Source organism: Curvibacter soli, from assembly GCF_029211125.1.
Classification (GTDB): Bacteria; Pseudomonadota; Gammaproteobacteria; order Burkholderiales; family Burkholderiaceae_C; genus Curvibacter_A; species Curvibacter_A soli.
Genome location: NZ_JARGEN010000013.1, coordinates 1 through 47,002, shown reverse-complemented (window position 1 = coordinate 47,002; position 47,002 = coordinate 1). Strand labels below are relative to the sequence as shown.

Here is a 47,002-nt window from a genome sequence, read left to right as displayed (position 1 = left end):
GTTTTAGCCCACACTCATTTCAAACCCAGCTCGCAGGGCCTTGCGAGGATGAACCGTGGGCCAAACAAGGGGAAATCGATGCGATAACGCTCTGCGTTCTTCTTGGTCGTTGAAAAGTGCTCAAAATTTGAGCACTGAGCGAATTCCGGCCTGCTGCTATTTTGAATTCTGCAAGTGCCTCCACTGTGTACCAGCTCAAAAGTTCGTTGCTCTCAGACTACTTGCGTCAGGAACTCAGAAGTCCATCGCTCTCCATGGCTTTTGCGTAAGTCCTAGATAAGTCAAACAAAACAGCCCCGGCAACGCTGGTTGCGGGGCTGTGGAACGAAGGCGGATTGTCTCACAAGCGCCTGCATGTGCCCGCGCCCAGCCCGCGCAGGGGGCCCAGCGCGCGGAAAGTCGGTCAGCCCAGCAGCGCCACCGTCTTGATCTGCGCCCACATCTGCCGCCCGGGGCGGATCTCCAGCTTGTCGCAGGAGCGCCGCGTGATGCGTGCCAGCAGCGACGTGCCTGCCGCGTCCAGGCGCACCAGCACATGGGCGGGCGTATCGGCATCGGCCACCTCGATCACGCGCACCGGCAGCAAGTTGGTGATGGTGGTGCACTCCAGGCGCTGGGTGGCCAGGCTGACGTCGCGCGCCTGCACGCGAAAACGCAGCCGGCGCCCCAGCGCCTCGGGCCGGCGCGCGACCAGCACGCTGCCGCCGGGAAAGTCGAGCCGGGTCAGGTGGTAGGCATCGTCGTGCCCGGCCACCACCGACTCGATGACCACGCCGGCATCCTCGGCCAGCGCCGTGGGCAGATCGAGCCGCGCCAGCGTCTCCTGCAGGCCGCCCTGGGCCACCGCCCGGCCCTCGTCGAGCAGCACCACGTAATCGGCCAGCCGCGCCACCTCGTCGGGCGAATGGCTCACATACAGGATCGGGATGTCGAGCTCGTCGTGCAGGCGCTCCAGGTAGGGCAGGATCTCGCCCTTGCGTTTCAGGTCCAGGGCCGCCAGCGGCTCGTCCATCAGCAGCAGGCGCGGACTGGTCAGCAGCGCACGGGCCATGCCGACGCGCTGGCGCTCGCCGCCGGAAAGCCCCCCGGGCATGCGCTCGAGCAGGTGGGCGATGCCGAGCAGTTCCAGCGCCTGCGCCCAGGCCACCCGGCGTTCGGCGGCCGGCACCCGCTGCATGCCGTATTCCAGATTGCGCCGCACCGACAGGTGCGGAAACAGGCTGGCTTCCTGGAACACGTAGCCCAGGGCGCGCCGGTGCGTGGGCACGAACACGCCCGCCTCGGTGTCCTGCCAGAGCTGGCCGTTGACCGCCAGGCGCGCCGCCGGGGCCCGCTCCAGGCCGGCGACGCAGCGCAGGCAGGTGGTCTTGCCGCAGCCGGAACTGCCGAACAGCGCCGTCACGCCGCGCCCGGGCAGGTTCAGGTCGACATCGAGCGTGAAGCCGGGGTAATCGAGATGAAAGCGCGCCTGGATGCCATCGCCCGGCAGCCGCCCCGAGCCGGAGGAAACATGTTTCATTGCAAGCCCGGCTTGAAGCGGCCGCAGGAATAGAGCGTCAGCAGCACGAAGAAGGAGAACAGCACCATGCCCCCGGCCAGCCAGTGTGCCTGGGCGTATTCCATGCCTTCGACGTGGTTGAATATCTGCACGGAGACCGTGCGCGTGCGGCCCGGGATGTTGCCGCCAATCATCAGCACGATGCCGAACTCGCCCACCGTGTGGGCGAAGCCGAGGATGGCCGCGGTGACGAAGCCGGGCCGCGCCAGCGGCAGCGCGATGGTGACGAAACGGTCCCATGCGCCGGCGCGCAGCGTCGCCGCGGCTTCCAACGGGCGTTCGCCGATCGCCTCGAAGGCGTTCTGCAGCGGCTGCACGACGAAGGGCATGGAGTAGATGGTCGAGCCCACGACCAGGCCGGCGAAGGTAAAGGGCAGCGTGCCCAGCCCGAGCGAGCCGGTCAACTGGCCGACGGGGCCGTTCGGCCCCATCAGCACCAGCAGGTAGAAGCCGAGCACCGTGGGCGGCAGCACCAGCGGCAGCGCCACAATGGCGCCGACGGGCCCTTTCATGAACGAGCGCGTGCGCGCCAGCCACCAGGCGATCGGCGTGCCGACCACCAGCAGCAGCGCCGTGGTCATCGAGGCCAGTTCCAGCGTCAGCCAGACGGCGGCCAGATCGAGTTGCGACACCTGCATCGACGGCGTGTCTGGACTATCCCCGCGGCTGTAGCGCGCAGCGGCAGGCGGCAATCACTTCGCGGTTTGCAGCTCGTAGCCATAGGCCTTGATCACCGCAGCGGCCTTCGGCCCCTTGAGGTAGTCGAGCAGCGCCTTGGCCGCCGGGTTGTCGCGGCCCTTGAGAAGGATCACCGCGTCCTGCCTGATCGGGTCATAGAGGTTGGCGGGCACGAGCCAGGCCGAGCCGCCGGTGATCTTGCCGTCCTTGTAGACCTGCGAGAGCGCGACGAAGCCGAGTTCGGCGTTGCCGGTGGCGACGAACTGGTAGGCCTGCGTGATGTTGGCGCCCTCGACCAGCTTGGGCCGGATGGCCTCCGTCAGGCCGAGCTTGGCCAGCGTCTGCATGCCTGCCAGGCCGTAGGGCGCCGCCTTGGGGTTGGCGATCGACAGGTGCCGGAACTCGTTCTTCTTCAGCACCTCGCCCTTGTCGTCCACATAGCCTTCCCTGGCCGACCACAGCACCAGCTTGCCAATGGCGTAGGTGAAGCGCGAACCCGGCACCGTGGCGCCCTCCTTGTCGAGCTTCTCGGGCGTGGTGTCGTCGGCGGCCAGGAAGACATCGAAGGGCGCGCCGTTCCTGATCTGCGTGTAGAAACCGCCGGTCGGGCCGAAGGCGGCCACCACCTTGTGGCCGGTGTCCTGCTCGAACTGCGCGGCGATCTCCTTGATCGGCGCGGTGAAGTTGGCGGCGACGGCGACCTGCACCTCGCCGGCCTGTGCCGCGCAGACGGACAAGGCAGCGCCCAGGGCGGTGCTCAAGGAAAAGAACAGGCGGGACAGCGTGAGACGCATGCTTGCACTCCAGGTAAAAAAACGGTGGAAAAAACCCAGCTTCAGTCGTGGCAGGCCAGGATCACGCTCGACGACTTGAAGAATGCGCAGGCGGCCACGCCCAGCGCGATGCCAAGCGCCTTGCAACTGTCGCGCGTGACCACGGCGGTGACCGTGCGCCCGCAAGCCAGCGCCAGCGTGACCTCGTTGTTCACCGGGCCCTCGTGCATCGCGGAAACCTCGCCCCAGAGCTGGTTGCGCGCGCTGAGCTTCATCGAACGGTCGGTGGACAGCATGACGGAGGACGACTTGACCAGCGCCACCACCTCCCGTCCGATCTCCAGGCCCAGGTTCTCGGCGCTGGCCTTGGTGATTACCGCGACGATCTCGGCCTGGTCGTCGAGCCGCAGGCGGACTTCATAGTCGACGCCGCCGTCGCGCAGGCCGGTGACCGCGCCGCAGAACTGGTTGCGGGCGCTGGTCTTCATGCTCATTCGGTGCAGCAGCCGCTGGAAGGCGCGGATGTCGAAGTCACCGGCATCGCCCAACCGCTCCGACAGGCGGTCGAGCGCGGCCTGGTATTCGATCTGGAGCGCGCGGTACATCGCGACGATGCGCTGCCCATACTCGGTGAGCTGGGTGCCGCCACCCTGGCGGCCCCCGGTGACGCGCACCACCAGCGGCTCGGGCGCGAGGTTGTTCATCGTGTCCACCGCATCCCAGGCCGCCTTGTATGACAGCGGCACTGCCTTGGCGGCCTGGTTGATCGACCCCTTGCGCTGGATTTCTTCCAGCAGGCGGATGCGGGTGTCCGACAGCGCCGCCCCCACCTCGGTTTCGAGGGACATCCGGGCATGGAAGCGAGGGTTGTTCATGGAATGGCGCAGGCGTCGGTAATCGCTGTATCGTGTGGGACATATAAAGCCAGTTTCATGCCAAGCACCGGTCTCTATGGTTGTCCTTATACAAAGGAAAGATGTATGGTGAGCACCGAGAGATCGATTGTCGAATTCACGACATTTTCTATCAATCAAAGCATACAACGCGTCGTCAATCCCACACACATTCCAACCGAAGGGCCACCATGAAAATCAGCGCTCGCAACATCTTCAAGGGCACCATCAGTGCCGTGCGGCCCGGCAGCGTGAACGCCGAAGTGGACATCCAGGTCGGCAGCGGCGACACCCTGGTCGCCATCGTCACGATGGGCAGCGTCGAGGCGCTGGGCCTGGCCGTCGGCGGCGAGGTCTACGCGCTGGCCAAGGCGCCCTGGGTCATGGTGACGACCGACCTGGGCGGCCTGCGCCTGTCGGCGCGCAACCAGCTGGCCGGCACGGTGAAGGCGGTGGAGAACGGCGCCGTCAACAGCGAGGTGGTGATCACGCTGCCCGGCGGCACCGACGTCGCGGCCATCGTCACCAAGGAAGCGGTCCACGAACTGGGGCTCAAGCCCGGCGTGGCGGCCACCGCGATCATCAAGGCCTCGCACCTCGTCCTCGGCGTCAAGGGCTGACCCTAAGCTGACCGCCTGCTTCAGCCACTTCGCGCATGAACAGCCCCAGCGCGGCGCGCGCCTGCGCCGGGTCGTGGGCTGCGGGTTTCAGCAGCAGACGGTGCGGGCCCAGCTGCTCTTGCAGCAGGCGCAAGCGCGCCGCGCAATGGGCCGGGTCGCCGATGACGGCGTTGGCCAGGATGACCGCGTCGCTGGCGTCCGGCGCAAACATCGGCGGCATGCTGGCCGGGGTGAACCGCACCCCCATCAGGCCGGGGTAGGAACGCACGCCAGCCAGGCCGTTTTCGACGGCGCGCCGGTGGTCGCTCTCGCAATGGAAGAAGCGCGCGATGGCAAACGGAAAGTCGCCGCGCGCCGCGCGTTCGGGTGCCAGCAGCGCCGCCACCTTGGCCAGGTCGGCCGAGGGCGTGGCCATCAGGCCGTAGCCATGCGCGGCGGCCAGTCGCCGCGAATCGGCACTCAGGCTGGCCAGCCACACCGGCACCGGCTGCTGCAGGGGGCGCGGCTCGATCGACAGGTCGTCGCAGCGGTAGAAGCGGCCCTCGAGGCAGGTGGCCGGCTCGCTCCACAGCCGCAGGATCAGCGCCAGCGCCTCGTGCATGCGTTCGCGCGCCGCCTCGGGCGATGCGAGCCCCGCATGCCGGTATTGCACCGGGAACGGCCCGCCGCGCGCCACCCCGAACTCGATGCGCCCGCGGCTCAGCAGATCGAGCGTGGCCACTTCCTCGGCCACGCGCACGGGGTCGTTGAGCGCCAGCAGCGCGGCGCCCGTGCCCAGTCGCACGCGCGACGTGCGGGCCGCGAGGTAGCCCAGCAGGGCGCCGGGCGCGCTGCCGATGGCAAAGCGGCTGTAGTGGTGCTCGGCGACCCAGACGTCGTCGAAGCCCAGGGCCTCGGCCTCGACACCGGTGCGCATGGTCTCTTCGAGCGCCTGCGCGGCGCTGCCGCCGGGGTTCTCGACATTCAGGAAAACGCCATAGCGCTGCAGGGAATCGGTCATTCGTGCCTTTGCGGAAAGTCGGACAGCCGGGCTGCGCAGGGTGCGGCAGCTCGGGCAGCCCTTGTGGCAGCTTTTGTGGCAGCCCTTGTGGCAGGCGATGGGCCGATGGGCGGTTGGCCTTCGCGCTGGATCGCCACATTGCCTTCGAAGTCGTCCCGGAGGCTGAGCGTTTTTCGGGCCTGTCCGAGCAACGCCCCACAAGGTGCCCGATCGAGGCGCAAGGCACAGCCGTAGCCCGGGCTACGGCGCGCATTGGCAACGCCGAGCGGGTGCGTTGTGGGGTGGTGAGCGGGCATGACCGAAAGATTCTCAGCCTCCCAGGCCTGCTGCAGGGCCGCTTCGGCGCCGGCCGGGCCCTGCAGGGTTTGGCCGAAGGCAGCGCGCAGGTGCGCAAAGAAAGCTGCCGGCTCCCGGTCGGGCGCAGGGCAAGCGCTTGTCATGCCACGACGTCTCCTCCGTGCGGCGCCTGCCGCAGGCCCTGCTCGGGCGCCAGGAACCAGCTGCGCACGGTGTCGTAGGGGTAGCGCGTGAGGTCGCGCCGGCGCGCCTTGGGCGCCAGCAGATGCACCGACAGCGGCTCGGCCCAGTTCCAGAAATCGGCGCGCAGCAGCGGCGGGAAGCCCGCGTCGTCGAGCGCGTGCCAGAGCTGCACCAGCCAGATTTCCCGCCCTTCCTCGTCGAGCAGCAGCGGCAGGCCGGCGCCGGCCTGCATTCGCGCATGGCGCTCGCTGTAGTACAGGGGGCCGCCGCAGGACTCGACCACGAAGTCGGCCACCCGCTGGGCCACGCAGTCGAAGCAGCGGCCCGCCCGGGCAAAAAGCGGCGTCAGGCGCAGGCGCTGCATGTGCAGCTGCACCAGCCGGCGCAGCCCTGCCTCGTCGCACAGGGCCAGCAACCGGTGCGCCGGCTGCGGCAGCAGCGGCAGGCAGCCGGCCGGCAGCCTGTCGGTGTGCGCAAACCCCAGCTCGCCCGCCGGCCAGTACAGCGTGCGATAGCAGGCCCGGTCGCAGGGCGCCCAGCGGGCGCGCTGTGGTAGTTCGTCGGCAAGGCGTGTCGGATCCATGGCGTGTCGGTTCTGTCGTGCGGATTGTTTGTTATGTATCCGAATACACAACGCGTCCATCCCTTGCAAGCACCGTGCCTAGTGCAGTGTTCGATGCTATGCGGCACAAATAAAAGCGATGCGTTTTGGCGCAGGGCAAGGCGCAAACCACAGCGATGGCCGTCGCTATCGCGAGGATTTGCAACGCCGCCATGCGTCAAAAGGCGCGGTTTTATGTGCTGCATAGCGTTGAACACTGCACTAGCTCCAAGCGCGTGCCAGGCGTGAAAGCGAGGCACTGATGCCGGCCCCGCCTCCGCGGCGAAACCGGCAGCGGGAGACTGGAACAATATACTCCCCTACCATGCATCTGCCACCGCAATCAAATAGCCATATCTATCTATATACTCCCCAGTAGTATCAAGAAATGATCCGCCTGGAAGCATGCGGGGAGCGCTCAGTCTCGCGGCTACACCGGGACCATGGCGGGCGCCGCCTCCTCAGTGCCGAAGCACAGCCCATAGTCCGTGCAGACACCGCAGCTCGGCGCCTTGCAGATCAGCAGTTCCTCGCGCAGGCACAACTGCCGGTAGAAGAACTTCTTCCACTTCATGTCGTTGCTGTTGCGCGCCGCGAGGCTGGGAAACCACCGCCCGATCAAGGCCGAAAGCTCACGGCGCGACGGCAGGAACAGGTCTTGCCAGAGATGGTTGTCGCCCAGGCTCGCGCAGGCGAGCGCATAGGCCACGGCCCGCGCCTCCTGCGCGGGGCCGGCATTGCCGTCGGCGTGGTCGCGCAGCAGGGCGGCCAGATCCTCGATTTCGTCGCGGCGCGGCTCGTGGCGGTCGGCGCCGGCCAGCGCCGGCCAGTCGAGCCCGAGCGCGGCATCGGCGCCGGGAAACCAGCGCGCGAACAGGCCGCGCGTGGCGGCGGCGTCCAGGCCGGGCATCGGCAGCAGGCCGCGGCCATGGCGCTCGAAGGCCGCCGAAAGCACGCCGGCCAGCGCGAGCACCGCCGGGTCCCGCGCGTCGGCGGCATGCGACATCAGCAGCGCGTGCGTGCCCATGGCGCCGTTCACACCGCCGCGGGGGCGTGCGTGTAGCACTTCTTGGGACAGATCTTCGCGCAGGCCGTGCAGCCGATGCACAGCTCCTGGTGGGCGATGGTCATGACTTTCCTTTCGTACTCGTCATCCTCGTCGTCGCCGCCTTCGAGGCGGATGCGACCGCCTTCTTCGTCGAGGCCGACGAGTTCGAGCACGCCGCGCGGGCAGACCTTGAAGCAGCGGCCGCAGCCGATGCACTTCTCCTCGTCGAGTCCGGCGACGAAGGTCGGCGTCCAGGTGGCGCCGCTGGGAAGGGTGACACTGAAGACGGTCATCGCTGGCTCCTTGCTGGCAGGCCGGATTTCAGGGCGCGCGCCGCGTCAGGCCGCGGCGGCGGCCTGCTGCCTGCGCGCCTCCATCAGCGCGGCATGGGCGTCGTGGCAGCGCTGGGCGACCGCGAGGATCTGCTCCCAGTTGGTGGGCAGCTCCTCTGACAGGTCGTGCAGGTCCATCTTGGCCTGCGTGGCCTGGGCGTTGAGCTTCTTCAGGCGCAGCTTGAGTTCGTCGGCATCGCTCATGTCCACTCCTCCGTCACGCGCCATACCGGGCCACCGCGGGGTAGTCGCGGATCATCGCGACGGCCTCGTCGAAGAGCTTGCTGCCGGCCTCGGCCAGCTTGGCCAGCGACGCGAAGCCGAAGCGATGCACGTCGCGCAGCTGCTTGTTGACCACCACCAGCCGCCCGGCGATGAGCACCATGCGGCCAAAGCCTTCGTGGCTCATCTTCATCATCGGCGAGACCATCTGGCCGGTCTCGCGCTCGATGGCCACGGCGATGGCGTTGTAGAAGAGCTCCAGGCGCCACAGCGTCTCCGGGTCCGGGTCGCCCATGATCGGGATTGCGCGGCGCTCCTCGGCGGTGTGGATGTAGGGCTTGAGCAATTGCAGGTCGCTCTTGCCGTCCCAGGCGCCATGGGTGTCCTGCGCGCGCAGCTGCTTGACGAGCTGCTGCACGAAGGGGGTGGCCAGGAATGCCTCGTCGCCCGCGCCGGCCTCGGGGGCCTCGATGGTTGCTGCTTCAGCCATGGTGTACTTCCTCCTCGTCTTCGAAGTCGAATGCACGTGCGCCGCTTCGGGCGTCCTTCTCCAGCGCCTTGCGCAGCCATGGCGGCGGCGTGCCCTTCAGCACTTGCTGGAGCTTGTCCAGGATCTCGTGGATGGGTTCGGGCTGCGGCACCTTGATCGGGTGGATCTTCAGCGCCACCACGCGCGCGGCGCCGGAGCCGCCGATGGCCGCCACGTACAGGATCGCGCAGTCCTTGATGGCGTCGAGCTTGGGCGCGAGCTTGTCCTCGTCGCCGTCTTCCTCCAGCTTGCCACCGAAGTCGAAGCTCTCGACGAAATGGTGGCCCTGCGGCGTGACCTCATAGACGACGATGGCTTTGGCCCAGCCGAAGTGCGCGTCGACGCGCTCCTTGTCCTGGGTGGCGAAGGCGATTTTCATGGGGGCTCTCCTGTGGCTTCCTGCGGGGATGTCAGGCGCTGGCTGCAGCCGTCGCGTGCTCGGTGGCGGCAATGGCCGCAGCCGCAGCGGCGGGGGCCGCGGCAACCGCGCGCTGCGCCTCGGGCGTCAGCGGCCAGTCGCCCGGGTGGTGGTGCGGTATCTGCTCGATCAGCATGTTGGCGACCTCGAAGATCAGGTTCATCGTGCCGCGGTAGCCGACGCAGCGGCGGTGCGCGTTGCCGATGCGGTCGAACACCGGGAAGCCGACCCGCAACAAGGGCTTGTTCAGGCGCTCGGCCATCTGGCGGCCATGCGAATGGGTGACCAGCAGGTCGCAGCCGGCGGCGGCGGCGGCGCGCTCCATGTCCTCCAGGTCGCCGATCACCACCTGCTCGGCGGGCAGCAGCGCGTGCGCGGGCGACTGCGTGGTGCTCACGCACACGCGCAACTCGGCGCCCATCTCGTGCAGCAGGCTGCCCACCGCGAGCAGCAGGTCGGGCTCGGCGCCGATGGCGACCTTGATGCCGCCGGTGTAGAAGTGGCCGTCGAGCATGGCGTCCAGCAGTTGGCTGCGCTGGCGCCGGTACTTGGCCGGCACCGGGCGGCCCGAAAGCTGCGCCAGGCGCTGCAGCAGGCGGTCGTTGACTTCCAGCCCCGTCAGGCGCTCGAACACCTCGAAGGGCGTGCCGGCGATGGCCTGCAGCGCCATGGCGCCTTCGCGCGTCTGCTCGCCCACGCCGATGGTGAAGGCCGAGGCACCGGCGGCGCGGATCTGCTCGACCGTGGTGCCGCCCAGGGTGGTGCCGCGCCAGTCGGGCGCGATGTGGCCGTCGAGCGAGCCCGAAATGTCGGGCAGCACGATGGCCGCAAGGCCGAACGACTCCACGATCTCGCGCAACTCGTCGATGTCGCCGGGCGACAGGTGGCTGCCCGGCAGCAATGTGACTTGGTCCTGCCGCACGGGCAGCGGCTTGACCAGCGCATTGACGATACCGGTGACGGCATGCTTGTAGCCGTCCTCGAACGCGCCCACGTAGTCGGGCGTGGAGACGTAGACGATCTCGGTGTCGGCCAGCTCGGGCTTGCGCTTGCGCACGGCAACGAGATAGCCCTGCACGTCGTCGCCCTTGGTTTCCGTGAGGCCCGTGGAGCAGATGGCGATGATCTTCGGCGCGTTGCGCTTGTGGATGTTCATCAGCGCGCCCTCGATGTTCTCGTAGCCGCCGAGGATGGTGGTGACCTCGTTCATCGCCGTGGTCTGCAGCGGGATCGCCTCCTTGAAGTGGCGCACCAGCAGCACAAGACCGAAGGAGGTGCAGCCCTGCGATCCGTGCATCACCGGCATGCAGGCATCCAGCCCCATGAATGCGAAGCTCGCGCCCAGCGGCTGGCTCATCTTGAGCGGGTTGACCGTGCAAGCTTTCCTGGATTCGACGACGCTGGCCATGCCTGATTGCTCCCGTGCGGTGCCGTTCAGGCGGGCAGTTCGTCGGGGGCAAGGCCCATGGCCCTGCGTGCCACGTCGGCCAGGAAGCCCATGTCCTGCGGCGGTGCGCTCCCGGGCGCCGCCTGCCGCACCGCGCCCAGCGTTTCCCCGTCGTCGCCCCAGGGCGCCGGAATGCGCACCTGCTGCCACACGGGGTTGAAGATGGCGCGGTCGATTTCATGCACCAGCTCCACCATGCCTTCGTAGCCGCCGTAGGGGTGGTGGCGCTCCTGGTTGATATCCAGCCAGGGCATGCGCGCCTTGAGCGCGACGAACTGCGAGCGGCCGCCCGACAGCATGATGTCGGCCTTCGCCTCCTTGAGCATGTTGTACATCTCGCGCGGCGTCATGTCGTCGATCATGTGCGCGTCATCGCCCATGATCTCCTTGATCTTTTCCTTGTCTTCCTTGGTGCTCTTCTTGATGCTGGTGCCCACGATCTCCAGCCCGGCCTCCTGCAGCGCCGCGACGACGGACCACGACTTCACGCCGCCCGTGATGAGCAGCACGCGCTTGCCGGCCAGGCGCTGCCTGTAGTGGGCGATGCGCTTCCAGGCCCGCGCCTCCTCGACCTCGATCAGCCGCTCGGTGCGCTCCAGCAGGTCGGCGGGTGCGCCCTGCTGCACCAGCAGCTTCGATATCTGGCGCAGCGTGTCGCTCATGTCGCCGATGCCATAGAACGAGCCCTCGAAGTACGGGATGCCGTACTTCTGCTGCATCCTGGTTGCGATGTTGATCATCGACTTGGAGCAGACCATCATGTTCACCCTGGCGCGGTGCGCGCTGGCGATCTCGTTGTAGCGCCCGTCACCCGAGATGCACGAGAGGATGCGAATGCCCAGGGCATCGAGCAGCGGCTTGGTCTGCCACAGCTCGCCCGACAGGTTGTATTCGCCGATGATGTTGATGTCGCAGGGGGTGGTGTATTCGGGCTCGCGCGTGCCGATCACGTAGTCGAGCAGTGCTTCGCCGCCGAGCTTGTTGCCCAGGTTCTTCGGCCCCGCGAAGCCGGGCGAGTTGACCGGGATCACCGGCTTGCCGAACTTCTCGCTGGCGCGCTGGCACACGGCCTCGATGTCGTCGCCGATCAGCGCCGTCACGCAGGTCTGGTAGACGAAGACCGCAGGCGGGTCGTACTTCTCGATGATTTCGCGCACGCTCTTGAAGAGGCGCTTCTCGCCGCCGTACACCACGTCGAGTTCGTTGATGTCGGTGGTGAAGCCGGTGCGGTAGAGCTGCGAGCCCGACGAAGCGGCGTGGCGGTTGTCCCACGAATTGCCTTCGCAGGCGATCGGCCCGTGCACCAGGTGCGCCACGTCCACGATCGGCTGCAGCGCGATCTTCGCGCCGTCAAAGGCGCAGCCGCCGGCCGCAGCGCCGGGCGAGAGTTGCTTGGTGCAGCCCTTCTTGCGCTCCTTCTCGCTCTTGCCCTGGTTCTTGTCGCAACCGGGTTCATCGAACACTTCGGCGATCTTGGCTTTGAGCGAAACCGACATGAGGAGACTCCTGGCAGGTGGGGTAGTCCCTTCTTTGCAGATTTGGTGCCAGCGGCAAAGCGGCTGCGCGAAGGCGTTTTTGCAGGGTTTGGGCGGTTCCGCGCGCCGTTCCCTGGCGCGTTTGAAGGGATTGCGACAGTGGCTTTGCGACAAGAGAGAACAGGGTCGTCGCGCCGGCAGTCCGGCCGCTCCCGCGCTCACCTGCGCCCTTCCCTGTCCGGCGCGAGGGCGCGCGCGATGGCCAGCGCCCGCGCTTGGAGCCGCGCATGCGGCTGCGCTGGTTCGCGCACCGCGAGATAGGCTTGCAGCGCCCGGCGCATGCGCGGCGCCTTCGCGTAGTCAGCCTCGCCGTGGCCGGCATAGGCCGCGTAGTCGCAGATGCACGCCTGCAGCAGCCGCTCGAAGCGCTCGGGCCGGGCCTCGGCCTGCACGCGATCGAGCAGCACGGCGATGGGCCCGGCGCGCAGGTCGCTCGCGCGGTGCACGTGGTCGCACTCGGCGATCGCCAACGCGGCCAGATCGAGCACGTCCGCCGGCAGGGCGATGCGTGCGGCCAGCGCCGCCAGCAGGACCGCACCGCGCACCTCGTGCCCCGGGTGGCTGGGCCAGCACAGGCGCGGCGTGCCGCCCATGCCGATCCTGTGCACCAGCACCGCGAAGCGGACCGCCAGCGGCGTGCCACGCCGGGCGGCCTGCGCCAGCGCGCGCAACTGGTGCTCGCCGGTGTCCATCGGTTCGGGCTGGTCGCAGAGATGCGGCACGCCGAACAGGGCATCCAGCTCGGGCAGCAGGCGCTTCAAGCCCGCGCAGTCGCGCAGCGCGCGGAAGAAACCCTCCGGGTAGGGCGCCATCAGCGCGCGCTCCAGCACCCGCGCGCGCTGCGTCGGCGTGAGCCGCTCGATGGCATTCATCTGCACCGCGCTCACCATCAGCGCCTGGTCCGCCGCATCCAGACCCGCGGCCTGACTCTGCGCGGCGCCCAGCGCGAGCCGGATCAGGTGCTGTCCCGTCGCCGCCATGCCGGGCCTCAGCCTCTCAGGCTTCCCGCAGCGGACGCACCTGGTCCACCCTGTCGGCCAGGATGTGCCTGGCGGTGTCGGAATGCGCACTCATCGGCACGCCACCCAGATGGCCGAACAGCGTCGTGATGGCTCCACCACGCCGTGCCGCATCGCCATGGCGTTCGGCCTCGCGCACCAGCACGAACTGCCGGATCAGCGCGCGCCCGGCTTCGTCGGTTGGGTTCTCGAACAGGCACAGCAAGCCCGGACGCAGGCTCATGGCCGATGACTTCAATATGCGATCTCGAACCACACGGGCTCGTGGCGCCGCAGTTGGTCGATCAGGTGCAGCGTGGCCGGCACCAGCGAGCGCACACCGTACCAGACCTCCTCGCGCCGCGGCTGCACGTCGCGCTCCAGCAACCCGCGCAGCGCCTGCCAGCCATCCCAATCGACCCAGGCCAGGCGGCCGCACAGCGCCGGCGAGAGATGGCCCATCGTCTGGGCCATGGCGAGCAGCGACAACTCGACGCAGGCCAGCGTATTGGCGCTGGCGAAAAGCTCTTCCTCGCCGTCCATCTCCGCGGTCAGTGTCTTGATGGCTTCGCCGCAGCCGCGGACGATGTCGCATTGCATGCGGGGCAGCATGGTCTTCCCTTTCTTCAAGCAGTTGTTGCCGGATCGAGGCCGCGGAACATCGCGCAGCGCAGGAACGCATCACGCCCCTGGCCCAGAATCCGCCAGCCACATCGAATCGAAAGACGCGGTTTCATGTCAGTTGCTCCACCGCGGTGCGCACGACTCGCAGCCGATGAAACTGGCGCACCCGAGGCCAGGGATACCGCGCAACCGCCTTTGCCGGGCCGCCGGTATCGCCCCCGGCGAGGGGGTGGTGGCCACACGCAGTGGGCAAGCCTGGGGGAGTGTTCCATCTCAGTTATCCATGGCGCTCGCGCGCCACCCGCGACGCATGAAACTGGCGCAGCCCAATGCCAGGGATACCGCGGAACCGGCTTTGCCGGGCCGCCGGTATCGCCCCCGGCGAGGGGGTTGGCGGCCACACGCAGTGGGCAAGCCTGGGGGAGTGTCCATCTCAGTTGTCGTCGGCCAGCACTTCGAGCGCCACCAGTTGCTCGTAGAGGGCCCGCCGCGCCCGCCAATGCGCCTTGCCGGCAATGCGCGGGTCGGCACCCTCGAAGGCGCCGATGGCATCGCGGTCGCTCCAGTAGATGCAACGGCCGCCAGCGCGTACCGACAGCGCGGCAGTCAGCGCCTCGCGCTCGCTCACCAGCTCGACACGCAGCACGCCGCGGCCCAGCAAATGATCGGCGCGGTACAGCGGCGTGTCCCAGCCGTGTTCGTCGGCCAGCGCGCAGATCGCCGGGAAGCGCCCGCGCGCCGCAGGGTCGTCCGGTGCAGCACCATTGGCATCGAGCAGGTCGCGCGCCGTCAGCCGGTCATGGATTTCCCAGGCCTGCAGCGGATCGGACGCCGCGACCTTGCGAGCGAAGTCCTCGTCGTCATAGGCGAACCAGGCGCGCGGGTCGCCCTGTTCGGGAAGTTCCACCACGTAGATCACGGCCGGGCTCCCGCGCGCTATCAGGAAGTCTGTGGGTCTTGCATCAGCGTGTGGCGAAAGCCCACGGCCTCGGGCGCCAGCAGCTTGTACTTGCCAACCTCGCCGCAGGCGACGCATCTGCCCAGCACCGAGAAGCCCTGCTTGCTGCACATCGCGTCCTTGCTCTGCTGGCAGCCGACGCGGCCACAGGCACATTGGTAGAGGCTTCCATTACACAGCAGCTTGTAGCCGTTGCGCGTGCCGTCGCAGCGAATCGTGGTCATGAAATTCTCCTGGGGCGCACAGTTATTCCACGCCCTCGGCGGCGGTCTTGGCCCATACCGCATGCCGAATGCGCTGCGTGATGGCCGCCGGGCTGGCGTCGAACTCGCGCCGTGCAGCGGCCATCGCGCCCTGTGCAATGGCTGTTTCCTCGTGCGTCAGCGGTATGCGCCCTGCCACGTGCGAGGCGCCCGGCACCGCCAGGGCGATGGCCTGGCGGTTCGGGTGCTCGAGCAGCGGCACGAGGTGGTCCGCCTCGCGCACCCCGGCCAGGCAGACCCAGCCGTCGATCACCTCGACCCTGCGACCATCCTGCGTCGTCTTGACCAATACAGCATCTGTCATGGCTATACGGTAAGTGAACAAGAAACGGGGCAGCCCCGGCTACCGGATGATGTCGTAGCTGTAATCGGTCTTCGCCGGCACGATGGTGTTGGCATCGAGCGTCTCGAAGAATTCGTCCAGCAGCATCACCAGCGTGCGCAGACCGCCCTCGTAGCCCCAGGTCGGATAGCGGTGGTAGTGGTGGCGGTCGAAAATCGGGAAGGTCATGCGCACCAGCGGCGTCTTGGTGTCGCGCTCCAGGTACTTGCCGTAGGTGTTGCCAATCAGGAAATCGACCGGCTCCGTATACAGCAGCGAGCGCATGTGCCACAGGTCGCGCTTCGGGTAGACCTTGCAGCCGGCGCCGTAGGGCGAACCGTCGAACAGTTCCTGCACCTTCTTCGCCCAGGTTTCAGTGCCGTTGGTGGCCAGCACGTGGGCCGGCTCGGCGCCCAGCTCCAGCAGGAACCGGGTGGTGCCCAGCATCTGGTCCGGGTCGCCGTACAGCGCAAAGCGCTTGCCGTGCAGGTGGGCCTGGCTGTCGGCCATGGCATCGACCAGTTGGCCACGCTCCTTTTCGAGCTGCGCGGGAATCGGCTTGCCGCTGATGCGGGAGATCGCCATCAGGAATTCGTCGGTGCCCGCGACGCCCATCGGCGCATTCAGCACGACGACTTCCTGACCATGCTCGGCGATGAACTTGCTGGTCTTCTCGCAGCAGTATTCCTGGAACACGATGGTGGCCTTGGCATGGAGCGCCGCTTCCACTTCTTCCTTGGTGGTGCCGCCCTCGTACATGCGGAACTCGCCATCGGTGGGCGTGTTCCAGTTCTCCGAGGGGTCGCAGAGGATGTTGACCTCGACACCGAACAGTTCGAATATGCGGCGGATTTCCTTCATGTTGCCGACGACGAAGCCGTCGAAGCCGCCGATGAAGTTGATGGTTTCGTCAGGCACGCGCACCAGCGGCGCGGCGGTGCCGGCCTTGCCGTCCCAGAAGTGCTTGAGGATGCCCAGCAGCGCGTTGTCGTAGCCCGTGATGTGGCTGCCGACGAAAGCCGGCGTGTGGGCGAATGGCACGTCGTAGTCCTCCGGCACGCTGCCCTTCTGCTTGCTGTTCTTGATGAAGGCGTCGAGGTCGTCGCCGATCACCTCGGCCATGCAGGTGGTGCTGACGGCGATCATCTCGGGCTTGTAGAGGTTGTAGGCATTGGCCAGGCCGTCGATCATGTTGTTGAGGCCGCCGAACACCGCGGCGTCTTCCGTCATCGAGGAGCTGACGCAGGAGGTCGGCTCCTTGAAGTGGCGCGAGAAGTGTGAACGGTAGTAGGCCACGCAGCCCTGGCTGCCATGCACGAAGCTCAGCGTCTTGTGGAAGCCGTTGGCGACGAACACCGCTCCCAGCGGCTGGCATGCCTTGGCGGGGTTCACGGTGAGCGAGTCGCGGGCGAAGTTCTTCTGCTTGTAGTCTTCGGTCTTGGTCCATTCGACGATCTGCTTGACCGTTTCGTCGGAGTGATTGAACTCGAACTCTTCCTTCTTGCTGCGGAAGATTTCCTGGTACTCGGGTTCGCGGAACAGCAGTTCGTGGTCGAGGATATTGTCGGCGGATTGGGGCATGGCGGACTCCTGGGGGTTTCAATGGGGCGAGCGGCGGGCAACCATCGGAACACACCGACGGTCACCGGCCTTCAAGGTTCAGGCGGCTTTCTTCCAGGGCGCTTTGGTCAGGCTCCAGATCGGACTGGAGATCGCCATGTCCATGTCGCGCGCGAAGATCGCGAAACCGTCGTAGCCGTGGTACGGGCCGGAATAGTCCCAGCTGTGCATCTGGCGGAAGGGCACGCCCATCTTCTGGAACACGTACTTTTCCTTGATGCCCGAGCCGACCAGGTCGGGCTGCACCTGTTCGACGAACTTCTCGAACTCGTAGCCGGTCACATCGTCATAAATCAACGTGCCGTCCTTCACGTAGTGGGTGGTGCGCTGGTAGTCGTCGTTGTGGCCGAACTCGTAGCCGGTGCCAACCACGTCCATGCCCAGGTCTTCATAGGCGCCGATCACATGGCGCGGGCGCAGGCCGCCGACGAACAGCATGACCTTCTTGCCCTGCAGGCGCGGCTTGAAGCGCGCGATCACGGCGTCCATCAATGGGCGGTATTTGGCGATGACCTTCTCGGCGTTGGCCTTGATGGTGTCGTCGAAGTGGCTGGCGATTTCGCGCAGGCTCTTTTCGATCATGCTCGGGCCGAAGAAGTTGTATTCCACCCATGGGATGCCGTACTTCTCTTCCATGTGCCGGCTGATGTAGTTCATCGAGCGGTAGCAGTGCAGCACGTTGAGCTTGGCCTTGGGCGTGTTCTCCAGCTCGGCGATGGAGCCGTCGCCCGACCACTGCGCGATCACGCGCAGGCCAATCTCTTCCAGCAGGATGCGGCTGGACCAGGCGTCGCCACCGATGTTGTAGTCGCCGATGATGGCCACGTCGTAGGGCGTGGACTTGAATTCGGGGCGCTTGTTCGGGTCGACCTTGTCGAACACCCAGTCGCGGATGGCGTCGTTGGCCAGGTGGTGGCCCAGCGACTGGCTCACCCCGCGGAAGCCCTCGCAACGCACGGGCACGATGGTGTGGCCTTCGTACTGCTTCGTCTTCTTCTTCGAGACGGCCTCGATGTCGTCGCCGATCAGCCCGATCGGACATTCGGACTGGATCGAGATGCCTTTGTTGAGCGGGAACAGTTCCTGGATCTCATCGATGATCTTGTCGAGCTTCTTGTCGCCGCCGAAGACGATGTCCTTCTCCTGGAAGTCGGAGGTGAACTGCATCGTCACGAAGGTATCGATACCGGTGGTGCCGATGTAGTAGTTGCGGCGCGCCGCCCACGAATACTGGCCGCAGCCGACCGGGCCGTGGCTGATGTGAATCATGTCCTTGATCGGGCCCCACACCACGCCCTTGCTGCCGGCATAGGCACAGCCGCGGATGGTCATGACGCCGGGCAGCGACTTGATGTTGGACTTCACGCCGCAGTCGGGCTTGCCGTCTTCGAACGTGCCCAAGTGTTTGGCGCGCCGCTTGGCCATCTTTTCGGGATAGGCCTTCAGCACTTCATCGATCAGGGCCTTGTTCGCGGCCTTGCGTTCTTCAACGGTGGCGGTCATGGTGGGAACTCCGGTAGGTAATGGTTTGCATCATCTGGCGAGGGCGCAGGCCCGGTCCGTCCTGCGGCGAACCGGGCCGCAGCCCGGGGCGCGCGCAGGTCAGGCGACCAGTTCGGTGGCGGTCTTGCCGACTTGCGATTCGTCGACCTGCTTCATGATCCCGTGGTCCATCAACAGGTCCTCGAGCTGGTCCATCGTGATCGGGGTCGGGATCGTGCCGTTGCCCGCGTTGTTGTGGATCTTGCTGGCCAGGGTGCGGTACTCGGCGGCCTGCTTGGAATCGGGCGCGTACTCGATCACCGTCATGCGGCGCAGCTCGGCGTGCTGCACGATGTTGTCGCGCGGCACGAAATGGATGAGCTTGCTGCCCAACATGCCGGCCAGCGCCTCGGCCAACTCCAGTTCCTTGTCGGTCTGGCGCTCGTTGCACACCAGGCCGCCCAGGCGCACGCCGCCCGAGTTGGCGTACTTCAGGATGCCCTTGGAGATGTTGTTGGCCGCGTACATGGCCATCATCTCGCCAGACATCACGATGTAGATTTCCTGCGCCTTGTTTTCGCGGATGGGCATGGCGAAGCCGCCGCACACCACGTCGCCCAGCACGTCATAGGACACATAGTCCACGCCATCGTAGGCGCCGTTTTCTTCGAGGAAGTTGATCGAGGTGATCACGCCGCGGCCGGCGCAGCCGACACCCGGCTCAGGGCCGCCGGACTCGACGCAGCGGATGTCCTTGTAGCCGATCTTCATCACGTCTTCGAGCTCCAGATCCTCCACCGAGCCGGCTTCTGCGGCCAGCGAGAGGATGGTGTCCTGGGCCTTGGCATGCAGGATCAGGCGGGTCGAGTCGGCCTTGGGGTCGCAGCCGACGATGAGGATCTTCTGATCGAGTTCGGTCAGGGCCGCCAGGGTGTTCTGGGAGGTGGTCGATTTGCCGATGCCGCCTTTGCCGTAGAAGGCGATTTGCCGAAGTTTGGACATTGCAGTACTCCATTCAGGAAGGGTTGAAAAGCATGGGTTGCGTAGCCGCGACCATGTCAGCCTGTCGTGCCTGTAGGTCTTCTTCTATGGGGTCACGCATCGGCCGGACTTGTGTCCGCGCAGCCTTCCTTCGCAGCTTCCATGCCATGCCGTTGCAGCCTCTGTGCAGGGATCTCCGGCATGCTCGCCGTCAGAGGGGAAACGGGGATTCCAGGGGATTGCCAGGGCCTTCCCAGGGACGCTCCGGCGCTTTGTCCATTTCGCGACAAACGTTGCATGGCGCGTCGTGAAAAGACCGCGCCACTGGCCCCTGCGCCGCGTTTGTGTCGTGTTTGCAGCGCGCCGCACGCCGCGCGTGGCTGGTACGGTCATTGCAGAAACAGGCGGCATGAACGCCGCCACGACCTCTGCACAGCCGATGCCTGCGCGCCCCCCGCATTTCGAGATGCTGGGCGGCGAGGCCGGCGTTGCGCGGCTGGTCGACGCCTTCTACCGCCACATGGACATGCGCCCCGATGCGCAAGGCATCCGCGCGATGCACGAACCGGACCTTGCACGGACCAAGGCCGTGCTGGCGCTCTACCTGTGCGAATGGCTTGGCGGACCGAAGGACTATTCGGCGAGCCGAGGCCACCCGCGCCTGCGCATGCGCCACGCGGGCTTCGCCATCGGCATGGCCGAGCGCGACGCCTGGCTCGCCTGCATGCGCGCCGCGCTGGCTGACGCCGGTGTCGCGCCCGCGCTGCAGGCCGAACTGATGAACGCTTTTTTCAAGACCGCCGACTGGATGCGCAACGTCCAGGAAGCGCCCCACCCGGCTCCCTCCACCACCAAGGACTTTTCATGACTGCCACGATTGCCCGCAAGGAGCTCGACGACACCGCGTTCGCTCGACTCGAACAGGAGGGGCGGCTGCTCAACCCCGTGCTCAAGGCGCCGACCAGCAAATACGGCCGCGTCGGCTTTCGCGGGGAACTGGCGCTGCGCTTCGCGCCCAAGCTGGCCGACGAGGCTCGCCCACCCGAACTCACCTGCGACCAGGTGATGGCCGTCGCTACCGTCGGCGACAAGCATCTGCCCTTCTTCGCCGGCTACCTGCTGAGCTTCGAGCACCTGAAGGACGTGGCTGAGGTGCTGGGCGACACGCTCAGCGCGGGAGGCAAGTACTTTTTGTTCTGCAACAACATCGATCTGTCGAAAAAGTACCAGGTACCCTACAAGGGGGCCCTGTTCTACGTGCTGCCCATCGACGAATCGACGGTCTACAACGAACTGCTGACGCTGCTGTACCTGGAGAAAAACGACCTGAAGAAAAAAGACACCGCCGGCAAGCTGGACGCCGTGGCCGACGCGGCGCTCAAGTTCGACGTCACCTTCGACACCATCACCTACGGCGAAGGGCTGGAATTGATGGGCCCCGTGCGCAACCCCAACGAGAACCGCCCCGTCTGACGCGGCAAGCCACCCGATGAACTCCCTGCGCCACGGCACGGCCCCAGCCCCCGCCATGGTGGCCTACATTGCCGCCCGCGGTACCGCCGACTGGACTGCAGCGGATGCAGAGCCACGCGCAGCGCTGCCAGGCGCACTTGCCGCATGGCTCGCGCAGCAGGACTTCCCCGGCCTGCGGGCGCGCGACGCCAATGGCGACACGCCCCTGATGCGCGCCGCGTGGCAGGGGGAGGAGGCAGTAGTCGAGGCCCTGCTGGCATGCGGCGCCGTGCCCGACGCGCTGAACGACGACGGCAACAGCGCGCTGTGGTTCGCCTGCCTGCATGGCGGCCCCGCCACCATCCTGCGGCTGGTCGAGGCCGGCGCGCCGATTGACCACGCCAACGACGACGACATTACCTGCCTCATGCAGGCCGCAGCCAGCGGGCGGGTGGAAATCGTCCGGATGCTGCTGGCGCTGGGGGCCGCGCCCCACCTGAGCGCCCCCGACGGACGCAATGCGTTCGACATGGCCGCCGACCGCGGCCTCGAGCTGCTGCGCCTGGCCCGCCGCGTGGGCGGGCGGTAGAGCCATGCCGGCCAGCCCGCCAACCGCGCCGTGTGCGCCGCCATCGGCACAGAGCCAGCCAGGTGCCGACGCGGGCCATGATGGCGAGCCCGCAGCGCGTGCGGCCACCGTGCTGGCCTACCATGCGCGCACCAAGCACCGGCTGGAGCGCTATGCCGCCGGCCCGGAAACGCTCGACTGGGATGCCCAGCCCGACCCGTTCCGCCGCTTTGCAGGGGCACCCGCCACACTGCTGCCGCTGCCCGGCGACGGCGACGACACGCCCTGGTCGCGCATCTTTGCGCCGGGCGCGGTCGCGCCTCGCTGGCCTTCGCGCGACAGCGTGGGCCTGCTGTTCGAACTCTCCTTCGCGCTGTCGGCCTGGAAGCAATCCGGCCCGGACCGCTGGGCCCTGCGCTGCACGCCCTCCAGCGGCAACCTGCATCCGACCGAGGCCTACCTGCTGACGCGGGGCGTCGCGGACCTCGAAGACGGCCTGCACCACTACGCTCCCCGGGAACACGCGCTGGAGTTGCGCGCCCGCACGGCGCGGCCCGACGGCAAGGTCGGCGCGCAAGCGCCGCGCCTGCTGGTCGGCCTCAGCTCGATCCACTGGCGCGAAGCCTGGAAATACGGCGAGCGCGCCTTCCGCTACTGCCAGCTCGACATCGGCCACGCCATCGGCGCGCTGCGTTATGCCGCCGCGGTGCTCGGCTGGCGCGTGCAAGCGCAGCCGCTGGGCCATGCCGCCATCGCGCGGCTGCTGGGCCTGGACCGCGCCGGCGACTTCACCGGCGCCGAGCGCGAGGAAGCCGAAGCCCTGTTCGAGCTGCGGTACGCACCCGACGAACCCGCCAGCAAGGAAGACCTCCTCGCGTGGATCGCCGACGCCGCCTGGAGTGGTCGGGCCAGCCGGATCGACGCGCGCCCGATGTACCGCTGGCCCGTCATCGACGAAGTCGCGCTGGCATCGCGCCGGGACACGCACGCTGCCGTACCGTCCTTGCTGCCGCTGGCCGCGCGCCATCTGCCACCCGACACCGACAAGGCCGCCGCCGCGCTGATTCGTTTGCGTCGCAGCGCCCAGCAGTTCGACCGGCGCGCCCGACTCGACGCCGAGCGCTTCTGGCCAATCGCCGCCGCCCTGATGCCAGCAACCGTCGATGCCGCTGGCGCACCGCTGCCGTGGGACGTCTGGACCGCACCGGTCCGCGTGCATGCCGTGCTGTTCCCGCACCGCATCGACGGCCTTGCGCCGGGCGCCTACCTGCTGCCGCGCGAGGCCTCGGCGCATCTCGCGCTGCGCGCCGCCCTGCCCCAGCTGGCATGGCGGCGCGTCGAAGCCGCCCCGCCCGAAGTGCCGCTGTACGAGATGGCGGCAACCCCCACGCTCGCGGGAACGCTGCGTACCCTGAGCTGCCACCAGGCCATCGGCGCCGACGCCATCTTCGTCGTCGCGCTGCTGGCCGAATTCCACCCTGCGATCGACGGCGAGCCCTGGCGCTACCGCGAGTTGCTGCGCGAAGCGGGCCTGGTCGGCCAGGTGCTCTACCTCGAAGCAGAGGCCGCAGGCCTGCGCGGCACCGGCATCGGCTGCTACTTCGACGATTCGGTCCACGCGCTGCTGGGGCTGGCCGGCAATCCCCCTTCCCGCTGGCAGGTGGTCTACCACTTCAGCGTGGGGCTGCCCCTGATCGACCCGCGCATCACCACCGAAGCGCCCTATGACCGGTACGCGCGGCAGGAGGCCACACGCCCATGAAAGGCAAACGCATGTTCCGCCGCATCACACTCGCCGAACTTGGTGCCTGGCAACTCCAGCGGACGAACGTGCTGCTGCTCGACGCCCGTGACGCCGCCAGCCATGCCCGCGATGGCTGGCCCGGCGCCGTCCACCTGTCGCGCGACAACCAGGACATGCTGCTGCTGCGCACCGACCACCGGCGTCCGGTGCTGATCTACTGCTACCACGGCAACGCCAGCCAGGCGTGGGCGCAGATGTTTGCCGACTTCGGCTTCACCGACGTGTGCGACCTGATAGGCGGCCATGCCGCCTGGACTGCCAGCCGCGCCACCGCGAACCCATCGGGCAAGCCGCCCACACCGGCGCTCGCGGCGTGGCTGGCGCGCGAAGGCTTCGTTGGCCCCGACGCGCGCGGCGCCCACGGCAACACTCCCCTGATGACTGCGGCATGGCGCGGCCATGCGGATATCGTCGAGGCGCTGCTGGCGCACGGCGTCGCGCTGGCCGCTACCAACGCCGACGGCAACAACGCGCTCTGGCTGGCCTGCGTGCACGGCGACCCGCAGCTCGTGCAGCGGCTGGCCGCCGCCGGCGTGCCGATCGACCATGCCAACGACGCCGGCGCCACCTGCCTGATGTACGCGGCATCCTCCGGCAAGGCGGCGATCGTGCGCACGCTGCTGGCCCTGGGCGCCAACCCCGCCCTGCGTTCGCAGGACGACTTCAGCGCGCTCGACATGGCCGCGACCGTCGATTGCCTTCAACTCCTGCGCACCGTCGCCTGAGAGGCTGAGAATCTTTCGGTCATGCCCGCTCACCACCCCAAAACGCACCCGCTCGGCGTTGCAAATGCGCGCCGTAGCCCGGGCTACGGCTGTGCTTTACGCCTTGATCGGGCGCGTTGTGGGGCGTTGCTCGGACACGCCCGAAAAACTCTCAGCCTCTGAGCAATCCATCCATGGCCCACATCGTCTTCTACGAAAAACCCGGCTGCGGCGGCAACGCCCGGCAGAAGGCGCTGCTGCGTGCGGCCCACCACACCCTCGACGTGCGCGACCTGCTGCGCTGGCCGTGGAGCGCCGAGTCGCTGCTGGCCTTCCTGGCACCGCTTCCGGTAGCCGAGTGGTTCAACCGTGCAGCGCCGGCCGTCAAGTCCAGCGAGGTGGTGCCCGAGGCGCTCGACGCCGAGGCCGCGCTCGCCCTGCTGCTGGCCCGGCCACTGCTGATCCGCCGCCCGCTGATGGCCGTTGGCGAGCAGCGCATGGTCGGCTTCGATATCAGTCGCGTGCAGGCATGGGTCGGCCTCGGCCCCGCCGCGCCCGCGCATGGCACGCCCCCCGAAGACTGCGCCGCCGCTGAAGGCAACTGCGGTACTTCGCACCACCACTGACCCCAGGAGAAAAGCGATGCCCCTCTACGACTACCACTGCGCCGCCTGCGGCCACCGGTTCGAGACCCTGGTGCGGGCGGGCGGCATGCCGGCCTGCCCGCAATGCGGCAGTACCGCGCTGGAGCGGCAGGTCAGCGCCCCGGTGCCGCCCGGACGGAGCAAGGCCATCATCGCCTCCAACCGGCGCGCGGCGGCCCGCGAGGGCCATTTCAGCAACTTCTCGCAAGCCGAGCGCAGGAAGCTGCTCGGCTGAGCATCGAAGGAAGCGACGACCATGGATCTCGTCTACAAAACCACCATGCTGACCCAGGGCGGCCGCGGCGGCCAGGTGCAGAGCGAGGACGGCAGCTTCAAGCTCAAGCTCGCCGTTCCCCCGGAAATGGGAGGCAAGGGCGATGGCCCCAACCCCGAGCAGCTTTTCGCAGCGGCCTTCGGAGCCTGCTTCGAACACTCCATACGGCATATCGCCAAGGCCGACAGGCTGCCGCTGCGCGGCTGCTACGTCGAAGCGGTGCTGTCGATGTACGTGAACTTCGAGGGTGCCTACCGCATGGCACTGAGCCTGACCGCCTTCATGGCGGGCCCGCTCGACCAGCCCACTGCTGACAGCCTGATGGAACGCGCCCAGGGCATCTGCCCCTATGCCGATGCCACCAGGACCCGCATGACGCTGAACCTCAAGGCGGTGCTGGACACGCCGGTGGCGGCCTGAAGGCCCGAGGCGCCGCACGCGAGAAGGCACCTCTACCCCGGAGCCCCCCGCCATGTCTTCGCGCGCCCGAGACGCCCTGATCCCCTACAGCTATGCCCGCTTTGCCGACGCCAAGGCGTTCGTCTTCCGCATGTGGTGCGAATTCGCCGCCGAGCGCCACGCGCCGGCGCCGGCCGATCTCTCGGGCGCCTGCAAGTACGGCTCCCTCTTCGTGCGCGAAGTCTTCGGCGGCGTCATCGAAGGCCACTACGCCCACCAGTTCAACCGGGTGGGCGGACGCCTGGTCGATATCGGCCACGACGCGCTCGACGTCGGCAGCATGCGCAACCCCTACCTGCACGACGCAGACTACTTCATGGTCCCCGAATACCGCGCCCGCCTCGCCAGCTGCGCGCTGCGGGTCGATGGCTGGGTGGCCGGATTCATACGCGAAACCGGCACCCTCGACGGGCCCTGAGCGGGAGCCGCCCGCCCCCCAGGAGAAACCGCCATGAGCACCTTGGCTCCATCGACATCTCCCCGCGGTCGCGGCGCCACCGGGTTCGCCCAGGGAGGCGGCGGCCTGCCGCAATATGTCGGCATCGGTGGCTGGGTGCGGCATCCACGCTCGTTCGATGCCGGCGATCTCGAACGAATCGGCGCCGTGGACATCAGGAACTTCGTCGTCCGCTGCACGGTCGATGGCGAGCACGGCGGCGCCCGCTCCATGCGCGCGGTGCCGCTGCGCGCCCTGATCGGCCTGAGCGAACCGGCCTTTGCCGAACGCACGGATTTCAAGCGCGCGGCGATCGTGGCAGTCGGCATCGACGACTACCGCGCACTGTTCTCGTGGACCGAACTCTTCCATACCACCGTGGGCAATGGCGTGTTCCTCGCCTTCGACAGCCCGCTCGCACGGCTCGATGCCCGCACCGGCCCCTTCGCCCTGCTCAGCCTGCACGACGAATTCACCGGCCCGCGCTTCGTACGGCAATTGGCATCGGTCGAACTGCACAGGCTCTGGTGAAAGCAGGCAAGCATGAACATGCACGGCGGCATGGGCGCCGGCGGCTCCCATGCGGAAAGCCCTCCTCGCCAGGCCGTGATGTCGCGAAGACTACAGCACTTCGCATTCATGTAGCTTTCTACCTGGAAACAGCAGTTGGATGCGCTCCGCCGCTGCCGTGATAGGGGTGCCAGGCAAGGCTGAGCGGCTGCGGCTCCAACAGCACCTGCGTGCTGTTGGACAGCGCGAAGAAGGCCTGTCTCCGGCAGGCCTGCGCCCTGCAAGGGCGACGACGCGGCGGGCTACTGCCCGCAAGGAGGAGCAACGCCGCATGGCGCGCCGAGCGCGGTGCTGGCAGGTGCATAGCGCGCTCACCCACGAGGTGAACTCCATCGAAGCCGTCAGCGCTCGATTTCCTGCGGCCTGGCAATGGATACGAAGCGGTCAACTGCCGTTTCCAGGTTCAACCTTCTGCAGGGGTCGAGCGACGCGCAGGCGACCGTGTTCGTCTCGCACTCCACCTGGGAGAGCGCCGAAGCCTTCGAGGCATGGACGCGTTCCGAGGCTTTCCGCGTCGCGCATGCCAGCGCCGGCCAGCAGCGCGGCCTCTACCTGGGGCCGCCGCAGTTCGAGGGCTTCGAGGCTGTGCTGTAGCCGGGCGCTCCCAGCGAGGGCAGCCATGGGAGAAAACGGAAAAGCTACTGTTTTGATAGCTGCCACCGCAGTCTCCATAAGCGCTAAAGCCCGATTTGGCTTGAATCCACAGACGGCTCGAAAGGCATGGACGCCAAAGCCGTCGGCGCTCTCACAGCTGCATCTGGAACAGACGCGGCTGGCTCTGCCGGTACACGCGCAGCCACAGCAGGGTCGCGGGCACCAGCGATTCGCAGGCGAACCACAGCGCCTCGTCCAGCGCTTCGCCGGCCGGGCCCGACAGGCATGGGCGCAGGGCATTCCAGCCGGACCAGTCGAGTTCGGGCATGCCGCGCCCGATCGCAGGTTCGGCCTGGGCCATGCTGTCGGCCAGGGTCTTGAGCTGCCGCAGCACCTCGGCGCGGGTCAGGCGCGAGCGCAGCAGTTCGCCGCACTCCAGCCCCTCAACCAGCGTGACCACCGCAAGGCCCGCCTGTTCGACGATGGCCAGCAGCGCGCTGGCTTCCAGGGCGCGCACGCCCGTCATGCCGGCACCGCCGTCCGCCGCGCATCCGCGTTCGTGGATGCGGCCATCAGACGACCATTCAGCTCCAGCGCGAACTCGCGCCAGGCCGCCGCGAGATCGAGCGCGATGGCGCGCCGCAGCACCGTATCGGGCTGGTGCTCGTCGGGAAAGTTCGACAGCGCGCACGAGCCGCCGTTGAAGGCCAGCGCCTCCGACAGCAGTTGACCGTTCCAGCCGTCGAATGCTGCCAGCAGCACCGGCGTCAGCGCATGCCGGCCCGCCGCGACCGGCCCGGCGCGCTCCAGGCCCAGCCCTGGCAGCAGGCCGTCGAGCGCAACCAGCGTTTCGCTGTAGACCTGCTCGACGGTCGCCAGCAGCGCGCGCTGCGTCAACTGCTCCGCCTGCTGGCAGGAAAGCAGCCGCGCCAGATGCTGGCGGTAATGCAGCGGCGCCTGTGCGCAGCGCGCTGCCACGGTGGCCTTGAACCGGCTCAGCGCGTCGCCCGCATCGGCCGCGCCGGGAGCCGCCGCGCGCACCGGCGCCAACGCCCGTGCGATGCGCGCCGCCGATTCCAGTGCGCCTTCCATGTGGCCGGCGCCGTGCGTGGCGCTCTCGCTGCCGCCGAAGTACAGGCGCCCGGCCCAGTGCGGGCGGCGCAGGGCCGGGTCGGCCTGCGGCGGCTCTGGCTGGCCCGCACGGTCGGCGGCGCTGCAGGTCCAGGGCTCGTCGGCCCAGTCACACACATGCTGCCGTCCATCCTGCTGCGCTTGGGCGCCATAGAGCTGCACGAGCTGGCTTTCGATCAGCATCGGCATGCCGCGGCGGAAATTGACGCGCTGCGCGGCACCGAGCGCGACGAAGCCGCCCAGCGCACCGGCACCCGTGGCGTCGTCACTGGCATCGAAGACCTCGCCCAGCATCGCCTGTGCATGCCGCACGAAGGCGTTGCCGGAATGGCCCGCCGTGCGCCAGAACGGGCGCGAGTAGGTGGTGACAGCCTTGGCCTGGGCCGCCATCCAGGTGGGCGTGGCGGCCAGCGCATCAACCAGCGCCGCTGGCAGCGGTGGGTCGAAGGCGATGCGTTCCAGCACCAGGCGCGGGGGCAGCGCCAGCACGGCATGGCGCGCGCGCAGCAGACGCATACGGCGGCCACCCTCTTGCCCTTCTTCCAGTTGCAGTTCGAGCCAGGCGCCGCGGTCGCGCAGCAGGCGCAATGCGCTGCCGGGGTGCACGCTGCCCGCGGGCAAGGTGGCGGCGAGCGCTTCGACCAGGCGCGCCGCACCGCCCTTGATGCGGTAGGCCCCGGCATGCACGCCTCCGGTTTCCTCGCGACGCTCGGGCTCGCGATTCGGGTCTGTGAGCCACAGCGCATCGCCGGGGTCATGCTGCGGCGCGCTCGCCAGACCCAGCTCGGCCAGCAGCGCGGCGATGCGCGGCTCGGTGTCGGGCCAGAACCAGGCCGGGCCCATGTCCAGGGCCTGGCCGGTGGCTTCGCAACGCCGCGTCAGCACGCGCCCGCCCAGGCGCTCACGCGCCTCGACGACCACGGCCGACAGCCCCTGTGCGTGTAGCGAGCGCGCCAGCGCGAGCCCGCACAAGCCGGCGCCGACGATGGCCACGTCAGCGACGAGCGGTTGGACGACAGCCATGCCGGCCCCCGCCCGTCCCATCAGACGAAGGTCAGCAGTTCGACGGTCACGGGCTCCTCGCCCAGCACCGCCCGGCAGGCCAGGCGCGACTTGGAGCCGACGCCGACGATGGCGTCGAGCCGTTCGTTTTCTTCGCGCGTGGTCTTCGACAGGCTCTTGCGTCCTTCGAGCACGAACAGGTGGCACAGGTCGGTGCACTTCGCGCCGCCGTCGCATTCGTGGTTCAGCACGCCGGCGCGGCGCAATGCCTCGAGCAGCGTGATGCCGGGCGTGGCCTCGTAGGTCTGGCCCGAGGGCATGACGGTCACGGTCGTGGTGGTGGTGGTGCTTGCTTCGCTCATGGTCGTTGGATCGTGGTTGGGGTTGAAAAAGAAAGTTTCAGGCAGGCACCGCCGGCTGCAGCGCGTCCACCAGCGCTTCGGCGAACCGCGCGAGCGGCATGTCGATGCGGGTGATGCCTTGCTCTTCGAGGAAGCGCGCCTCCATGCGCGTGGGCGCCTCGGGCAGCACGGCCCAGTGCAGGGCTGAGGATCGCTTCATGATCTGACGCGCAAAGCTGCGCGTGAGCTGGTCGTCGAAGCGGCAGCCCAGGAACAGGAAGTGGCGGCCGCTGCGCCAGTTTTGCACCATCTGCGGGATCGGCGTCTGGATGTCGATCTCGGTCAGCACCTCGACGTAGTCGCTGTCGGAAACCAGGTAGTTGCCCGCCGGCGCGTGGCCGCCGATGGGCTTGTAGAGGATGCGCCCCGCGTCCACCGGCAGCTCGGCCAGGAATTCGCCGTCGTCGGCATACACGCCGGTCCACTGGCCGAAATGCTCGGACTGCGACAGCCCCTGGATCTGCACCCAGTCGCCTTCGGGCCGTACCTGGGCCAGCGCGGCGGCGAAGGTGTCGTCGTACCAGGCATCGACCCACAGTCTGGCCCCGCTCGCGGCCAGCGCCCGATGCAGCGGCGAAGGTTCGGGCACGGCGGCAAAGGCCTGGTTCATGAGCTGCACCACCGACTTGCGGTGCTTGAAGTTCTCGATGAACTGCGCCGCCTGCGTGAGCCGCTTGCGGATCTTGTGCGGCACGCTGACCTTGGCGGTCATGAGCTCGGCCAGCGCCAGCGGATTGGCCGGCACCTTGGCGCCGCCGCACAGCGAGAGCATGTCGGGCCCCAGGTAGGGAATGACGGCGCCGGTGTCGAGTCGGCGGGCGATGTCGTGCACGAGGGTGTTCATGGGGCGCTTTCTTACAGGTAGATGGCTGCGCCGGCACCGACGTTGGTGGCGGTGTCCTTCAGCGTCTTGACGATGTACTTGACCTGGTCCGCGTCAAGCTGGGTGTGCAGCGGCAGCGCCAGCGCGCGGTCGCCGATGCGGTCGGTATCGGGCAGCAGGCCGCGCTTGCGGCCGATGGCGTCGCCGGCGGCCTGCATGTAGAAGAACTGCCGGTGCAGCGGGTGGCTGTAGGCGGCGGTCTCGACACCGCAGGCGCGCAGGTCGTCGATCATCTGGCTGCGCGCGCTCTGCGTGAAGCGCTTGCCCAGATGCACCACGTAGAGCATCCAGTGCACCTCCTCCACATCCTCCGCCAGGTACGGCGGCTTGATGCCCTCGAAACTCTGCATCTCGGCGTGGTACCAGGCCTCTACCTGCTTGCGCGCCGCCAGCCGCTCGTCGAGCCCGGCCAGCTGCGCCAGGCCCAGCGCGGCGGTGAGTTCGCTCATGCCGGCCTGCAGCGGCACACGCGAACCGACCGAAAGCGAGCTGCGGTCGGCCACGCGGCGCTGGCGCAGGTAGCGCAGCTCGTGCACCAGCTCGTCGTCGTCGGTGACCAGCATGCCGCCCTCGCCGGTGCACAGGGCCGAGGGCTGCGAGAAGTCGAACACCGCCACGTCGCCGAAGCTGCCCACAGTCCTGCCCAGGTAGCGCGAGCCCAGCGCCTCGGTGCTGTCCTCGATCAGCCTCAAGCCGTGCGCATCGGCCAGCGCGCGCAGCGGGACCCAGGCAGCCGGGTGGCCGTTGGTGTTGCCGGCCAATATGGCACGCGTCTTCGGGCCGATCTTCAACGCGGCCTTCTCGGCGCTGAGGCAGCCGCTCCAATAATCGATGTCGGCGAACACCGGGGTGGCGCCGGCCAGCGTGATGGCCTGCGCCACCTGGTGCCAGGCATGAGCGGCGCAGATCACCTCGTCGTCCGGGCCGATGCCCCAGGCACGCAGCGCGATCCAGGTGCCCAGCGTGCCGCTGCCCACGGCCACCGCATGCCGGCGCCCGGTCCAGCCGGCAAAGGCGCGCTCGAAGGATTCGAGCATCGGTCCATCGCTCCAGCGGGTGGAGTGGAGCACGGCGTTGACGAGCTCGATCTCGCGCCTGCCGCATTCGGGTTCGGACAGGGAGATGGCGTCGATGTCCATGGTCAGTCCTGGGTCAGGATGAGCGCCGTGGCTTCTTCCGGCTGCTGCGTCACATGCCAGCAGTGGCCGTTGGAAGCGGCAAGATAGACGCTGCGCGCGCCGAGCCGCAAGGCGGGGGTTTCCTCGCGCATGTCCATGGCATCGACCACGATTGCGCGCACCGCGGGATGGCGCTCGCGCCACTGCGCCGCGGCATCGCGCAGCGTGGGCGCTGCGCCGACCACCTCGCCGGCGGCGCTCAGTTGTTCGGCCGTCACTGCCATGGCGCGCCCTTTTCAGTCGGCGTCGCCGGCGATGCGGCGCGCTTCCACCGTGATCGGCAGCGACGTGCCTTCGGGCATCGCCGGCAGGTCGAGCTGCCAGCCATTGCCGAGCGTGACCAGGCCGCCCCACATGCCGGGCTGGACCATCGAGATGATCGGCTCCTCCAGGTCTTTCTTGGGCACGTAGGCGCTCAGCGCGCCCTTGCTGTCTTTGCGGATCATCACTTTCATCGTCGGCTCCGGAGGGTGGGAAAGGCGGGCAGTACTCGGGCTCATGCAGCGACGGCCGTTTCCGCTGCTTGTCGAAGCAGCGGCTCCAGCAGCGGCGGCAGTGCGGCCAGCAGGTAATCCACGTCCTCCCTGGTAGTGGTGCGGCCCAGCGACAGGCGCACGGCGGCCAATGCCTCGTCCGGCGGCACGCCCATCGCGGTCAATACAGGGGACGGCTCGCTGCCGCCCGAGGAACATGCCGCGCCCGACGAGGCGGCGACGCTCAGGCGTTCGAGCCGGTTGAGCACGACCTCGGCCGGCAGCCGCCCGAAGCGCAGGTAGCTGGTTCCGGGCAGGCGCGGCGCGCCCTGCGCCCAGACGTGCAGGGCTGGCAGCGCCCGCGCGAGACCCTGCTCCAGCGCATCGCGCAGAGCAGCCAGGCGCTCGGCCTCTGCAGCCACGCCGGCAGTCCCGCCCAGTTGCTCCAGCGCCGCTGCCATGCCGACGATGCCCGGCAGGTTCTCGGTGCCGCCGCGCCGGTTGCGCTCCTGGCTGCCCAGCGTCTGCGGAGCCAGGCAAACCCCCTGGCGCAGCAGCAGCGCCCCCACGCCCTTGGGGCCCTGGAACTTGTGCGCCGAGAGCGACACGGCGTCCGCGCCGCAGGCCGCAAAATCGAAGGGCAGCTTGCCGATGAACTGCGTAGCGTCCACATGCAGTCGTGCGCCAGCCGCCTGCGCCAGCGCGGCGACTTCAGCCACGGGCATCAGCACGCCGGTCTCGTTGTTGGCGGCCATGAGCGAGACCAGCGCCACGTCGGGACCGATCAATGCGGCAGCCGCACCAAGGTCGAGCGTGCCGTCGCCATGCACGGGGATGAAATCCACTGACACACCGCCCTCGGCCAGCGTGCGCGCCAGCTTCAGGTGGCCGGCATGCTCGACGCTGCTGAACACGGCGCGCCGGCGCATCGGCGCCGCCGCAGCCAGCAGGCCGCGCACCGCCAAGTGGTTGGATTCCGTGGCGCCGCTGGTATAGACCACTTCCACCGGCTTGCAGCCGAGCGCGCGCGCCGTGGCTGCGCGCGCGGCACCCAGGGCACGCTTGGCCTCCTGCCCCGGACCGTGTTGCGACGAAGCGTTGGCCCACAGTCCGGAAAACACCGACATCATGGCCTCGACGACCGCCGGCGCGGGCGGCGTGGTGGCGTTGTGGTCGAGGTAAATCGCCATGGCTTGCATATCCCTCAGCCTCTCAACGGCCCACCACGCCGGCGCAAGGCCATGACGGACAAAACCGGTCCAGCCCCAGAGAGGCGCCGAAGGCGCTTGGGGTGTGTTTCATTTCAAGGCCAGTAGATGCGCTGCGCGTCCACGCACAGCACGTCCATCAGTTCGTCGAGCTGGTCGCTTTCATCCTGCGCGACCCAGGTGCCGTTGGCGTGGTCGCGGGCGAACAAGCGCCAGTTCTGCACCACCCGGCCCGGCTGGCGGCGCGAGGCGCGCGGCGTACCGGGGACCAGCAGCGCGATGTCGATCACGCCGCCAGCCGGGTCGACGTTGCGCGAGCAGCACGGGCTTTCGATGCGGAAGGCCTCGCCTTCGCGCAGCACGCGCGGACGCACGTACCGGTAGCGCACACGCTGGCGCAGCGCACGCTCGAGCCGCTGCTGCATGAGGTCCAGCACCCTGCCTCCTGAAGGGGCGGCAATGGCCGGGTTCATTCCTCGCCCCCGGTTTCAGGCAGCAGCCCGGGGGGCGCTGGGGCAATTTCCTCTTCCATGCAGCCGATGACGCAGCCGCCGAACTCCACCAGGTAGACCGGTTCGTTCTGCTGCGTCGCATGGCCCACGTTGACGATCTCGCCGACCGCGCCCTGCACGGCCAGCACGGCGCCGGCAGGCCGCGCGGGATGGCTCCCGTCGTTGACCAGATCGTCCAGTGCAATGACGCGCTGGCCCCAGGCATACAGGGCGCCGCGCGGTTCGATGGGTAGGCCGTTCATTCCTGGTTCTCCCGGGGTGCCCTGGACTTGCCGAGACCGCGCAGCGACGCGGCCTTCTCGCCCAACTGGCCCAGCACGTCCTCGGGCAGCTTGTCCAGGGTGCACAGTTCCTTGGCGCGCATGCCGACGCGGTGGCCGGAATCGACGAAGTCCACCGCGTAGATATAGAACTGCTGCAGGAAGGTATTGATGTTGGTGACGTAGCCGATCTCACCCCTGTTCACCAGCACCTCGCCGATGTCCTTGCCGTTGTAGGTGCCGTCGTTGCGGATCACCGATCGGGCAACCACGCGCTCGCCATAGCTGAAGCGCGGCGGGAAGGCGATCTCGATCACGTCGTCGTCGCGGTTGATGTCAGCCATGGGCAACTCCTGCGAAGGTGTTTGCGCGCTCGCGCGCCGCACGGCGGACCTCGGTGTCTTCGTCGTCCTGCAGCAGGCTGAGCACTGCCGCGTCGGCGCGCTGTGCCACTTCCCAGCGCACGCGCCAGTCGGCGTCGGCGGCCATGCGCGAGAGCAGCGGCGCGGGCAGTCGCTCGGCCACGATGCGCCGCACCTCGGGCTCCGGATCGCCGGCCATTGCCAGCAGCGCGGGCATCTCCAGCCGCTGCGCCACGCGCATGCGCACGGCGCGGTCGGGATCGCTCGCCATGGTCGGCAGGATGGCCAGGGGGAGCCGGCGCGCGACCAGCTCGCGCACGCCGTAGTCGGGGTCGTTGCGCATCGTCGCCAGCACGGCAGGCTCGACGCGCTGCGCGACGCGGATGCGCACCTCGCGGTGCGGGTCGCCGGCCAGCCGCGCCAGTTGGGCCAGCGGCAGACGCAGCGCGATCTGCAGGCGCACGGTTTCGTCCGGGTCGCCTGCCAGTGCTGCAAGCCGGAACACGCTGGCATGGCGCGCGGCGATGGCGCGCACCTCGAAATAGGGATGCGCCAACTGCGCATCACTGAGTTGCGGATGCCAGCGGAAGAAGCGGTCGATGCGGCGCGCGTAGGCATCCTGCATGCAGGCATGGCCCGGCTCGCAGCCCTGCTCGCCGGGCAGTTCGCGCAGCCCGGCGTAGTCGCACGCGGCACAGTCCACCGGGCCGCCCTGCCAGTGCAGCGGCGGGATGTCGCCCGCCGGGGCGCGCGCGGCGACAGTCATCGCATGACCTCCGTGCCGTGCACTGCGGCACGAGCCCCCCTTCGGAACGACCGGCCGGGGGCTCATCGCGCCGCTCCATCCCAGCCGCGCGCCGGGTGGGCGGGCAGCGATTCGCCCATCTCCATGTCTTCGCCTTCCTCGTGGCGCGCCAGCACGTGCGAGAGCAAGGCCCCGCCCACGTGGTCCTGCGGGTCGAGCCGGCGCAGTTCACCCAGCATCAGGCGCGCATCGTCGAGGTCGCCCAGACGCAGGTTCAGGTAGGCCAGGCCTTTGAGTGTGAAGAGGTAGAAACGCACGGCGGCGTCGTGGCGTGCCGCATCGTCGCTGGGCGGGGCGTCGCCGAAGTCGGGTCCGAGGGCCGTGCGCGCGATTGCGAGCGCATCCTCGCCAGCGGCCCGCGCTTGGCCAAGCCGATGACCATAGAAGTGGAAGCGATACAGCGCGATCAGCGGTACGGGATGGCGCGGCGCGGCGGCGCGGGCACGCTCCAGCAGCGGCAGTGCTTCCTCCGGGCGGTGCCGCAGCAGTCCGGCCTGGGCAATCAAGGCACTGGCCTGCGGGCTCAGCCCGCCGCCGATGACGGTATCGGCAAAAGCTGCCGCCGCGTCGTGCAAGCCCAGGCTGGTCGTTTCCATGGATATCCCCGGGGTGTTCAGGAAATCAGCGTCGGCGCCACCGGGCGGCCACGCCCGATCGCGCCGATGTCGATCTTCGCGATGCCGGGCGGCCCGGCTTCGGCACTGCTGCTGCAGCCGCACGCCGCCTGGTTCGGGCTGACAAAGGTCAGGCCCGACTTGGTGGGCGTGTCGGCGAAGTCCATGGTCACGCCATCGAGCATGAGGCGGCTTTCGGCCGGCAGGAAAACGCGCAGGCCGTTGACCTCCAGTGTTTCTTCGCCCGGCTGCGGCGCCGCCTCGGCGCTGAACTCGGCGTTGTAGCCCGAGCAGCCGCCAGCGCTCACGGTCAGGCGAAAGCCCGCGCCATCGGGAAGGCCGGAAAAGCGCACGATGCGGCGCATGAACTTCTCGGCGGCGGGGGTGATAGTCAGGTTGGGCAGCATGGCCAGTCGTCTCCAGGGGTCAACAAGGGATGGGGGTGGGGGTGGGCCTCATGCCTTGACGATGCAGCCATCCACCGGGCATACCGAAACGCACTGCGGATCGTCGAACTGCCCCTCGCACTCGGTGCACTTGTTGGGGTCGATGACGAAGACGCCGTTTTTTTCGCGGATGGCGACGTTGGGGCACTCGGGCTCGCAGGCGGAGCAGCCGGTGCAGGTGGAAGCGATGATCTTGAGGGACATGTGGGCTCTCCTTGGCGGATGGCGAAATAAAGGGGTCAGGCCGCCTCCGCCGCGCCGGTGAAGGCGCCCTGGCGGATCTGTGCGTCGCCGCGGCCCTGGTGGACGATGGCGCCGCTGGCGATGCGGCCGCGGTAGTCGTTGAACCAGGCCAGCGCGGCCTTCTCGATGAATTCGCCGACGTACTGGTCCACTGGCTCGATGCCGGCCTGCGTCAGTTCGTCCTTCGGGCAGGCGCCGATCTTGGCGACCAGCACCGCGTGGCAGTCGTTGATGGCGCGCACGACCGATGGCAGTTGCTCGTCGTCGCCGTAACCGCCCTGGCAGTACAGGTCCACGCGGCGATGGCCGACGAACAGGGCCTGGGTCGCCGAGACCTCGAATATCTGGAACTCGGTGACGTGGCCGAAGTGCTCGTTGACGCGGCCGCCTCCCTTGGTGGCAACGGCGACCAGCACCTTCAGGTCATCGGCAGCGGCCATGGACGCGGCCTCGACAAGCGCCTCGCGCTTGGCCGCAAACTGCGCCTGGCGCTCGATCTCGACCTTGTCCTGGTACTGGCGCCGCCGGTCGAGGTCATAGACCACTTCCATTTGTTCGATCTTGTCGAGCGTGAATTCTTCGCTGCGGTCTTCGCCCAGCAGACCGACCGCGTCGGCACGGCACTGACGGCAGTGGCGCATGAGGTTGGCGCCGCCCATGCAGGCGTCCTGCACGGCCTTGAGCTCCTGCGCGCTCGGGCCGCGCTGGCCGGTGAGGCCGAAGTGCGTGCCGTGCTCGGCTTCCGAAATCAGCGGCATGATGTTGTGCAGGAAGGCGCCGCGCTTTTTCACTTCGCGGTTCACCTCGATCAAGTGCTCGTCGTTGATGCCGGGGATGAGCACCGAGTTGATCTTGGTCAGCACGCCGCGCGCAGTGAGCATTTCCAGCCCGAGCATCTGGCGCTCGTGCAGAATCCTGGCGGCTTCGTAGCCGGTCACGCGCTTGTGGTTCCAGAAGATCCAGGGGTAGATCTTCTCGCCCACTGCCGGGTCCACCATGTTGATGGTGATGGTGACGTGGTCGATGTTGTATTTGCAGATTTCGTCCACCAGGTCCGGCAATGCCAGGCCGTTGGTCGACAGGCACAGCTTGATGTCGGGTGCCTGCTCCTGCAGCATGCGGAAGGTCTCGAAGGTCTTCTTCGGGCTGGCCAGTGAATCGCCGGGGCCGGCGATGCCGAGCACCGTCATCTGCGGGATCTCGCTGGCCACCGCGACCACCTTCTTCACCGCCTGCTCGGGCGTGAGCTTCTGGCTCACGACGCCGGGTCGGGACTCGTTGCTGCAATCGTATTTGCGGTTGCAGTAGTTGCACTGGATGTTGCAGGCCGGGGCCACGGCCACGTGCATGCGTGCGTAGTGGTGGTGTGCCTCTTCGGAATAGCAGGGGTGGTTCTTGACCTTGTCCCAGATCTCCTGAGGCATGTCGTCGGGCCCTCCCGAAGAGCCGCAGCTGGCCTTGCCGTCACCGCCGTGCGTGCCGCAGCCGCCACCGGTTTCGGGAACCTCGATCCTGGCACCGAGAGGCTTGATCTGGCCGATGCCCACATAAGTCATGGTTGGCATGGAGCCGGCGCTCGTACTGGCTTGCATGGTGACCTTTCGTCGCGGCCGATGGTGGCCACATGGAAGCTCTTAAAGCCAAATCCATGCCACGGAAAAAATCCTTTGAAATCAAGGATCCGCACGGTTTGTCGGATGTTGCACATGCCACAGGGAACACAAACGCCGCAGCCGCTGTCAGTGATGCGACAAAGGCCACACGACTATCGGACACCAGGGGCGAACACATGCCACGCAGCACCGGCATGCGGCTTGCAGGAGAGCCGCATGGACACGACGCCCCGCTACCCGACCCTTGAAGACAGTATCGGCAATACGCCACTGATACGGCTCGAACGTATCGTCGGTGCCGATGCCGCACACAGGAACAATGTCCTGCTGGCAAAGCTGGAGGGCAACAACCCGGCTGGATCAGTCAAGGACCGGCCCGCGATCAGCATGATCCGCCGCGCCGAGGAGCGCGGCGAGATACGGCCCGGCGACACGTTGGTCGAGGCCACCTCCGGCAATACGGGGATCGCGCTGGCGATGGCCGCCGCGATCCGCGGCTACCGCATGGTGATCGTGATCCCGGAAGACCAGAGCATCGAGCGACTGCAGGCGATGAAGGCCTACGGCGCCGAACTGGTACTGACGCCGCGCGCAGGCGGCATGGAACTGGCGCGCGATACGGCCAACCGCCTGGTGGGCGAAGGCGGAGGCCGCATGCTGGACCAGTTCGCCAACCCCGACAATCCGCGCGCCCACTACGAAGCCACCGGCCCCGAGATCTGGCGCGATACCGGGGGCCGCGTCACCCACTTCGTGAGCGCGATGGGAACCACGGGAACCATCACCGGCACAGGCCGCTATCTTAAGGAACAGAACCCCGCAGTGCGCATCGTCGGCGCGCAACCCAGCGAGGGCTCTCGCATCCCCGGCATCCGCAAATGGCCTGATGCCTACCTGCCCAATATCTACGACCCAGGCAATGTGGACGAGATCGGGCTCGTGCGCCAGACCGACGCCGAGAAGATGGCGCGCCGCCTCGCGCGCGAAGAAGGGCTGCTCGCCGGCATCTCTGCCGCCGGGGCCTGCTGGCTTGCACTGCGCGTCGGCGAAAAGGTGGAGAACGCCACCATCGTCTTCGTGGCCTGCGACCGGGGCGACCGGTATCTGTCCACCGGCGTGTTCCCGGCGTGAGCCAGGCTTGAAGGCCTCACGCCGCGGGCTACGCATGCACCCAGGGCCGCAGCCGGGGCCTGTTCGGGAGCGGCTTTGCCGGGCCGTTGAGTACACGATCCTCTGAAGGGGAATTCGAGCGACACGCAGCGCGCGAGAAACGGAGCGGTCAAAACTTCCGCACCTCGATCCCATGCTTGCGCAGCGCGTAGCCCATCTGGCGTGGAGTGATTTTCAGCAGCCGTGCGGCCTTGGCCTGGACCCAGCCGCAATGCTCCATGGCCCAGACCAGGCGCTCGTGCTCGCCATCGGGCTTGCCATCGACGGGCTGTGCCGCCGCGGGCAAGGATGCTTGCGGCGCGTCGCCGGCGTCGGAGTCGGAGTCGGAGTCGGGCATGGCATCCACCGGCTGCGGCGCCCTCGCCTGCGCATCGGCAGCGCGTGGCGGCGCCATCGGGACTTCGGTGATCGGGATTTCCGCCAGGCGGCCAGGCCGCACCGCGTCCTCGCGCTCGATGTGATGCAGCACCTGCGTCAGGCAGCGGTTGCCCTGGCATGGAAAGGCGAGATCAGAGATGACCTCGCCGTGCGTCATGGTTGCCGTGCGCTCCACGCAGTTCTCCAGTTCGCGCACATTGCCCGGCCAGTAGCAGCTGGTCAGCACGCGCATGGCGGACGCATTGAAGCGCGCGGTGCGCGCGTTCTCGCGGTTGAAGCGGTCCAGAAAATACTGGGCCATGGCCGGGATGTCCTCGCGCCGCTCGCGCAGCGGCGGCAGTTGGATGCTGACCACATTGATGCGGTAGTAGAGATCGGCCCGGAACTCGCCGGCCTGCACCATACGTTCCAGATTGCGGTTGGTGGCGAGGATCAACCGCACGTCGACCTTCACCGCACTGGAGCCGCCCACGCGCTCGAACTCCCGCTCCTGCAGCACACGCAGCAGCTTGGCCTGGAACGAGGAGGAGATGTCCCCGATTTCGTCGAGGAACAAGGTTCCGCCATGCGCCAGTTCGAAGCGGCCCTTGCGCTGCCCCTGGGCGCCGGTGAACGCGCCCTTCTCGTGGCCGAACAGTTCGCTTTCCAGGAGCGACTCGGTGAGCGCCGCGCAATTGACGCGCACGAAGGCTCCGCGCTTGCGCGGCGACAGGTTGTGGATGGCATGCGCGATCACCTCCTTGCCGGTCCCGCTTTCGCCGCGCAACAGTACGGTGGTGCGCGCTGGCGCGACCTGGTGGACCTGTGCGAACACATCCTGCATCGGCGCGGAAACCCCCACCACCTGGTCGATCTGCTGGCTGGGCTTGAGCACCTTGTGCATCCTGCGCACCTCATCCTGCAGGGTGTCGTGCGCGGCGCTGACACTGCGGTGCAGAAGCAGGGCCTGGCCCATCAGCGTAGCCACCATCTTGAGCAGTTGCATCTCTTCGGCGAAGACCCGGTTCTGGCCGGGATTGAGGCAATCGACCGCCAGCACGCCGACGGTGCGCCGGTCGGCGCGGATGGGTGTAGCCAGCATCGCGACGGTCGCACCGGGCGACTGGTCGGCGCCGCCGGTGCGGTTGAGGAACAAGGGCTCGGCGCGCACGTCGGGCACGACACTGGGCATGCCGCTGGCATAGACACGGCCCACGATGCCCTCGCCCGAACGGAACTCCAGGCGCTGCTGCTCCTCGCGCGAGAGACCGACTGCGCACAGGCCGCGCAGCTTATCCTCGGGCTCGCCGAGCACCACGAATGCACGCCGCCAGTCGAAGACATGCAGCAGGTAATTCAAGGCTTCGCGGAAGGTTTTGACGACATCCAGCGAAGTGGCCAGCGTCTTGCTGACTTCGTAAACCGCATCGAGCTCGCGCCGAGCTTCGGTCGCTTGTGTATTCACCATGGGGGCCTCGTTCTCGTGCGACACCGGGCTTGCTGCGTCGGCCTCCATACGTTCCGCTGCCGGTTTCGCACCGGCCATAGACCGCATCGACGGCACAACGACTACTGGTCGCCCAAAACGCAAGAAACGTGCCCAACGGGGACGTTTTGGGAGCTTGGCGGACACGCAGGAAACACACATTTGCGACAAATCAGACAAGCGTGCCTTATGCACCCTCATGCACCGCCCACAAAGACAACAAACAGTGCGCAGATAGCCCCCCATGTGGGGCTGAAACGCATGGCACCGAAGTTGCGAAACGAGGGGTGCCCACTCTCTTTTCCAGGAGCCTGCCATGCCGGACCCCGTTCATGAAAAAGCCGTATCCCATGCCGCACGGCCGATCTACCTCGACTATGCGGCCACCACGCCGGTGGACCGCCGCGTCGCGACGCGGATGATTCCTTACCTGACCGAAATCTACGGGAATCCGGCCAGCCGTTCGCACGCCTACGGCTGGGCTGCGGAAGAAGCGGTGGAACTGGCACGCGAACAGGTTTGTTCGCTGATCGGCGCAGACCCGCGCGAAATCGTGTGGACCTCGGGCGCCACCGAATCGAACAACCTCGCGATCAAGGGCTCCGCGCACTTCTACCGCGCCAAGGGTCGCCACCTCGTCACGGTGGCCACCGAGCACAAGGCAGTGCTCGACAGCATGCGCGAACTCGAGCGCGAGGGTTACGAAGTCACGGTATTGCCAGTACTGCCCAGCGGCCTGCTCGATCTCGACGTCTTCGCCTCCGCACTGCGGCCCGACACCATCCTCGCCTCGGTGATGTTCGTCAACAACGAGACGGGCGTCGTGCAGGACATCGCCGCGCTCGGCGAGCTGTGCCGCGCCAAGGGCGTGCTGTTCCACGTCGACGCGGCACAGGCGGCAGGCAAGGTCGCAATCGACCTGGAGCGGTTGCCGGTGGATCTGATGTCGCTCTCGGCCCACAAGATCTACGGCCCCAAGGGCATCGGCGCGCTCTATGTGCGTCGCCGCCCGCGCGTGCGCATCGACGCCCAGATGCACGGCGGCGGCCATGAGCGCGGCATGCGTTCGGGCACGCTGCCCACGCACCAGATCGTCGGCATGGGCAGCGCCTTCTGGCTGGCGCGCGAGAACATGCAGGCCGACAACGCGCGCATTCTCGCGCTGCGCGAAAGGCTGTGGGCCGGCCTCTCGAAGATGGATGCCGTGGCGCTCAACGGCGATGAGCAGCATCGTGCACCACAGTACCTGAACGTGAGTTTCAACTACGTCGAGGGCGAGTCGCTGCTGATGGGTATCAAGAACGTGGCGGTGTCCTCGGGCTCTGCCTGTACATCGGCGAGCCTGGAGCCCAGTTACGTGTTGCGCGCGATGGGCCGCAGCGACGAGCTCGCCCACAGTTCGGTGCGCTTTTCCATCGGCCGCTTCACCACGGTCGAAGAAATCGACTTCACCATCGAGCAGGTCACCCAGGTCGTCGAACGGCTGCGCGCCATGAGCCCGCTGTGGGACATGGTGAAGGCCGGCGTCGATCTCAACGCCATCCAGTGGGCCGAGCACTGAGAGGCTGAGCCCCCGTCCAGCCCCATTCACGGAGAAACTCATGGCATACAGCGAAAAGGTCATCGACCACTACGAAAACCCGCGCAACGTTGGCGCCTTCGACGCCAATGACGACAGCGTAGGCACCGGCATGGTCGGCGCACCGGCGTGCGGCGACGTGATGCGACTGCAGATCCGCGTCAACGCGCAAGGCGTGATCGAAGACGCCAGATTCAAGACTTATGGCTGCGGTTCGGCCATCGCGTCGAGTTCGCTCGTGACCGAATGGGTGCGTGGCCGCACCCTCGACGAAGCGCTTTCGATCAAGAACGCGCAAATCGCCGAGGAGCTCGCGCTGCCCCCAGTGAAGATCCACTGCTCGATCCTTGCCGAGGATGCCATCAAGGCGGCGGTCGCAGACTTCCGCTCCCGCCATGCCGTTCAGGGCGCCGCCGGGAGCGCTGCCGCACTGACCACCGAGCAGCCAGCCTGCAATTCCGGCTCCCGCTGAGCCCGGCCGCCCGTCCCTGTCACACCCAGAGAAAGAAGGAGCACACCATGGAAGCAGTGCAGTCCCCTACCAGTTCCGACGCGCCATGCCTCATGTCCGCCATGCTGGAGTTCACGCCCCGCGCCGCAGCCAAAGTGGCCACGCTCATCGAGGAGGAGGGCAATCCCGAACTCAAGCTGCGCCTCTACGTCACGGGCGGCGGCTGCTCCGGCTTCCAGTACGGCTTCGCCTTCGACGACCAGGTGGCCGAGGACGACACCAGGATCGTCACCGAAGGCGTGGTGCTGGTGGTCGATGCGATGAGCCAGCAGTACCTGCTGGGCGCCCGGGTCGATTACGAAGACGGCCTCGAAGGCTCGCGCTTCGTGATCCACAACCCGAACGCGCAGTCCACCTGTGGCTGCGGCAGTTCTTTCTCTGTATGAGTTCCCCGTTGCTCGCTCACTTCTTGCAGCCGGGTCCCCTCTTTCAAGGGGACGACACCGGCGGTCCGGCGGAGCCGGTTTTGCGGTGCTTGCCGAATGGGCTTCACTGCGCTGGCCGTGGCTCATGGCGAGCGGGCTGCACGACTTGGGACCGAAATTTAAAAGGAAGACCACATGTCCATCACCATGACGCCCACCGCCGCCCGCCACGTTGAAAAGTCGCTTGCCAAGCGGGGCGGCGGCTTGGGCCTGCGCCTGGCGGTCAAGACCAGCGGCTGCTCGGGCTATGCCTATGCGCTGGAGTTCGTCGATGCGCTCAATGCCGACGACGAATGCTTCGAGACGCATGGCGTGAAGGTCATCATCGACCCGCGCAGCCTTGGCATGCTCGATGGCACCGAACTCGATTTCGTGCGTGAAGGCTTGAACGAAGGCTTCAAGTTCAACAACCCCAACGCCAAAGCCAATTGCGGCTGCGGCGAAAGTTTCGCTGTCTGAGATCGCCATGGCCCTGCTGCAGATCGCCGAGCCCGGCCAGAGCGCCACGCCACACCAGCATCGGCTGTCGGCAGGCATTGACCTGGGCACCACCAATTCGCTCATCGCCACCGTGCAGAGCGCATCGGCGCGCGTGCTGCCGCACGAGGATGGGGCTCTGCTGCTGCCTTCGGTGGTGCGCTACCTGGCCAGCGGCGGCATCGAGGTGGGACGCGAGGCGCAGGCCCGGCAATTCGAGGATCCGCAGAACACCATCGTCTCGGCCAAGCGCTTCATGGGCCGCTCACTGGCCGACCTGGCGGGCCGGGAAGAGGTGGCGGGCCTGCCCTATCGCTTCACCGATGGCGCGGGCATGGTTGGCCTGGCAACCGCGGCAGGCGAACGCTCGCCGGTGCAGGTTTCGGCAGAGATCCTGACCGCGCTGCGCGAACGCGCGGAATTCACGCTCGGCGGACCGCTTGCGGGCGTGGTCATCACGGTGCCCGCGTACTTCGACGATGCGCAGCGCCAGGCCACCAAGGATGCCGCGCGGCTGGCCGGCCTGACGGTGCTGCGCCTGCTCAACGAGCCGACTGCCGCGGCCATAGCATACGGCCTGGACAAGGCCGCCGAAGGCACCTTTGCAATCTACGACCTTGGTGGCGGCACTTTCGACATTTCGATCCTGCGACTCAGCCAAGGCGTGTTCGAGGTGTTGGCCACGGGCGGCGATTCATCGCTGGGTGGTGACGACTTCGACCACGCCATCGCCAAGTGGTTTTGCGCGCAGTGCGGCATCGCCGGAATCGCGGCACTGCCTCCCGCTGCGCAGCGCAGCCTGCTGGCCGCCGCGCGCGCGGCCAAGGAAGCGCTCTCGCAGACCGGCACGGCGACGCTGTCCCTGGCCCTGGGCGACGGTGTCATCCAGGAGGCCGAGCTTTCGGCGGCGCAGTTCGCCGAACTCGGCGCTCCCTTGATTGCCCGCACGCTGGCTGCCACCGAGCGCGCGCTGCGCGATGCCCGGCTTGGCGTGGCGGACATCACCGGCGTGGTGCTGGTCGGCGGTTCGACACGCATGCCCATTGTGCGCAACGCGGTGCGCGAGCTGTTCGGCAGTGAGCCGCTGGCCGACATCGACCCGGACCAGGTGGTCGCGCTGGGCGCCGCCATGCAGGCCGACGTGCTGGTCGGCAATGGCAGGGCCGGCGAATGGCTGCTGCTGGATGTATGCCCCCTTTCCCTGGGCATCGAAACGATGGGCGGTCTGGTCGAGAAGATCATTCCGCGCAACTCCACACTTCCGGTCGCCCGCGCGCAGGAGTTCACCACGTTCAAGGACGGCCAGACGGCCATGTCGCTGCACGTGGTGCAGGGCGAACGCGAAAGCGTGGCGGCCTGCCGCTCGCTGGCGCGCTTCGAGCTGCGCGGCATTCCACCCGCGGTCGCAGGCGCGGCGCGCATCCGCGTGAGCTTTCAGATCGATGTCGATGGCCTGCTCTCGGTCAGCGCGCGGGAGCAGACCACCGGCGTCGAAGCACACGTCGAGGTGAAGCCTTCGTATGGGCTCGAAGACGCTCAGATCACGGCAATGCTCCAGGAGGCCGTCGGCACCTCCAGGACCGACATGCTGCTGCGCTCGTTGCGCGAGGCGCAGATCGATGCGCGGCGCCTGCTCGATGCCACGGAGTCGGCCCTGGGCCAGGACGCCGCCCTGCTGTCGCCAGCCGAGATGGCCCTCATCCGGCAGGAAATGTTCAAGGTCGGCGATCTGCTGGAAACGGAAGCGGCGCTGGAAGAGCTGCGGCCGGCCATGGCCGCGCTGTCAGCCGCCACCGAGGAGTTTGCCGCACGGCGCATGAATGCATCCATCCAGCAGGCCCTTGCGGGGCGTGCACTGGACAGCTTGATCTGAAAATCTCAACCGCCCTGGCGAAGAACAAACGCGCCCCATGCCCCGCGTCCGCATCCTGCCCCATCCCGATCTCTGCCCGGAGGGGCGTGATTTCGAGGCGCGCCGCGGCGCCTCGCTGTGCGAGAGCCTGCTCGCCTCGGACGTGGCCATCGAGCATGCCTGCGAAATGGTGGCCGCCTGCGCAACCTGCCATGTGCATGTGCGCGAAGGCGGCGCATCGCTTGCACCACCGGACGACGAAGAGAACGACCAGCTCGACAACGCCTGGGGCATCGACGCGCAGTCCCGCTTGGCCTGCTGTGTGAAGCTGCGAGATACCGACCTCACGATTGAGATTCCGCTGCACACGCGCAACCATGCGCGCGAGCGTTGAACCTGGAAACGGCAGTTGAACCAACCGAAAAACTGAAGAAACCCAATATCCATGCGGGTTTCCAAAGACTTCGCGTGACTGCAGAGCAGTTCCAAATGGGTGAGTCTGGAAAGCATGGAAACTCAATGCGTGACAGGCACTTGCTCGAATTTTGGGGATTCAACTGCCGGAAATAGGTTGAATCTATTATCCCAAGCTGGCAGAGCCGGAACCAAACAGGTTGGAAATGCGAACGCAACCATACCCCATCGGTCGTACGCAAGAGTTTTGGACGTTCCACCGATTCGCGCCCACTTGCACCTGTTCCTAGTAGTCAGTCATGTTGAAACGCGAGGATAAATGCGAGTGAGCTTACGCCTGGCATCCTGGGGAGGGACTTGCAGAATTCGGATGAATTTTTTAAACGCGCCAACGTGCGCTCAAAATAGACTGCTACCCCTCCCCCTACGCTGAACATGAAAAACGCCTCAAAACGCACGAGATCGCCTCCAAATCAATTTGCCCAAAATGGCCTCTAAAAATTCTCGTCAAAATTCATCAAATCTTAGAAATTTTGCTTAAATTTTAAGCAAATTTAGACGAATTTCGGCAAAAATAATTCTGCAAGTCCTTCTCCTGAATCCGTGACCACCCCATAACGAATCCGCGCCTCATTGGATTTTCTGAGTTTCGTCGCCCGGATTGCCTGCATGCATGCGTCCAAGACCCTGCGCTGGCCGTCATGGCGGGCATG

At 67.4% G+C, this 47,002-nt stretch carries 58 protein-coding genes; 19 read left to right on the top strand and 39 right to left on the bottom strand.

The window, feature by feature from the left end; translation table 11 throughout:
- Window positions 1-403: 403 nt before the first annotated feature.
- From modC to PY257_RS02710, 4 genes are read right to left on the bottom strand one after another with little or no spacing between them, the layout of a single operon-like run.
- Entirely contained in the window at window positions 404-1,519 is a 1,116-nt protein-coding gene (gene modC, locus PY257_RS02725) for a molybdenum ABC transporter ATP-binding protein (RefSeq protein WP_275738508.1), read from the bottom strand.
- A complete protein-coding gene (gene modB, locus PY257_RS02720) occupies window positions 1,516-2,196 on the bottom strand; it encodes a molybdate ABC transporter permease subunit (protein ID WP_275738507.1) in 681 nt (226 codons plus the stop codon). The genes modC and modB overlap by 4 nt, the downstream gene beginning before the upstream one ends.
- A 54-nt stretch (window positions 2,197-2,250) precedes the next feature.
- Entirely contained in the window at window positions 2,251-3,030 is a 780-nt protein-coding gene (modA, locus tag PY257_RS02715) for a molybdate ABC transporter substrate-binding protein (protein WP_275738504.1), read from the bottom strand.
- A 41-nt stretch (window positions 3,031-3,071) separates the two neighbouring features.
- A complete protein-coding gene (locus PY257_RS02710; RefSeq protein ID WP_275738502.1) occupies window positions 3,072-3,884 on the bottom strand; it encodes a TOBE domain-containing protein in 813 nt (270 codons plus the stop codon).
- Window positions 3,885-4,093: 209 nt separating this feature from the next.
- Between PY257_RS02710 and PY257_RS02705 the strand changes: the two genes are divergently transcribed.
- A complete protein-coding gene (locus PY257_RS02705) occupies window positions 4,094-4,522 on the top strand; it encodes a TOBE domain-containing protein (RefSeq protein ID WP_275738500.1) in 429 nt (142 codons plus the stop codon).
- On the opposite strand, the gene PY257_RS02700 is transcribed toward PY257_RS02705, so the two are convergent.
- From PY257_RS02700 to nifH, 18 genes are all read right to left on the bottom strand, one after another.
- Window positions 4,512-5,522, bottom strand: a complete 1,011-nt coding sequence (locus PY257_RS02700) for an LLM class flavin-dependent oxidoreductase (protein WP_275738498.1) — start codon at window positions 5,520-5,522, stop codon at window positions 4,512-4,514. The genes PY257_RS02705 and PY257_RS02700 overlap by 11 nt on opposite strands.
- A gap of 436 nt (window positions 5,523-5,958) precedes the next feature.
- A complete protein-coding gene (locus tag PY257_RS02695; RefSeq protein WP_275738496.1) occupies window positions 5,959-6,585 on the bottom strand; it encodes a globin family protein in 627 nt (208 codons plus the stop codon).
- A gap of 448 nt (window positions 6,586-7,033) precedes the next feature.
- On the bottom strand, window positions 7,034-7,630 hold the full coding sequence (locus tag PY257_RS02690) for a nitrogen fixation protein NifQ (protein WP_275738513.1): 597 nt from the start codon (window positions 7,628-7,630) through the stop codon (window positions 7,034-7,036).
- An 8-nt stretch (window positions 7,631-7,638) separates the two neighbouring features.
- On the bottom strand, window positions 7,639-7,944 hold the full coding sequence (fdxB, locus tag PY257_RS02685) for a ferredoxin III, nif-specific (RefSeq protein ID WP_275738494.1): 306 nt from the start codon (window positions 7,942-7,944) through the stop codon (window positions 7,639-7,641).
- Between the two features lie 45 nt (window positions 7,945-7,989).
- Entirely contained in the window at window positions 7,990-8,187 is a 198-nt protein-coding gene (locus PY257_RS02680) for a CCE_0567 family metalloprotein (protein WP_275738492.1), read from the bottom strand.
- 13 nt (window positions 8,188-8,200) lie between these two features.
- Complete coding sequence (locus PY257_RS02675) at window positions 8,201-8,695, bottom strand: NifX-associated nitrogen fixation protein (RefSeq protein ID WP_275738490.1); 495 nt, start codon at window positions 8,693-8,695, stop codon at window positions 8,201-8,203.
- Entirely contained in the window at window positions 8,688-9,113 is a 426-nt protein-coding gene (gene nifX / locus PY257_RS02670; protein WP_275738488.1) for a nitrogen fixation protein NifX, read from the bottom strand. Before nifX ends, PY257_RS02675 begins: the two co-directional genes overlap by 8 nt.
- 31 nt (window positions 9,114-9,144) lie before the next feature.
- A complete protein-coding gene (nifN, locus tag PY257_RS02665) occupies window positions 9,145-10,560 on the bottom strand; it encodes a nitrogenase iron-molybdenum cofactor biosynthesis protein NifN (RefSeq protein ID WP_275738487.1) in 1,416 nt (471 codons plus the stop codon).
- A 26-nt stretch (window positions 10,561-10,586) separates the two neighbouring features.
- A complete protein-coding gene (nifE, locus tag PY257_RS02660; protein ID WP_275738486.1) occupies window positions 10,587-12,095 on the bottom strand; it encodes a nitrogenase iron-molybdenum cofactor biosynthesis protein NifE in 1,509 nt (502 codons plus the stop codon).
- Window positions 12,096-12,292: 197 nt separating this feature from the next.
- Window positions 12,293-13,114, bottom strand: coding sequence for a hypothetical protein (locus tag PY257_RS02655; RefSeq protein ID WP_275738484.1), 822 nt, complete (start codon window positions 13,112-13,114; stop codon window positions 12,293-12,295).
- Between the two features lie 16 nt (window positions 13,115-13,130).
- Complete coding sequence (locus PY257_RS02650) at window positions 13,131-13,376, bottom strand: hypothetical protein (protein ID WP_275738482.1); 246 nt, start codon at window positions 13,374-13,376, stop codon at window positions 13,131-13,133.
- Between the two features lie 11 nt (window positions 13,377-13,387).
- A complete protein-coding gene (locus tag PY257_RS02645; RefSeq protein ID WP_275738480.1) occupies window positions 13,388-13,744 on the bottom strand; it encodes a hypothetical protein in 357 nt (118 codons plus the stop codon).
- Window positions 13,745-14,189: 445 nt separating this feature from the next.
- Window positions 14,190-14,675: a hypothetical protein gene (locus tag PY257_RS02640; RefSeq protein ID WP_275738478.1), complete on the bottom strand. Its 486-nt coding sequence runs from the start codon at window positions 14,673-14,675 to the stop codon at window positions 14,190-14,192.
- Window positions 14,676-14,695: 20 nt separating this feature from the next.
- A complete protein-coding gene (locus PY257_RS02635; protein ID WP_275738476.1) occupies window positions 14,696-14,938 on the bottom strand; it encodes a hypothetical protein in 243 nt (80 codons plus the stop codon).
- 22 nt (window positions 14,939-14,960) lie between these two features.
- Complete coding sequence (locus PY257_RS02630) at window positions 14,961-15,281, bottom strand: hypothetical protein (RefSeq protein WP_275738474.1); 321 nt, start codon at window positions 15,279-15,281, stop codon at window positions 14,961-14,963.
- A 39-nt stretch (window positions 15,282-15,320) separates the two neighbouring features.
- Window positions 15,321-16,880, bottom strand: coding sequence for a nitrogenase molybdenum-iron protein subunit beta (nifK, locus tag PY257_RS02625; RefSeq protein ID WP_275738472.1), 1,560 nt, complete (start codon window positions 16,878-16,880; stop codon window positions 15,321-15,323).
- 78 nt (window positions 16,881-16,958) lie between these two features.
- The gene (gene nifD / locus PY257_RS02620) at window positions 16,959-18,422 is read right to left on the bottom strand and encodes a nitrogenase molybdenum-iron protein alpha chain (RefSeq protein ID WP_275738470.1); all 1,464 of its coding nucleotides are present in this window, start codon (window positions 18,420-18,422) and stop codon (window positions 16,959-16,961) included.
- Window positions 18,423-18,521: 99 nt separating this feature from the next.
- Window positions 18,522-19,403, bottom strand: coding sequence for a nitrogenase iron protein (gene nifH / locus PY257_RS02615; protein ID WP_275738468.1), 882 nt, complete (start codon window positions 19,401-19,403; stop codon window positions 18,522-18,524).
- A gap of 388 nt (window positions 19,404-19,791) precedes the next feature.
- Between nifH and PY257_RS02610 the strand changes: the two genes are divergently transcribed.
- The 11 genes from PY257_RS02610 (at window position 19,792) to PY257_RS02560 (ending at window position 26,887) form a co-directional block, all read left to right on the top strand.
- On the top strand, window positions 19,792-20,250 hold the full coding sequence (locus PY257_RS02610; protein ID WP_275738466.1) for a group II truncated hemoglobin: 459 nt from the start codon (window positions 19,792-19,794) through the stop codon (window positions 20,248-20,250).
- Window positions 20,247-20,855 carry a hypothetical protein gene (locus PY257_RS02605; protein ID WP_275738464.1) on the top strand — a complete coding sequence of 203 codons (609 nt, stop codon included), beginning with the start codon at window positions 20,247-20,249 and terminating at the stop codon, window positions 20,853-20,855. Before PY257_RS02610 ends, PY257_RS02605 begins: the two co-directional genes overlap by 4 nt.
- Window positions 20,856-20,871: 16 nt before the next feature.
- Window positions 20,872-21,423: an ankyrin repeat domain-containing protein gene (locus tag PY257_RS02600; protein ID WP_275738462.1), complete on the top strand. Its 552-nt coding sequence runs from the start codon at window positions 20,872-20,874 to the stop codon at window positions 21,421-21,423.
- A 4-nt stretch (window positions 21,424-21,427) separates the two neighbouring features.
- On the top strand, window positions 21,428-23,164 hold the full coding sequence (locus PY257_RS02595) for a nitroreductase family protein (protein ID WP_275738460.1): 1,737 nt from the start codon (window positions 21,428-21,430) through the stop codon (window positions 23,162-23,164).
- The gene (locus PY257_RS02590; protein WP_275738458.1) at window positions 23,161-23,931 is read left to right on the top strand and encodes an ankyrin repeat domain-containing protein; all 771 of its coding nucleotides are present in this window, start codon (window positions 23,161-23,163) and stop codon (window positions 23,929-23,931) included. Before PY257_RS02595 ends, PY257_RS02590 begins: the two co-directional genes overlap by 4 nt.
- A 173-nt stretch (window positions 23,932-24,104) precedes the next feature.
- The gene (locus PY257_RS02585; RefSeq protein ID WP_275738456.1) at window positions 24,105-24,536 is read left to right on the top strand and encodes an ArsC/Spx/MgsR family protein; all 432 of its coding nucleotides are present in this window, start codon (window positions 24,105-24,107) and stop codon (window positions 24,534-24,536) included.
- A 16-nt stretch (window positions 24,537-24,552) separates the two neighbouring features.
- Window positions 24,553-24,789 (top strand): FmdB family zinc ribbon protein, encoded by a 237-nt coding sequence (locus tag PY257_RS02580; RefSeq protein ID WP_275738454.1) that lies wholly within the window; start codon window positions 24,553-24,555, stop codon window positions 24,787-24,789.
- 21 nt (window positions 24,790-24,810) lie between these two features.
- Entirely contained in the window at window positions 24,811-25,248 is a 438-nt protein-coding gene (locus tag PY257_RS02575) for an Ohr family peroxiredoxin (protein ID WP_275738452.1), read from the top strand.
- A gap of 52 nt (window positions 25,249-25,300) precedes the next feature.
- Window positions 25,301-25,705, top strand: coding sequence for a hypothetical protein (locus PY257_RS02570; protein WP_275738450.1), 405 nt, complete (start codon window positions 25,301-25,303; stop codon window positions 25,703-25,705).
- Between the two features lie 33 nt (window positions 25,706-25,738).
- Window positions 25,739-26,254 carry a hypothetical protein gene (locus PY257_RS02565; RefSeq protein WP_275738448.1) on the top strand — a complete coding sequence of 172 codons (516 nt, stop codon included), beginning with the start codon at window positions 25,739-25,741 and terminating at the stop codon, window positions 26,252-26,254.
- 408 nt (window positions 26,255-26,662) lie between these two features.
- Window positions 26,663-26,887: an antibiotic biosynthesis monooxygenase family protein gene (locus PY257_RS02560; protein WP_275738446.1), complete on the top strand. Its 225-nt coding sequence runs from the start codon at window positions 26,663-26,665 to the stop codon at window positions 26,885-26,887.
- Between the two features lie 151 nt (window positions 26,888-27,038).
- Here PY257_RS02560 and PY257_RS02555 read toward each other — a convergent pair whose 3' ends face one another.
- The 16 genes from PY257_RS02555 to nifB all read right to left on the bottom strand — a co-directional run bounded on the left by PY257_RS02555 (window position 27,039) and on the right by nifB (window position 37,997).
- A complete protein-coding gene (locus PY257_RS02555; RefSeq protein ID WP_275738444.1) occupies window positions 27,039-27,413 on the bottom strand; it encodes a hypothetical protein in 375 nt (124 codons plus the stop codon).
- Window positions 27,410-29,041, bottom strand: coding sequence for a flavin monoamine oxidase family protein (locus PY257_RS02550; RefSeq protein WP_275738442.1), 1,632 nt, complete (start codon window positions 29,039-29,041; stop codon window positions 27,410-27,412). Before PY257_RS02550 ends, PY257_RS02555 begins: the two co-directional genes overlap by 4 nt.
- Window positions 29,042-29,061: 20 nt before the next feature.
- Window positions 29,062-29,382 (bottom strand): 2Fe-2S iron-sulfur cluster-binding protein, encoded by a 321-nt coding sequence (locus tag PY257_RS02545; RefSeq protein WP_275738440.1) that lies wholly within the window; start codon window positions 29,380-29,382, stop codon window positions 29,062-29,064.
- A 37-nt stretch (window positions 29,383-29,419) separates the two neighbouring features.
- A complete protein-coding gene (locus PY257_RS02540) occupies window positions 29,420-30,265 on the bottom strand; it encodes an SIR2 family NAD-dependent protein deacylase (RefSeq protein ID WP_275738438.1) in 846 nt (281 codons plus the stop codon).
- Between the two features lie 11 nt (window positions 30,266-30,276).
- Complete coding sequence (locus PY257_RS02535) at window positions 30,277-31,443, bottom strand: DegT/DnrJ/EryC1/StrS family aminotransferase (RefSeq protein WP_275738436.1); 1,167 nt, start codon at window positions 31,441-31,443, stop codon at window positions 30,277-30,279.
- Between the two features lie 2 nt (window positions 31,444-31,445).
- Window positions 31,446-31,706: a hypothetical protein gene (locus tag PY257_RS02530; protein ID WP_275738434.1), complete on the bottom strand. Its 261-nt coding sequence runs from the start codon at window positions 31,704-31,706 to the stop codon at window positions 31,446-31,448.
- A gap of 12 nt (window positions 31,707-31,718) precedes the next feature.
- Window positions 31,719-31,937 carry a putative nitrogen fixation protein NifT gene (gene nifT, locus PY257_RS02525; RefSeq protein ID WP_275738432.1) on the bottom strand — a complete coding sequence of 73 codons (219 nt, stop codon included), beginning with the start codon at window positions 31,935-31,937 and terminating at the stop codon, window positions 31,719-31,721.
- Window positions 31,938-31,978: 41 nt separating this feature from the next.
- A complete protein-coding gene (locus PY257_RS02520) occupies window positions 31,979-33,145 on the bottom strand; it encodes a cysteine desulfurase family protein (protein WP_275738430.1) in 1,167 nt (388 codons plus the stop codon).
- 113 nt (window positions 33,146-33,258) lie between these two features.
- The gene (locus tag PY257_RS02515) at window positions 33,259-33,600 is read right to left on the bottom strand and encodes a DUF3024 domain-containing protein (protein WP_419095644.1); all 342 of its coding nucleotides are present in this window, start codon (window positions 33,598-33,600) and stop codon (window positions 33,259-33,261) included.
- Between the two features lie 32 nt (window positions 33,601-33,632).
- Window positions 33,633-33,917: a nitrogen fixation protein NifZ gene (locus PY257_RS02510; RefSeq protein WP_275738425.1), complete on the bottom strand. Its 285-nt coding sequence runs from the start codon at window positions 33,915-33,917 to the stop codon at window positions 33,633-33,635.
- Window positions 33,914-34,279 carry a nitrogen fixation protein NifZ gene (locus PY257_RS02505; RefSeq protein ID WP_275738423.1) on the bottom strand — a complete coding sequence of 122 codons (366 nt, stop codon included), beginning with the start codon at window positions 34,277-34,279 and terminating at the stop codon, window positions 33,914-33,916. The genes PY257_RS02510 and PY257_RS02505 overlap by 4 nt, the downstream gene beginning before the upstream one ends.
- Window positions 34,272-35,063 carry a 4Fe4S-binding leucine-rich repeat protein gene (locus tag PY257_RS02500; protein WP_275738422.1) on the bottom strand — a complete coding sequence of 264 codons (792 nt, stop codon included), beginning with the start codon at window positions 35,061-35,063 and terminating at the stop codon, window positions 34,272-34,274. The genes PY257_RS02505 and PY257_RS02500 overlap by 8 nt, the downstream gene beginning before the upstream one ends.
- Before the next feature lie 62 nt (window positions 35,064-35,125).
- On the bottom strand, window positions 35,126-35,698 hold the full coding sequence (locus tag PY257_RS02495; RefSeq protein WP_275738420.1) for a hypothetical protein: 573 nt from the start codon (window positions 35,696-35,698) through the stop codon (window positions 35,126-35,128).
- A 17-nt stretch (window positions 35,699-35,715) separates the two neighbouring features.
- Window positions 35,716-36,123, bottom strand: coding sequence for a HesB/IscA family protein (locus PY257_RS02490; RefSeq protein WP_275738418.1), 408 nt, complete (start codon window positions 36,121-36,123; stop codon window positions 35,716-35,718).
- Window positions 36,124-36,171: 48 nt separating this feature from the next.
- On the bottom strand, window positions 36,172-36,366 hold the full coding sequence (locus PY257_RS02485; protein WP_275738416.1) for a 4Fe-4S binding protein: 195 nt from the start codon (window positions 36,364-36,366) through the stop codon (window positions 36,172-36,174).
- A 35-nt stretch (window positions 36,367-36,401) separates the two neighbouring features.
- Window positions 36,402-37,997 (bottom strand): nitrogenase cofactor biosynthesis protein NifB, encoded by a 1,596-nt coding sequence (gene nifB / locus PY257_RS02480; RefSeq protein ID WP_275738414.1) that lies wholly within the window; start codon window positions 37,995-37,997, stop codon window positions 36,402-36,404.
- 237 nt (window positions 37,998-38,234) lie between these two features.
- Between nifB and cysM the strand changes: the two genes are divergently transcribed.
- Complete coding sequence (gene cysM, locus PY257_RS02475; protein ID WP_275738412.1) at window positions 38,235-39,149, top strand: cysteine synthase CysM; 915 nt, start codon at window positions 38,235-38,237, stop codon at window positions 39,147-39,149.
- A 148-nt stretch (window positions 39,150-39,297) separates the two neighbouring features.
- Here cysM and nifA read toward each other — a convergent pair whose 3' ends face one another.
- Window positions 39,298-41,013: a nif-specific transcriptional activator NifA gene (nifA, locus tag PY257_RS02470; protein WP_275738410.1), complete on the bottom strand. Its 1,716-nt coding sequence runs from the start codon at window positions 41,011-41,013 to the stop codon at window positions 39,298-39,300.
- Window positions 41,014-41,347: 334 nt separating this feature from the next.
- Here nifA and PY257_RS02465 point away from each other — a divergent pair, with 334 nt between their 5' ends.
- The 6 genes from PY257_RS02465 (at window position 41,348) to PY257_RS02440 (ending at window position 46,269) form a co-directional block, all read left to right on the top strand.
- Complete coding sequence (locus tag PY257_RS02465; RefSeq protein WP_275738408.1) at window positions 41,348-42,592, top strand: IscS subfamily cysteine desulfurase; 1,245 nt, start codon at window positions 41,348-41,350, stop codon at window positions 42,590-42,592.
- Between the two features lie 40 nt (window positions 42,593-42,632).
- Window positions 42,633-43,082 (top strand): Fe-S cluster assembly scaffold IscU, encoded by a 450-nt coding sequence (iscU, locus tag PY257_RS02460; protein ID WP_275738406.1) that lies wholly within the window; start codon window positions 42,633-42,635, stop codon window positions 43,080-43,082.
- A 47-nt stretch (window positions 43,083-43,129) separates the two neighbouring features.
- On the top strand, window positions 43,130-43,507 hold the full coding sequence (gene erpA / locus PY257_RS02455) for an iron-sulfur cluster insertion protein ErpA (protein ID WP_472924717.1): 378 nt from the start codon (window positions 43,130-43,132) through the stop codon (window positions 43,505-43,507).
- 174 nt (window positions 43,508-43,681) lie between these two features.
- A complete protein-coding gene (gene iscA, locus PY257_RS02450) occupies window positions 43,682-44,005 on the top strand; it encodes an iron-sulfur cluster assembly protein IscA (protein WP_275738404.1) in 324 nt (107 codons plus the stop codon).
- A gap of 7 nt (window positions 44,006-44,012) precedes the next feature.
- A complete protein-coding gene (gene hscA, locus PY257_RS02445) occupies window positions 44,013-45,896 on the top strand; it encodes a Fe-S protein assembly chaperone HscA (RefSeq protein ID WP_275738402.1) in 1,884 nt (627 codons plus the stop codon).
- A 37-nt stretch (window positions 45,897-45,933) separates the two neighbouring features.
- Complete coding sequence (locus PY257_RS02440) at window positions 45,934-46,269, top strand: 2Fe-2S iron-sulfur cluster-binding protein (protein ID WP_275738400.1); 336 nt, start codon at window positions 45,934-45,936, stop codon at window positions 46,267-46,269.
- The last annotated feature ends 733 nt before the right edge of the window (window positions 46,270-47,002 follow it).

Coding starts and splice junctions, on each gene's coding strand:
- hscA (WP_275738402.1), top strand. CDS start 44,013: ATGGCCCTGCTGCAGATCGCCGAGCCCGGCCAGAGCGCCACGCCACAC.
- PY257_RS02440 (WP_275738400.1), top strand. CDS start 45,934: ATGCCCCGCGTCCGCATCCTGCCCCATCCCGATCTCTGCCCGGAGGGG.
- PY257_RS02520 (WP_275738430.1), bottom strand. CDS start 33,145: ATGGCGATTTACCTCGACCACAACGCCACCACGCCGCCCGCGCCGGCG.
- PY257_RS02680 (WP_275738492.1), bottom strand. CDS start 8,187: ATGAGCGATGCCGACGAACTCAAGCTGCGCCTGAAGAAGCTCAACGCC.
- nifA (WP_275738410.1), bottom strand. CDS start 41,013: ATGGTGAATACACAAGCGACCGAAGCTCGGCGCGAGCTCGATGCGGTT.
- PY257_RS02545 (WP_275738440.1), bottom strand. CDS start 29,382: ATGAGCGAAGCAAGCACCACCACCACCACGACCGTGACCGTCATGCCC.
- PY257_RS02580 (WP_275738454.1), top strand. CDS start 24,553: ATGCCCCTCTACGACTACCACTGCGCCGCCTGCGGCCACCGGTTCGAG.
- PY257_RS02550 (WP_275738442.1), bottom strand. CDS start 29,041: ATGGCTGTCGTCCAACCGCTCGTCGCTGACGTGGCCATCGTCGGCGCC.
- nifH (WP_275738468.1), bottom strand. CDS start 19,403: ATGTCCAAACTTCGGCAAATCGCCTTCTACGGCAAAGGCGGCATCGGC.
- iscA (WP_275738404.1), top strand. CDS start 43,682: ATGTCCATCACCATGACGCCCACCGCCGCCCGCCACGTTGAAAAGTCG.
- erpA (WP_472924717.1), top strand. CDS start 43,130: ATGGAAGCAGTGCAGTCCCCTACCAGTTCCGACGCGCCATGCCTCATG.
- PY257_RS02560 (WP_275738446.1), top strand. CDS start 26,663: ATGGATACGAAGCGGTCAACTGCCGTTTCCAGGTTCAACCTTCTGCAG.
- PY257_RS02690 (WP_275738513.1), bottom strand. CDS start 7,630: ATGGGCACGCACGCGCTGCTGATGTCGCATGCCGCCGACGCGCGGGAC.
- PY257_RS02535 (WP_275738436.1), bottom strand. CDS start 31,443: ATGGACATCGACGCCATCTCCCTGTCCGAACCCGAATGCGGCAGGCGC.
- PY257_RS02555 (WP_275738444.1), bottom strand. CDS start 27,413: ATGACGGGCGTGCGCGCCCTGGAAGCCAGCGCGCTGCTGGCCATCGTC.
- PY257_RS02595 (WP_275738460.1), top strand. CDS start 21,428: ATGCCGGCCAGCCCGCCAACCGCGCCGTGTGCGCCGCCATCGGCACAG.
- nifB (WP_275738414.1), bottom strand. CDS start 37,997: ATGCAAGCCAGTACGAGCGCCGGCTCCATGCCAACCATGACTTATGTG.
- PY257_RS02635 (WP_275738476.1), bottom strand. CDS start 14,938: ATGACCACGATTCGCTGCGACGGCACGCGCAACGGCTACAAGCTGCTG.
- cysM (WP_275738412.1), top strand. CDS start 38,235: ATGGACACGACGCCCCGCTACCCGACCCTTGAAGACAGTATCGGCAAT.
- nifN (WP_275738487.1), bottom strand. CDS start 10,560: ATGGCCAGCGTCGTCGAATCCAGGAAAGCTTGCACGGTCAACCCGCTC.
- PY257_RS02655 (WP_275738484.1), bottom strand. CDS start 13,114: ATGGCGGCGACGGGACAGCACCTGATCCGGCTCGCGCTGGGCGCCGCG.
- nifE (WP_275738486.1), bottom strand. CDS start 12,095: ATGTCGGTTTCGCTCAAAGCCAAGATCGCCGAAGTGTTCGATGAACCC.
- PY257_RS02465 (WP_275738408.1), top strand. CDS start 41,348: ATGCCGGACCCCGTTCATGAAAAAGCCGTATCCCATGCCGCACGGCCG.
- PY257_RS02585 (WP_275738456.1), top strand. CDS start 24,105: ATGGCCCACATCGTCTTCTACGAAAAACCCGGCTGCGGCGGCAACGCC.
- nifK (WP_275738472.1), bottom strand. CDS start 16,880: ATGCCCCAATCCGCCGACAATATCCTCGACCACGAACTGCTGTTCCGC.
- nifX (WP_275738488.1), bottom strand. CDS start 9,113: ATGAAAATCGCCTTCGCCACCCAGGACAAGGAGCGCGTCGACGCGCAC.
- PY257_RS02705 (WP_275738500.1), top strand. CDS start 4,094: ATGAAAATCAGCGCTCGCAACATCTTCAAGGGCACCATCAGTGCCGTG.
- PY257_RS02630 (WP_275738474.1), bottom strand. CDS start 15,281: ATGACAGATGCTGTATTGGTCAAGACGACGCAGGATGGTCGCAGGGTC.
- PY257_RS02605 (WP_275738464.1), top strand. CDS start 20,247: ATGACTGCCACGATTGCCCGCAAGGAGCTCGACGACACCGCGTTCGCT.
- PY257_RS02570 (WP_275738450.1), top strand. CDS start 25,301: ATGTCTTCGCGCGCCCGAGACGCCCTGATCCCCTACAGCTATGCCCGC.
- PY257_RS02650 (WP_275738482.1), bottom strand. CDS start 13,376: ATGAGCCTGCGTCCGGGCTTGCTGTGCCTGTTCGAGAACCCAACCGAC.
- PY257_RS02565 (WP_275738448.1), top strand. CDS start 25,739: ATGAGCACCTTGGCTCCATCGACATCTCCCCGCGGTCGCGGCGCCACC.
- fdxB (WP_275738494.1), bottom strand. CDS start 7,944: ATGACCGTCTTCAGTGTCACCCTTCCCAGCGGCGCCACCTGGACGCCG.
- PY257_RS02675 (WP_275738490.1), bottom strand. CDS start 8,695: ATGGCTGAAGCAGCAACCATCGAGGCCCCCGAGGCCGGCGCGGGCGAC.
- modA (WP_275738504.1), bottom strand. CDS start 3,030: ATGCGTCTCACGCTGTCCCGCCTGTTCTTTTCCTTGAGCACCGCCCTG.
- modB (WP_275738507.1), bottom strand. CDS start 2,196: ATGCAGGTGTCGCAACTCGATCTGGCCGCCGTCTGGCTGACGCTGGAA.
- PY257_RS02645 (WP_275738480.1), bottom strand. CDS start 13,744: ATGCTGCCCCGCATGCAATGCGACATCGTCCGCGGCTGCGGCGAAGCC.
- PY257_RS02485 (WP_275738416.1), bottom strand. CDS start 36,366: ATGTCCCTCAAGATCATCGCTTCCACCTGCACCGGCTGCTCCGCCTGC.
- PY257_RS02575 (WP_275738452.1), top strand. CDS start 24,811: ATGGATCTCGTCTACAAAACCACCATGCTGACCCAGGGCGGCCGCGGC.
- PY257_RS02540 (WP_275738438.1), bottom strand. CDS start 30,265: ATGAACACCCTCGTGCACGACATCGCCCGCCGACTCGACACCGGCGCC.
- PY257_RS02700 (WP_275738498.1), bottom strand. CDS start 5,522: ATGACCGATTCCCTGCAGCGCTATGGCGTTTTCCTGAATGTCGAGAAC.
- PY257_RS02530 (WP_275738434.1), bottom strand. CDS start 31,706: ATGGCAGTGACGGCCGAACAACTGAGCGCCGCCGGCGAGGTGGTCGGC.
- PY257_RS02505 (WP_275738423.1), bottom strand. CDS start 34,279: ATGGCTGACATCAACCGCGACGACGACGTGATCGAGATCGCCTTCCCG.
- PY257_RS02500 (WP_275738422.1), bottom strand. CDS start 35,063: ATGACTGTCGCCGCGCGCGCCCCGGCGGGCGACATCCCGCCGCTGCAC.
- PY257_RS02600 (WP_275738462.1), top strand. CDS start 20,872: ATGAACTCCCTGCGCCACGGCACGGCCCCAGCCCCCGCCATGGTGGCC.
- PY257_RS02590 (WP_275738458.1), top strand. CDS start 23,161: ATGAAAGGCAAACGCATGTTCCGCCGCATCACACTCGCCGAACTTGGT.
- PY257_RS02610 (WP_275738466.1), top strand. CDS start 19,792: ATGAACGCCGCCACGACCTCTGCACAGCCGATGCCTGCGCGCCCCCCG.
- PY257_RS02510 (WP_275738425.1), bottom strand. CDS start 33,917: ATGAACGGCCTACCCATCGAACCGCGCGGCGCCCTGTATGCCTGGGGC.
- nifT (WP_275738432.1), bottom strand. CDS start 31,937: ATGAAAGTGATGATCCGCAAAGACAGCAAGGGCGCGCTGAGCGCCTAC.
- iscU (WP_275738406.1), top strand. CDS start 42,633: ATGGCATACAGCGAAAAGGTCATCGACCACTACGAAAACCCGCGCAAC.
- nifD (WP_275738470.1), bottom strand. CDS start 18,422: ATGACCGCCACCGTTGAAGAACGCAAGGCCGCGAACAAGGCCCTGATC.
- PY257_RS02495 (WP_275738420.1), bottom strand. CDS start 35,698: ATGGAAACGACCAGCCTGGGCTTGCACGACGCGGCGGCAGCTTTTGCC.
- PY257_RS02695 (WP_275738496.1), bottom strand. CDS start 6,585: ATGGATCCGACACGCCTTGCCGACGAACTACCACAGCGCGCCCGCTGG.
- PY257_RS02490 (WP_275738418.1), bottom strand. CDS start 36,123: ATGCTGCCCAACCTGACTATCACCCCCGCCGCCGAGAAGTTCATGCGC.
- modC (WP_275738508.1), bottom strand. CDS start 1,519: ATGAAACATGTTTCCTCCGGCTCGGGGCGGCTGCCGGGCGATGGCATC.
- PY257_RS02710 (WP_275738502.1), bottom strand. CDS start 3,884: ATGAACAACCCTCGCTTCCATGCCCGGATGTCCCTCGAAACCGAGGTG.